This window comes from Amycolatopsis alba DSM 44262 (assembly GCF_000384215.1).
GTDB classification, from domain to species: Bacteria; Actinomycetota; Actinomycetes; order Mycobacteriales; family Pseudonocardiaceae; genus Amycolatopsis; species Amycolatopsis alba.
In genome coordinates this window covers 3818912-3875457 of the sequence record NZ_KB913032.1, presented here as the reverse complement: position 1 = coordinate 3875457, position 56546 = coordinate 3818912, and the positions used below count along the sequence as shown (strand labels likewise).

The window sequence follows — 56546 nt, the reverse complement described above, 5'->3', positions numbered from 1 at the left end:
CCGACGCCTCACTCCGGACCCACGGCTTCACCTTGTCGCGGTCGCGCGGCGACAGCGCGAACTCCTTCGACCGCCGGACGTCGATCACCAGCGGGCGACCGCCGGGCCGCAGGTCGTCCATCGTCTGTTCGAGCAGCCACAGCACCATCTGCGCCGCGTCCCGGCTCAGCGGCTCCTCCTTGAAGTAGAGCCAGGTCGCGTGGACGGGACCGTCGCCCTTGCGCAGGCCGAGGTGCGGATTGATCCCCACTTCGAGCGAGCCGAGCCGCCATCGCGCCCGGCCGACCTCGGCCAGCCGCAGGTCACGCCGCCCCACGTAGCGCAGCCAGCCGTTGGCGATCTCGCTGTAGTGCGGCCGCGTGCGCTCGTCCGCGTTCTCGACCAGCGCCCGCATCACCTCGCGATCCCGCCCGGAGATCCGGCCGGCCCGGATCGCGTTCGCGGCGCGGAGGTAGAAGTTGAACCCGCCCCTGGCCGGATCCTCGTACTGGCGCCGCCAACGCCGGACGAACGAGGAACGCGAGGGACCCGAGCTCGTGCTGTACCCCACGAACGTGGGCAGGGTGATGTAGGCCATCCGTGTCTGCCTTTCGCCGCTGTTCCTGCTGGACAAGGTCCATTTTAGAACACATGTACGACAGAAAACGGGGCTTTACGGGTGACGTGCGGCAGGAGGCCAAGGTCCTTCGAGCAGCTCGACCGCCTCTTCGAGGATCGGCACTTCGCAGACGTCCCTCGGGGTGAGGTCGGTCGGGATCCAGCTGTCGAGCATCGCCGACCAGCGCGTGATCCCCCGCAGCGAAGGCGGGGATCCGAGCAGCTCGCCGACCTCGCTGACCAGTGCGCCACCGGCCGCGGGCGAGAGGCGGCCTTCGACCATCGCGGTGAGCCAGCCGCGGATCAGCGACCAGCGGGCGGCCGTCGGGTCGGCGGGCAGTTCGAGCCCGAGCTCTTCGACGACCTGGCCGAACGCCTTGTCGACGGCGTCTTCGGACGAAGACTCGAGCCCGGCGAGCAGGGCGAGGGAAGGGGTGTCCAGTCCGGCGACGATCGCGTCCAGAGCGGCTTCGACCAGGTGGGCGGTGCGGACGTCACGTCCGGCGAGCCTGCCGATGGCCAGCTCGCGCAGCGCGCCGAGACACGCGTCGATTTCCGTCACCCGATGCTTCCCACGTCCGTCACCGTACCGGCGGGACCGGGCGGCCGCCTCTGACCAGCCGAAAGAGCATCACACCGTGGACAGCCGCGGAACGATGCGAACGTCGAGTTCGGCTTCGAGGGCATGGGCCAGCCGTTCCAGCACCGGAATGGTCGGAACGGTTCCGCCCGCCTCGAACCGCGCGACGGCCGACTGAGTCATCCCCGCCTCGGTGGCGAGCCTCGCCTGGGACCAGCCGCGCGCCTCCCGCATTTCGCGCACCGTCCCACCCAGGGCGTAGGCCAGTTTTGCGGCCTCGTACGCGTCAGAGGCACCCGGCTCGGCCATCCGCCGCTCGCGAAGCAGCCTCCAGTCGGTCCGTTCCGCCATCGTTCTCACTCCCCACCGTGCTCATCAGTCGTATGCCTTCGAGCGACACATCGCCACATCGCCTTCCGCGCCCGGCGCACCTCACGCTCTTCGCGCATCCGGGTCTTCCGGAACTCGGTCAGCAACACGATTCGCCTGCCGGACGCGATCCAGTAGGTGATCCGCACGGCCTCACCGTCCAGATGGAACCGCAATTCCCGCAGCTTGCCGTCGAGTTGTCGCGTGTACGGCTCGCCCAACAGCGGCCCCTGCTCAGCGAGCAGGTCCACATAGAAGGCCACTGTCGCGAAGTGCGCCGTGGACAAACTCTCCAGCCAGTCGCGAACCTCCGGCTCCAGTTCCACGGTACCCCAAGTCATAGCTTTGATGCTATATATGCAGCTGGAGGCACTCTTGGGTGATCCTTTTGCGCTTCCGCAAACGAGATTCCCGTCGCCGAGGGACAACTGGTCGAGTTCGACGTCATCACCGTCGCCCGAAGCCGCAAGATCGGTGCTGGACCAGGCCGTGAGCGCACGCGAGAATGTCGAAAGACCACATCAACCACCCATAAGGGTGCATGCAACACTGGCTGCCCACACCCGGCGGCAGGGGGCTAAATGAGCTGGCAGGACGAGCTTCGGCAGCTGGACGTCGAGCTGGCCGCGGGTCGCATCGGGCACGCCGAACACCGCCGGAAGCGCGACGAACTCCTGGCGGAGGCCTCCGGCGGGACGATGCCGTCGCCGGTCCCGTCACCGCTGCGGCGCCCCGGCGGGGAGTGGCACAGCGCCAATCCCGCCGCGCGGCCGGTCGAGCAGCCGACCGTCGCGATCCAGCAGCCCCAGCCGTACCAACAACCCCAGCCGTACCAACAGCCTCAGCCGTTCCAGCAGACGCAGCCGATTTACCCGCCGCCGGTGACCGTCGAGCAGCCGAAGCCGCGCGAAGAGAAGAAGCGCGCCATCCCGCGCATCGAGGACCACAAGACCACCGCGCCCTCGCCCGCCGACATCAATCCGACGGTGTACCTGCGCGCCGAGCCGCCGGTCAAGGACAAGCCGTCGACCCGCCAGCTGAACAGTCCGCTCCCATCACTGGCACCCGAACCCGGTCCGCGCCACAACCCGCCCGCCGAGGATTACGCTGTCGCCGGAAAAGGCAAGCCGACCTGGCTGTTCGTCGCCGCCGGTGTGCTGGTCGTGCTGGCGCTGATCATCGGCGGGACGCTGTGGCTGGGCTCGTCGCCGTCTTCGAACGTCGCCGAGCAGCCGCCCACGCCGAGTGTGGCCCTTCCGCCGGACGGGCTCACGCCGTCGGGTCGGCCCAACAGTGCCCAGACGCCGCTGGAGGACCGCCTGCCCGCGCTGCCGGGGACACCGTCGAAGGACAACTCGACGATGTCGGTCGCGAAGGGTGTCGAGCTCAACCTCTACTCGAAGGCGGCGGGCGACTACCTCGCGTCGAAGAACGTCGCATCGGTCACCTACAAGGGTTCGAACGAAGGTGCGAACGGCTACCTCGTCCTGGTGATCCCGGCGAACGACGCGAAGGACGCCGCCTCGATCGTCGGCTACTTCCGGGAAAACTCGATCAACGCCGGATTGCGCGAGCAGCGCGTCGGCGATCGCCTCGCCCTCGTCGGCGCGAACAAGAACGGCCAGCTCAGTGGCACCGGTTACGTCTCCGGGACGATGGCCGTGACGACCTGGGTCTCGCAGCCGCTCGGCGGCGACCCGCAGGCGCTCGACACCCGTCTGGAGCAGACGCTGACCTCGTTGGACACCGTTCTGCCGGCGGGCTGAGAAGCCCAGGTCGCGGAGAGATCACGATTCGACCCGCGAGGGCGCTCCGAGTCCGGGCAGTGCAGAATGTGCGAGGTCACCGCAGTGGTGGTATCGCGACGGCCGGGAGTGGTCTCCCGCCGGAAATCGGATAAGGGGGCCGGTGGTGTCCTGGCAGGAAGAGCTGCGCAATCTGGACGAAGAGCTCGCATCTGGACGGCTCTCCGCGGACGATTACCGGCTTCGCCGTGACCAGGTCCTGTCATCGGCGGTCGCGTACGGCGACCCGGCCCAGCAGCAGGTCCAGCAGCCCGGCCAACAGCCGCAGCAGCAGCCCTTCCAGCAGCAGCCGCCGCCTCAGCAGCCACAGCAGCAGACCGGCCAGCCCAACAGCGCCGACTCGACCCAGATCATCGCGCCGGTGAACCAGCCGCCGCAGAACGGCGAGGGCGAGCGCACGCAGGTCGTCCCGAACTGGCAGCAACAGCAGGCCGACCCGAACCGCACCCAGGTCGTGCCGCCGATGGCGTCGCCGGCCGGCGGTTTCCCGCAGCAGGGCCAGGCGTCGCCGGCGGGTGGCTTCCCCCAGCAGGGCCAGTCCTCGCCCGCGGGCGGGTTCCCGCAGCAGCAACAGCAGGGTTACCAGCAGCCGCAGCAGCAGGGCTGGACCGACACCGACGCCAGCCCGCCGTGGGGTGGTTCGGACTTCCCGCCGATCTCGCCGGTCGGCAGCACGGAATGGGTCAAACAGGGCCCCGAGCTGTTCGAAGACAAGCCCAAGGGCAAGGGCGGCAAGATCGCCATCATCGCGATCGTGGCCGTCCTGGTCCTCGCCGGTCTGGGCGTCGGCGGCTACTTCGCCTTCTCCGGCGGCGGTGACACCCCGTCGGACCCGACGGCCGCGCCGCAGTCGAACCAGCCGCCGGCTCCCCCGACGTCGTCGGCCAAGCCGAAGACGCCCGAAGAGCTTCTGTTCGAGAAGATCCCGGAGCAGTCCGGCGAAGAGGACTCGAAGAGCGGCGCGATCCCGGCGGCCCAGCTCGCCGCGATCACCGGCATGGAGAAGGCCGAGGCGGATCTGGTCATCGCCGCCGGCGTGAAGCAGGTCGCGTACCGGGGCTCGCAGAAGCAGCCGGACGAGACCGGTCCGCAGCCGGCGAAGATCTCGGTCACGGTCATCCCGCTGACCAGCCCCGGTGCCGCCGGTGACCTGGTCAAGCAGCTGCGCCAGTACCAGACCAGCAACGGTTTCGTGCAGATCACCGAGCCGCTGCCGGGTATGCCGCCGAAGCTGAACTTCCAGAAGAAGATCGACGGTGACAAGGGCGATTACCGCGGCACCTGGATCAGCGGCAACAACATCGTCCGGGTCGACATCCTGCAGAACCCGCTCGGCGGGGAAGACGGCGAGAAGGCGCTGAGCGGCACGTACCAGCGTGCGGTGAAGAAGACGCTGGAAAACTACGCCGTCACCAGCTGATCCATGACCGCCGAGACGGCACGGCTGCTCACGACGCTGCTTTCCCTGGCCGAGGACACCGGTTCACTGTCCGACGAGCTGCACTTCGCCGGCTGGGACGCCACCGAACGTGTTCCGCTCGACCACGGCGCCGCGAACGTCCTCCGGGCGCTCGTGCTGCCGAAGGCGGCGCGGGTGCTGGAGGTCGGTGCCGGTTTCGGTGGCCTGACGCGGTACCTGGGCGAGGTCTCGGCGTCGGTGCACGCCGTCGAGGCCGATCCGGTCCGTGCCGCCGCGGTGCGGTTCCGCACCCGCGACCTCGGCACCGTGACGGTGCACGACAGGCTGGTCACCGAGACTTACGACCTCGTCGTCGTCCAGCAGCCGTACGCGACGCGGAACCTGCTGGACTGGGTTCGCGAGCGGTTGTCGCCGACGGGTGCCGTCGTGGTGCTGACGGCTTCGCGCGGTGTCACCAGGACACTCACCGCTGCCGGTCTCGAAGTGCAGCGTGAGCTGCTCTGTTCCCCTGGCCACGAGGTCGCCCGCGCCGTGCGCGGTGCGCAGATCGACACCGAACTGCCCCGCCTGTCCGCCGCGATCGCCGACGGTCCCGCGAACGGCCTCGCCCTGCTCTGCGGTCCCGGCGCCGCCGCGCTCTGGCCCCCGTACCGGCTCGCGACCTACTTCAACACCGCCGAGCGCGCCGCGTTCGCCTGCACGCGCGCCGACGTCGTCCGCACCGGGGAAGGTGCCGAAGTCCGTCGTGCGCCGCTGGTCGCGTCGTCGCCGGTCGCCGGGATCTCGGTCGGACCATGCGCGGACAAGGTGTACGACGCCCCGACGATGGTCGAAGTGCTGCTCGACGAGCCGGAGCGGGTCGCGGAACTGCTCACCGGCTGGCGGGATCTGGTCCGCGCGGAGGCCTCGCGCGGGGCCGAGGGACTGTGGGATCTGGTGCCGCACAACGTTCTCGTCGACGGCGCGACGCTGCGTCCGATCGACCTCGAGTGGCGGAACGCGGGCGCCGGGGTGTCCGAAGTGGTCGAGCGCGGCGTGCTCGTGCTGGCCGACAAACTCGCCGACGCGGGCTGGTCCGCCGCCGCGGAGGGCGGCTCGATGCGCGATCTGGCCGGTTGGCTCGGCGTGCTGATCGGCCTCCATCCCTCCTTTGTGGACAGTGCTTTGGCGCGTGAGGCCGCCTTCTCGGCGATCGCCTCGTGCGGTACCGCGTACGGCACGGACGAAGTGCGCGAGGCCATCGCCGAGATTTGGCGAAAACGCCTGGCGAGAACCGTCCACGAGTACCGTTCAACGAAGGTCGGCGCCGGTGTGGCGGCGAACGAAGACGAGGTAGCGAAGCGATGACGAGCCTGCATACCGCCGGCATCCTGACCCCGGACCGGCCGGTCGGGCACCTGTTCGAGCTCCGGGGCTGGACGACCGGGATCAGCCGGATCGACGAGATGTCCGTGACCGTCGCGGACGTCGAGGCGAACCTGTTCCCCGAGCCGTGCCCTGGCGCGCCCGAAGGCACTTTCGGCTGGCGTGCGGTTCCGGCCACCTGGGTTCCCGCCGGCGTCCAGGACATCGTCGTCACCGGCCCGGACGAGCGTGTGCTGAACCAGGCGACCGTCCACGTCGGAACGCTGCCGGGCGAAGAACCGCTGTGGCTGGGCGAAGTCGAAGCGCCGAAGCAGGGCAAGGTCGCCGAAGGACACGTCGTCTACGTGACGGGTTGGGCGTTGCTTCAGGGCCGCGCGCCGAGCCTGATCGAGGTCATGGTCGAGGGCGGCGGCACGGTCAGCGCGCGCACCCGCTTGCCGCGCAAGGACGTCCCCAAGGAATTCCCCGGATTCGACGACGCCGCGGTGAGCGGCTTCGAGGCCTGGGTGCCCGTCGACCTCCCGTACGGCGAAGAGCGGACGCTGTCGCTTCGCGTCCGGTACCGCACCGAAGGCGTCGGCGAGGTCGTGTCGGCGAAGCGCACTTTCACGCTTCGCAACCCCGACGCCGACCTGGACGACGCCGAACTCGCCGACGAACTGGCCGGTGACACCGCCCGAGCGATGGCGCGCGTGAACATCCCGACCGATCCGAAGCACGTGCTGGTGTTCACGCACAGCCTCGGCGTCGGCGGCGGGCAGCTGTGGCTGCAGGAACTGCTGAGCCGGATGGTGACCGACCACGGCTGGCAGGTCAGCCTGGTCAGTGAAACCGACGGCCCGCTGCGCGCGGACTGCCACGAACTCGGCATCCCCGTCCACGTCACGACGCATTACCGGAACCAGACCGTGCCCGCCTACGAAGGCCACGTCGCCGAGCTGGCGCGCTTCGCGAAGTGCTCCGGAGCGGGCGTCGCGCTCGTCAACACTCTCGGCGGCTTTGTCGGCGCGGACGCGGCGAAGCGGGCCGGGATGCCGACGGCGTGGGTCATCCACGAGAGCTTCTCGCTGCCCGCGTTCGCCTACCAGAACTGGGGTCCGGTGAAACCGCCCGCCGCGGTCTGGAAGCGTTGGGAGAGCACGCTCGGCGAGGTCGACAGGCTGCTGTTCGTCGCGGACGCGACACGCGAGATGTTCCTCCCGTACAGCAAGCCGGAACGCTGCCGGACCGTCCGTTACGGCACGCCGATGCACAAGTTCGGCGGCCGGACGCGGTCGGAGACCCGGCGGCAGGCGCGGAACATGCTCGGCTACACGCCGGACGACATCGTGCTGGTCAACATCGGCATCGCGGAATCCCGCAAGGGGCAGGCGCCGCTGATCTCGGCGATGGAGCGGATCCACAAGATCCACCCCGAGGCGAAGCTGTCGATCGTCGGCCTGCACCCGTCGCCGTACGGGCTGGCGATGGAGGAGTCCGTCGAGCGCGCCGGGCTGGAGAAGTCGGTCAGCCTGGTGCCGATCCAGCCGGATCCGCTGCGCTGGCTGCAGGCCGCGGACATCTTCGTGAACAGCTCCGACATCGAGTCGCTGCCGCGGTCGATCCTCGAAGCCGTCTGCTGTGGCGTGCCGGTCGCGGCGACCGACGTGTTCGGCGCGCGGGAGATGATCGTCGACGGCGAGACGGGCTGGCTGTTCGAGACCAACGACGTCGACGCGCTGACAGCCGCGTTGCTGCGCGCGCTGGGCACTACGGCCACGCGCCGCCGTGAGATGGCGAAGGCCGCGCACGAGAAGCTGCTGCCGTGGCTCGATCCGGCGGGCTACGCGCGTGAGTACTCCGAGATCCTGACCGAACTGAGTGGGGGCGTTCATGTCTGACACCGACATTCCCGGCCGTGTCCAGGCCGAGCTGACCCGGCTCCGGGCCGAGCGGCAGGTTTTCACCGCCGAGCAAGACCGGCTGAAGGCGAAACTCGCCGACACCGAGCACGAGCTGCGCGAGGCGACCGCCGCCGCGCCGAACGAAGGCGAGTCCGCCGAGGTGAACCAGAAGGTCGCTTCGCAGCAAGAAGAACTCGATGTCGCGAAGGCGCGCCTGCAGGCGCTGGAGGCCGAGGTCCTGCTCGCCCACCAGCAGCGTGACTCGTTGCGCACGGAGCTGAAGACCTGCCGCGAGGAGCGCGACAAGCTGCGGCTCGCGCTGCTCGACGCCGAACTCGTGGTGTCGGCGGGTGTCGTCGACGCGGACCTCCTGCCCGGCGGTGAGCCGTCGGCCGACCGGCAGCGTCTGCTCAACGCCGAACGTCTCGCCGCCGAGATGGCCAGGGAACTCGACGCCACGCGCCGCACCGTCAGCTGGCGGGTCACCGCGCCGCTGCGCGTCGTGCGGAAGAAGATGGACCGGCCGTGACCGAACTCTGCTTCGTCTCGGCCGAGGGCGGTTCCGCCTTCATGGAGGAACTCCTGGAGGTGGTCGCCGACGCCGTGCGCACGGCGGGCGGCAAGGCCAGGACCGCGATCGGCAAGTACCCCGAGGCCGGGGGCGACACGGTGTACGTCGTCGTCCCGCACGAGTATTTCGTGGTCGTCCCGGACGGTGACTTCCCGACCGCCGAACAGTGCCGCCGCACCATCGGGTTCTGTGTGGAGCATCCGGGGACGGCGACCTTCGAACGCAACGCGGAACTGCTGTCCATCCTGGGCGGCGCCGTCGACATCAATACCGATTCGACCGCCGAACTGCGGCGGCGAGGGATCGCCGTCGAGCATTTCCAGCTCGGGTACAGCCCGCTGTGGGATCTGTGGGGCGGCGACCTCGACAGTCCGCGCGACCTCGACGTCACCTACCTCGGCACGGCCGAGCGGCGGCGTTCGGTACTGCTCGGCTCGTACGCGCGGGACCTCGCCGGGCTGCGGACGCGGCTGCTGACCCCGCCGCACGAGCCGATGACCGGCGCCCGCGTCGACTTCCTGCCCGGCAAGGCGAAGTTCGAGCACCTCGCGCGGTCGCGGTTCCTGCTGAACCTGCACCGCGAGCAGAAGCAGACCCTGGAGTGGGTGCGCACGCTCGAAGCGATGACCAACGGCTGTGTCGTGGTCAGCGAGACCTCCGCCGACGTCGAACCGCTGGTCCCCGGTGAGCACCTGGTGCTCGCGCGGCCCGAGGCGCTGGGCTCGGTCGTCGCCGCGCTGGCCGACGAGCCCGAACGCGAACGGCACCTGCGTTCGGCCGCCTACGGTTTCGTGAAGTCGCTGGACATGACGGCGTCCGCGCGGCGGCTGATCGACCTGGCGGCTTCGCTGGGTTCGGCACCGGCCGCGGACATCGCCCCGGCGCGGGCGCTGGCGTCGAGCCTGCGGAACCCCGAGAACGCGCTGGCCGTGGACACGCCGTCGTTCGACGCGCGGTTCGCGGGCGACCGGTCCGCCGCCGGCCCGGCTTCGGCACGCGGGACGGCGTTGTCGGCACGGATCGCCCAGCGGGCGGCGGGCGCGCGACGGGTCGCCACGCGACGCTGGGAGACAGCGACGGCTTCGTCGCCGGGCACCGCCGACGTCGACGTGCTGATCGTGCGCCGGACCGGCGAAGTCGACCCGGACGACCTCGCGAACGACCTGCTCACCGGCAGTGTGACGCCGCGGAAGGTGCTCGTCGGCGAGGACGGTGTGCACCCTTGGCCGCGTCCGCGCCCGTACGACGTCCTGCTGCACGACACGCCGCTCGGCCGCGGGCTCACCCGGAACACGCTGCTGGAGCGTTCGACGGCGTCCTGGCTGCTGGTGCTCGACGGCGGGATGCGCGCTTCGGAGTTCCTGCTGGAGCGTCTGCTGGCCGCTTCGGAGGGTGCCGACGTCGTGCACTGCCCGGTCGCGGATCCGGTGGACGGCCTGGTAGGCGCGTTGCCGCCGGAGGAACGGCGGCTGCGGACGCTGCCGTACCTCGGCAGCGGCTATCTCGTGCGGCGGTCGCTGGTCGACGAGTTCGGCGGGTGGAACTCCGAGGTACTGTTCGAAGGGCTGGAGGATCACCTGTTCTGGCGACGGGTGGCCTCGGCGGCCCGGCCGACGACGCTGGTGCAGCAGGTGCTGCTGCGACGGCTGCGGCCGGATCCGGACTCGCGGCCGATGGACCTCGACCCGCATCGGGTGTGGGCGGCGGTCGGCAGCGCGCTGTAGATCACCTCCAGTGGGCATGGCGTTAGTCCGAAAGTGTGAGTTGGGCCGTGTCGGTGAACGACCTCCCCCGGTGATGCGCCTTAGGGGCAGAGCATCGGAACCTTGCCGGACGAGGAGGAACAGCCATGGCCTGGGAAATCGCCCTGGTCGCCGCGCTGGCCGTCGTATTCGTCATACGGCTCGCGCTTCAGCTGAAGCGCGGCTGACACCCGTCTTGCGCACCCCGCGGCGCAGTGAATGAGGCGGACGGGGCTTTCGTGAGGAAAGCCCCGTTCACCCCATCGCGATTCGCCGTCCGATCCGCATCTGCGGAATCCGCCGCGGCAGGGCGGCGGGAGAGACGGGCGGGGAAAGCGGCGGGCCGTCTTCGCGCATTCGCTTCTTGACGTGGATCGTCTTGTACCCGGTGGCCAAATAACCTTCGGTCTTCAATTTCGCCATCTCGGCGTTGACCGACGCGGGCGAAGCGCCGATCGCGGAGGCGATGTCCGTGTGGTTCAGTCCCACGTCGATGACCACGCCGCCTTCACAGGGAGTCCCGTAGAGCACCTGCAACCTGGTCAGATACGCGGTCAGCCTGCTCCGGACCTTGGCCGTCGCGAAGCCCAGCGCGACGTTCCGCAGCCGCAGCCGGACGGCCAGCTCGGCGGTGATCAGCGCCATCGCCTGCTTGTCGTCGTCGAGAAAGCCGTGAAAGGCGTTCTGCGGGATCTCCAGCACGCGGACCGGTTTCGTGGCGACGTACGAGAGGTGACTCGACTGCCTGGCCAGGCAGTCCTCGACGCCGAGGACGTCACCGGTGCCGAGCAGGTCCACGATCATCGGCGACGTGTCGCCCTGGGCCGCGCGCAGCGCCTTCACGAAGCCGGACCGCAGGATCAGCACCGGCGACGACGGATCGCCCTGGTTGAGCAGGGTCGTGCCCGCCGGATAGTCCACGTGCTTGCCGAGTTCGAGCAGCCGCTGGCGCTGCCGTTCGGTGACCGCCGCCAGGAAATCCCCGCTCTGTGCCGTCAATAGTAACTCCCGGTGAGAGAAGAAAAGCGCGTCGAGTTCTTGCCCGGCAGAGTGAGAATCACGTCAGGTAGGTGACACGCCACGCGTCGTTCAGCCGGAGACTAGTGCTCAGTGGCATCGCGAGAAAGCAACACAACCTTCGTGACCACTGTCCGGGGACCCGTTTCGCGACAGAAAGTGACTGTCATTCCGCGCGGCGATCCGACGAAAAATCACTCACCGTGCACGAAGACAAGAGAGGATTCGACGCGACGCTTCTGGATTCATCAGGAAATCAGGGATAGCAGTACGAACGTATGATTTCGAATCGTCCGCCGGAATGGGACGGGCGCATCACCGGACTCCAGGTGGAGACGAAGATGAGACGACGGCGGCGGCCCGGCAGGTCTTCCGCCCACGTCGACCCAAGCCGTGCATCTGCACGTGCACACTGCCCGATTAACGGAGTGTCAGCGTTACGCTCCACTTGACGACCCCCTGTGACAGTCGCACTTTTTTCGCAATCTCAGCTTTTTGGGGGAACCTCACGGCCGCCGAGGGCTGACCAGGCCGGACTCGTAGGCCAGCACCACCAGCTGCGCCCGGTCACGCGCCCCGATCTTGGTCATGATGCGGCTGACGTGCGTGCGCGCGGTGGCCGTCGAGATCACCAGCTGCGCCGCGATCTCGTCGTTCGACATACCGCCGGCGACCAGGCCGAGGACCTCGCGTTCGCGGTCGGTGATCTCGCGGACGGCGCTCACGTCGATACGGCGGTTCTCCGGCCGGTCGACGAACTCGGCGATCAGCCGCCGGGTCACGGTCGGCGCCAGCAGCGCCTCGCCCGCGGCGACCACCTTCAGCGCCCGCAGCAGCTCCACCGGCTCGGTGTCCTTCAGCAGGAAGCCGCTGGCGCCGGCGCGCAACGCCTCGTAGACGTACTCGTCGACGTCGAAAGTGGTCAGGACCAGGACTTTGACCCCGGCCAGCTCCGGATTCGCGGTGATCCGCCGCGTCGCTTCGAGCCCGTCGACGCCGGGCATCCGGATGTCCATCACCACGATGTCCGGCCGGTGCTCGACGGCGGCCGCGACAGCCTGCTCGCCGTCGCCCGCTTCGGCACAGACGTCGAAGCCGTCTTCGGTCTCCAGCAGCACCCGGAAACCGGCGCGTACCAGCGCCTGGTCGTCGGCGAGGACCACCCGGATCGTCATCGTTCCCCCTCGATGGGCAAGTCCACGCGGACCTGGAAACCGCCGTCCACCACGGACGTCGTGAGTGTGCCGCCCAGCGCGGCCGCCCGTTCGGCCATCCCGCGCAGCCCGTGACCGGGCGCGGGCTCGACGGCGCCACGGCCATCGTCGCGGACGAGCAGGGCCAGCGCACCGGTTTTCCGCTCGAACCTGACGTCGACGCCGCGCGCCTGGTTCGCGTGACGGACCACGTTCGTCAGCGATTCCTGCAGAATCCGGTACGCGGCGCCGTCGACCGGGGCGGGCAGCTCCCCCGGCTCGCCGTCGACACGGACCTCCAGCCCGGCGGCCCGCGCGTGTTCGAACAGCTCGTCGGCCTGGGCGAGACTCGGCGCGGGCGCCTTGTCCTCCCCGGAACGCAGCACGGCCAACGTCGCGCGAAGGTCCTTCAGCGCCGAAGCGCTCGCCTCCTTGATGTTCAGCAACGCCTCTTTTGCCTGTTCGGGGCGCCTGTCGGCGACGTGAGCGGCGACCCCGGCCTGGACGTTGATCATCGCGAGGCTGTGCGCGACGACGTCGTGGACCTCGCGGGCGATGGTGAGCCGCTCCTGCTCGGCCATCCGGTGCCGGTGCTCGTCGGCCTGCTCGCGGCGGGCCCGCGCGGCGGCCATCCCGTTGCGCACCGCCGTCCCGATCCCGACGACCGCGATCACCCAGACGACACCCAGGCCGGCGCGGACGTCGAAGGTGCCGAAGCCGTGCCGGACGAACAGCACGATCCCGGCGGCGACGAGCAGTGACCCGCCGGTGATGCTCGCGACGATCGGCCCCCGGATCTTCGTGAGCATGAACAGCGCGATGGTCGGCAGCACGATCACCGGGCCGCCGGGGTTGTCCGACGCGTAGTAGCCCAAGGTCAGCGCGGAGGTCAGCAGGAAGATCGGCATCGGGTACCGGTGGACCACCAGCAGCGGCAGTGCGGTGGCGATCAGCCAGAGTGCGCCGAACGTGGTCAGCGGTGGCATGTCCGGTTGCCAGCGGGACGCGCCGCTCGTCGTACCGAGGACGAACCCCAGCGGCAGGACCACGCGCAGTACGCGGCCCGCCCAGGGGCTCCACGGATACCGTTCTTTCAGCAGCACAGGACGAAAGCTACCTGGGGTGGAGGCGTACCGCGTCCGTTGAAAAGCGGCTTCTCAGCTACGCCGCGTGCGGTAGCCGTCGCAGGACCGCGGTCATCATCAGCACCCCGCCGATCACTTGGACGGCCAGCACCGGCACGTGCCCGGCGGATCCCATCGTGAACGCGCCGAACAGGCCCCACGCCCCCGAGCCCGCCATCGCCCCGGCGCCGGTCCACACCAGCACCAGCCGCGGCCAGAACCATCCTCGCGACACGGTCGCCAGCGCGATCGCGGCAAGCACGCCGAGCAGGGCGATCACGATGTCCTGGCCGCGGGCCGACAGGCCGCCGGAGCCGAACGCCCAGGTCGTGTGGCCGATCGCGGTGACGAGTGCGGCGGCGATGCCGAGCCCGCCCGCCACGCCGATCGTCCCCGACCGCACGGTGCCGGTGACGACGAACCACCAGCGATCGCGGGCGTAGAGCACGAACGCGGTCAGCAGCAGCACTCCCTGCCAGGCGAATCCGCCGTAGACGACGGCCCAGACCCAGTTCTCCAGCGGCATCTCGGTCAGCTGCGTCTTGGTCAGGTCGGCGACGATCACCGGGAGGTTCAGCACGATCGGCGCGAGCAGTCCGGTGCCGATCCAGATCGGGAACAGGACGAGCGGTGCGGGGATCCGGCGGCCCCAGGAGTAGGTGAACGCCAGCGCGAGCACCACCGCGACGACGTCCATCCCGCCGGTGAGCAGGTTCGCGAAGAGCATCAGATCGGAGTCCACAAAGGACGGATCTCGCAGGCCGAGACTGCCGCCCGTGACCCAGGACGCCTTGAGCGTCAGGTACGGGAGCGTGCCCAGGATCGCGGCGTAGCAGACGATCAGGCGGGAACTGGAGATCTTGGGAGTGGCCATGGCTGCTGTCATGCACTCAGCGTCGGCTTTCACACGACGGAAGAACTCCCTCGTGAGCCTGGTCCGCCTCCCCCGTCAGAAGGAACTGGGCAGTTTCGCCGCGGTTTCCTCGTCCGCCGGGGTGAGCGTGGCCAGGGAGATCTCGGAGCGCCGCCCGAGGTACAGGTACGAGAATTCGAACCGCAGCAGGCCGACGTCCGGATGCAGGTATCGCTTAAGCACGATCCGCTCGGTGGAGACGTCGTGTTCCTTCCACATCCGCTCGAAGACGTCCGACTCCTGACGGAGCCGCTTGACCAGGTTCTTCCACGCGGGTTCGGCGAGGTGTTCGGCCATCGCCGCGCGGAAACCGGCGACCACGCGGGGGATGTTGAGCTCCCAGTCCGGGAGCCGCTGACGCCACGCGGGGTTGGTCAGGCACTGGATCAGGGTGTTGCGGTCCTCGAACGGGATCGCGTCGAGGTCGCCCATCAGCCAGTTGTACGCCCGGTTGTAGGCGAGGATGTCGCAGCGCGCGTTGCGCACGCAGACCGGGAAGGGCTCCAGTTTCGCCATCATCCGGTAGACGTTGTCGCTGAGGAGCTTGCAGTCCTTCTCCAGCGGCGGCTCGGGCGCGCCGGCGAGGGTGAACAGATGCGTGTGCTCGTACGGGTCGAGCCGCAGCGTGCGGGAGATCGCGTCGAGTACCTGCTCGGACGCGTTGATGTCGCGTCCCTGTTCGAGCCACGTGTACCAGGTGACCCCGACCCCGGCCAGCTGCGCGACCTCTTCGCGGCGCAGCCCCGGTGTGCGGCGCCTGCCGCTGATCGGCAGGCCGACCTGGTCCGGGGTGATGCGCTCACGGCGGCTGCGCAGGAAGGCGGCCAGTTCGTGCCGTCGTATGTCGGCCACTCGCGAATCGGTGGTCATGGTCACCTCATCAGGTTCGCAAAGCTCGAAGCCGGTTACCAGGTAGTGCTGGTACCAGGATAAACGCACTCCTGGTACCAGGGTCGGAATCGGTTGATCGTGGTATCCATGACTTCGACGCAAGTTCCGGTGACGCCCACCCGCGTCGCCGCCGGACCGGCCCTGACCTCAGCGGGCCTGTTCACCGTGCTGTTGGGGACGGCACTTCCCCTCATCGATTTCTTCATCGTCAACATCGCCTTGCCCGCGATCAGCTCCGACCTTCGCACCTCTTCGGCCACCTTGGAACTGGTGGTCGCGGCCTACGGGATCGCCTACGCCGTGCTGCTCGTGGTCGGCGGGCGGCTCGGCGACGCCTTCGGCCGCCGCAAGCTGTTCCTGATCGGGCTGGCCTCGTTCACCGTCACTTCCCTGCTCTGCGGGATCGCGCCGACGGCGTTGACGCTGGTACTGGCGAGGGCCGCGCAGGGGGCGGCGGCCGCGCTGATGCTGCCGCAGGTGCTGTCGATCATCCAGGCGACCACGACCGGTGAACGCCGGGCCAAGGCGCTGGGGTTCTACGGTGCGACAGCGGGGCTTTCGATGGTGCTCGGCCAGTTCCTCGGCGGGGCGCTGGTCGCCGCCGATCTCTGGGGCACGGGCTGGCGGCCGATCTTCCTGATCAACGTGCCCGTCGGGATCGTGGGCCTGGTGGTCGCCAGGAAGCTGATCCCGGAGAGCCGCTCGCGGAACCCGATCGGCGTCGACCGTCCTGGCACGGTTTTCCTGGCGATCGCCCTGGTGTCGCTGCTGCTCCCGCTGGCGGAGGGCCCGGTGCTGGGCTGGCCACTGTGGACGGTCGCGCTGCTCGTGGTGTTCCCGTTCGCCGCGGCCGGGTTCGTCCACGTCGAACGCCGGATGGAACGCCAAGGCGGGGTTCCGTTGCTGCCGCCGTCGGTGATGCGGATGCCGAGCGTGCGGCAGGGGCTGCTGGTCGGGGTGCCGTTCTTCATCGGGTTCAGCGCGTTCATGTTCGTCTTCGCGGTGACGCTGCAGGACGGTCTTCACCTCGGCCCGCTGGATTCCGGGCTGGTGACGGCGCCGCTTTCGCTCGCGTTCTTCGGGATGTGCCTGGTCAGCAGCCGTCTGGTGACCAGGTTCGGGCAGCGGGTGGTGGCCGCCGGTCTTTCGATCCAGCTGCTCGGGCTGCTGGTGCTGATCGGCACCGTGCTGATGGGGTGGCCGGAGCTGGGACTGTTCGATTTCGCGCCGGGGATGCTGCTGTGCGGTCTCGGTCAGGGACTCGCGATGACGACGGTGTTCAGGATCGTGTTGTCGAAGGTGCCGACGGAGATCGCGGGGGTCGGCAGCGGAATGCTGACGACGTCGCAGCAGGCCGCGATGGCGCTGGGAGTGGCGACCTTGGGCACGTTGTTCGCGTCCGTCGGGTCGGGATCGCTCGGGATGAAGGGCGCGTTCGTGCTGGTCATCGGGATTCAGGCGGTGCTGACGGTCGGCGTGATCACGGTGGCGCGGCGGCTGCCGGACCCGCGGGTCTAGAAAGTTCGATTTCACCCGTCGGAGTTGTGGCTCCCCGAGCGACGATGGGGATGTGACGGAACCACGGGTGCATCGGGACCCGGCCTTCGCGCTGCTTTCGCTGTACGAGGCGGCGTTGCCGGAGGTCTACGGGTACCTGCTGTCCCGGTGCGGTGATCGCACGCTCGCCGAGGAACTGACGTCCGAGACGTTCCTCGGCGCGGTGCGTGCCTGTCGCAAGGAGTCCGCGCCTCCGGTGAGCACCGGATGGCTGATCGGCGTGGCCCGGCACAAGCTCGCCGATCACTGGCGGCGCAAGGAACGTGAGGAACGCGGGCTGCGGCTCGTCCACGAGGAGGAGTACACCGATCCGTGGGACGAGCGGCTGGACGCCCTCCTGGCGCGCGAGGTGCTCGCGTCGCTCGGGGCGCATCATCAAGCCGCGTTGACACTTCGCTATGTCGACGGCCTTCCGGTCCCGGAGGTCGCCGTCCACCTCGAGCGCACGGTGCACGCCACGGAGGCGTTGCTGGTGCGGGCGCGTGCCGCGTTCCGGCGTGCTTACCGGGAGAAGGAGGGTCGCGATGTCTGATCCATTCGACGCGCTTCGCGCGCCCTCGCAGCCTGTGGACCCCGACCCGCTCTTCGCCGCCGAACTGCGCGACAACCTGCGTCGCGCCGTCTTGAACGGAGCCGATATGACAGCCGAAGTACGCTCTCTGACGCCGTATCTCGTGGTGACCGATGCCCGCGCCGCGCTCGACTTCTATGTCGATGTGCTCGGGGCGCAGCGTCGGGCCGAGCCGATCGTGATGGAGGACGGCCGGGTCGGGCACGCGGAACTGGCGATCGGGGACAGCGTGCTGATGTTCGCGGAAGAGTTCCCGGAACTGGACATCGTCGTGGCGCCCGTCGGTGGCCCGCTGATCCGGGTCGAGGTCGCGGACGTGCGCGCGTCGGCCGCGCGGGCCGTGGAACTGGGCGGGGAGCTGCGGCGTCCCGTCGCGAACGAAGGCCACGGGCTGACCGGGGAGATCAAGGACCCGTACGGTCAGCGGTGGCTTCTCGCACAGGCGGCGCCTCGATCCGCTTCAAGCGCTCTGCCGATCCGGCATGGCGAAGCGAGCTACTTCACCTTCCAGGTTCCGGACGACGCGCGCGCGAAGGCGTTCTACGGCGCCGTTCTCGGCTGGCAGTTTTCGCCCGGCCGGGTCGAAGGTGGTTGGGGTGTCGAAGGTTCCGGCCTGCAGGGCGGGCTCTGGGGCGGCCCTGGGCGGCAGGTGGGCTGGAAGGTCATGTACGCCGTCGACGATCTCGCCGCCGCCCTCGACCGCGTGCGCGCCCAAGGCGGCCAGGCAGGCGAAACCGAACAGCAGCCCTACGGCCTGAGCGCCGACTGCGTGGACGACCAGGGCATCGAATTCTGGCTGTGGGAACAGCCGCGCTCTTGAGTCACTGACCCCACCCCCCACCCGTCCCAGGGGGGCGACCCCGAAGCCAGTCTATCGCCGATGAGGGGTCGGGAGGGGAGCTGAAGGGAGTTGTCCACAGACGGGGGTCATTGTGGACAACTGGGGCACGGGGTGGGAGGACGCCGTGCGCCGTGAAGGCCTCCTTCCCTACCCTCAAGGTAGGGAAGGAGGCCTTCACGGCAGGAGAGCGTCAGCGGCCGGCGGCGTAGCCCTGCATTCCCCGCGCGTTGGCGGCGGCGCGAAGCACACCGCCGGTGCGTGAGACGGCCGAAAGTCGTCCGAGCGACCAAGGTCCGGCGTCGACGACGTCGTGGCCGCGTGCGGCGAGAGCGTCCATTGTGGACTGACCGAGCCGCGATTCGACCACCAGTTCCCGCGGTGTCCACGAGCGCGGATAGAACGAACTCGGGAACGCGGTCGTATGCCACGCGGGCGAGTCGATCGACTCCTGCAGATTCAGCCCGCCGAGCGTGTGCGCCAGCCAGAAACACAGCTGCCACTGGTCCTGCTGGTCCCCGCCGGGCGTCCCGAACGCCAAGACCGGTTCGCCGTCGCGCAGGCCCATCGACGGCGAAAGCGTGATCCGCGGCCGCTTCCGCGGCGCCAGCGAGTTCGGCAATCCCTGTTCCAGCCAGAACATCTGCCCGCGCGAGTCGAGACAGAACCCGAGTTCCGGGATCGTCGGGCTCGACTGCAACCAGCCACCCGACGGCGTCACCGAGATCATGTTCCCCGCCGCGTCGACGACGTCGATGTGCACGGTGTCGCCACGGGTCTCCCCCAGCGGCCCGACCGTCGGCTCCCCTGTCGCGCCGGAGCCGGATTCGAGTCCGCGCAGCTTTTCGAGAATCGCGGGCAGCCGCGGCGAGGGACCACCGGGCCGAAGCTCGGCGGACGCCTCATCGGTGATCAGGGCCCGGCGGGTTTCCGCGTATTCGCGGGAGATCAGCAACTCGACCGGCACGTCAGGCGAGTCCCCGTACCAGGCCTCGCGGTCCGCGAACGCCAGTTTCGCCGCCTCGACGGCCAAGTGCACGGTGCGTTCCGTCGGAATTCCATCCACATAGGACAGTTCGTCGCGCAGGCCGTCCAGCAACCGCGCCTGCTGGAGCAACGCCGGCCCCTGCGTCCAGGCGCCCATCTTCACCAGGCCCCAGCCGCCGAAGTCGACCTGCAGCGCGTCCTCGTACGTCGCTTCCCAGCCCGCGATGTCCTCACCGGTGAGAAGACCGGCGTGATCGCGGCCGGAATCGTCACGGAAAGCCTTGCGGCTGAACGCTTCGATCGCATCGGCGACGAAACCCTGCGACCACGCGCGACGTCCGGCGTCGATCTGCGCCTCACGGCCGCTGACCGACTCGGCCTCGGCGACCAGCCGCTCCCACGTGTCCGCGAGAGCCGGGTTGCGATGCAGTCCTTCGGCGGGCTTGCCCTCCGGCAGCCAGAGCGCCGCGGACGTCGGCCAGTGCTCGGTGAAGAGATCCTGGACCGCGCGGATCGTGTCACCGACCCGGCTGACCAGCGGAATCCCGTTGCGCGCGTACGAGATCGCGTAACCGAGGACGTCGCGCAACGACTTCGTGCCGTGATCCCGCAGGAGCAGCAGCCAGCCGTCCCATGCGCCGGGGACGGTCGCGGGGAGCAGGCCGCTGCCGGGGATCAGATCGAGTCCGAGGTCCGCGAAGTACTCGGGTGTCGCCGCCGCCGGTGAGACTCCCTGGCCCGCGAGGACCCGTGGCGTCCGATCCGTCGCGGTGACGAAGATGCCGGGGACCTGCCCCGCCGGACCGCACAGATGCGGCTCGGCGATCTGCAGGACGAACCCGGCCGCTACCGCCGCGTCGAAGGCGTTGCCGCCGTCTTCCAGCACCGCCATCCCGGTGGCCGAGGCCAGCCAGTGCGTCGATGCCACCATGCCGTGGGTGCCGGCCAGTTCCGGCCTGGTCGTGAACACCAGCCAGATACTACGCCTTGCTAACTACTTTTTCAGTCCCAGCAGCTGAAGAGAACCTGGCCGAGACAGTCGGGCCGCCAGTACTTGACGTCGTAATGGTTCTTCCAGCGCGGCGCCGTGGGGTCGATCGGCGCTTCGAGTTCGGCACGGGAGTACAACCGGTGGCCAGGAAGAAGCTCCCCCAGAACGGCCAGCAATCCCGGCTCGTCGACGAAGGTTATCGTTCCGAAGGTGATGAACGCGTCCGCGATACCGAGGATCTCGTGCCTTCCGTCCTCGTCCCCATCCTGCGTCCACACCACCGCGACGGTTCGGTGCGGATAAGCGATCTCGCCGGTGTCGAAGTTCCGTCCCTGATCGCCTGGTACGAACCGGACGACCTGGCCACGTGTTCGCCGAGCCGCCTCGTGGCAAGCCCGGCGAAACTCCTTCGGATCCGTCACCCACGAAACCTATCCCCGAGTGGCGACCGGAGCGTCATAGTTTTCCAGCGTCGCCGCGTTCGCCGCCCGCGAGGTGATCCACGTGAACACCTTCGTCATCGGCTTCGAACCCAGCACCCGGTACAGGAAGTTCCGGTAGCCCATCACGAACCGCGACGTCGGGATGAGGAACGTGCCGATCCCGGCGGCCTGCTTCTGCGAGACCTTCACCGGTCCGCGCAGTTTCTCCTCGTACCGCGCGAAAGCGACCTCATGATCGCCACGTGCGGCGGCGAGTTCACCGGCCAGGATGTACGCGCCCATCATCGCGAGCCCGGTGCCCGAACCGCCAGGACCCGCACACCAGGCCGCGTCACCGAGCAGCACGACCCGGCCGCGTGACCACTTGTCGAGGTGGATCTGGCTGAGCGAGTCGAAGTACAGCGCGTCGACGTCGCCGAGTCCTTCCAGCAGCGCCGGAACTTCCCAGCCGAAGTCGGCGAACCGCTCGGCGACCAGGCGTTTCTGACCTTCGACATCGCGCCGGTGCACGTCCACCGTGCCGGAAGTGAAGAGAAGACCGACGTTGAGAGCCGAGCCGTCGCGTCCGCTGGCGGCCATCACGGTCCGGCCGGGGACGCTGCAGATCATGCCGAGGTGATCGAGGCCGAGGTGGTTGGGCACGGTGAAGCCCGCGGTGTGGAAACCGAGGTCGGTCCGGAACAGTTCTTCGTCGCCGAACGTCAGCCGCCGGACGCCCGAGTGCAGCCCGTCCGCGCCGACGACCAGGTCGAATACGCGCGGCTCGCCGTGAGCGAAGGTGACATCGACGCCGTCGGCGCGCTCGTCCAGCCCGGTGATCCAGTCGCCGAAGACGTACTCGACGTCGTTCTTCGTGTGGTCGTAAAGGATCCGCGTGAGGTCTCCGCGCTCGATCTCGACCTCGCCACTGAAGAAGACCGACGGCATCTCGGCGACCTTCTTGCCTCGCGGATCGACGACGACCTGCGCGCCCATCGCGGTCTCCTTCGCGCGGATGTCCTCGAGGACCCCCATGCGCTCCAGCAGGGTCATCTGTTCGCCGCGGAAGTCGACCGCGCTGCCGCCTTCGCGCAGGGCCGGGGCGCGCTCGACGACGGTCGGCACGAAGCCGCGCTCGCGGAGCCAGAAGGCGAGGGCCGGACCCGCGATGCCGGCGCCGGAGATCAGAACGGTGGTCGTCATGGCTGCTCCCAGGGGTTTCGTGGTGGCTGGAACGACCGTACGCCAGATTTGCACGCTTGGTCAAGCCGCTTGGTTAAACCAAGTGGATAAACCGCGTGGTCTACGATCTCGGGCATGGGTAATCGCGAAGACCTGATGGCGGGCGCCATCCAGTGCTTGAGGGAAAAAGGCTGGTCACGCACGACGGTGCGCGACATCGCGACAGCGGCCGGGGTCAGCCACGCGGCGATCGGCTACCACTTCGGGTCACGCGAAGCCCTGCTGCTGACGGCGTTCTCGCAGGCGATGGACGACTGGGGCAGGGAAGTCCAGCTGGAGATGAGGAGAGCTGTCGACCCGAACGCCTCGGCGGACGAGCAGTATCGGGCGTCGTGGCGCGCGATGATCGACTCTTACGGGCGCAACCGGCCGCTGTGGATCGCCTCGATCGAGGCGTTCGTACAGTCCGAACATCACCCTGAGCTGCGGAAACAGCTGGCCGCGGCGCAGCGCGAAGGTAGGCGCGGGATGGCGGCGGGCATCCTGGGGGTCGACGAGGACACCCTCACCGAGGCCGACGAGCGCCGGATCGGCGCGGTGGCGACGGCGCTGAACTCGGGCATCATGCTGCAGCACATGCTCGACCCGGAGAACGCTCCGACGGCCGAGGAGGTCGTGGAAGGGCTGCTGCAGCTCGTCTCGCTCGTGTCCTGAACGGTCAGGAGACGGCGACCTTCCGCCGCAGCGCCGCCCGCGGCCGCCCGACTCCCTGCCATGACAGGCCGGCATCCAGGATCCGTTGCGGATCGAGGAGATTGCGGGTGTCGACGACCGAGTCGCCGTCCATCTGCTCGGCCATGTAGGTCCAGTCGAGCCGCTTGAATTCGTCCCATTCCGTCAGCACGACGACCGCGTCAGCCGCCTTCGCGACCTGGTACGGGTCGTCGACCACGGTCATCCCGGCGATCTGGCCGCCGACGGCGGGGTCGTAGGCGGTCAGTTCCGCGCCGAGCGCGCCCAGCACGGAAGCGACCGCGAGAGCGGGCGAGTCGCGCAGGTCGTTCGTCCCGGCCTTGAACGCCAGTCCGAGGACGCCGATCCGCGAACCGGCCAGTGTGCCGCCGACCGCGCCGGCGATCTTCGCGACGATGCGGTCCCGCTGCGCGATGTTCTCCTCGATCGCCGAGGTGAGCAGCGTGAAGTCGTACTGCACCGACTCGGCGACCCTGACCAGCGCGCTGGTGTCCTTCGGCAGGCACGAGCCGCCCCAGCCGGGACCGGGTTTGAGGAACGAGCGGCCGATGCGCCGGTCGTAGCCCATGCCTTCGGTGACCAGGTCGATGTCCGCGCCGAGGCGTTCGCACAGTTCGGCGATCGAGTTCACGTAGGACAGTTTCATCGCGAGGAAGCAGTTCGCCGCGTACTTCACCAGTTCGGCGCTGGCCGCGTCGGCGACGACGACCGGGGCGGCGAGATCGGCGTAGAGCTCGCCGACCCAGCGGGCGGCCGCGACGTCGTCCGAACCGACGACGATCCGGTCGGGACCGAGGAAATCCTCCACCGCGGTGCCCTCGCGCAGGAACTCCGGATTCGACACGACCGGCACGTCCGTGCGGCCGAGCATCGCCTGGATGCGCTTCGACGTCCCCACCGGAACGGTCGATTTGGTGATCAGCGCGCATCCCGCGGGAATGACGTCGCCGATCTCGCTGGTCACGGCTTCGACGGCCCGCAGGTCCGCCGAACCGCCCGCGCCCATCGGCGTCGGCACGCAGAGGAAAACGGCTTCCGCGTCACGAACGGCGTCGCGCGCGCCGACCACGAACTCGAGTCTTCCGCTGGTCAGCCCCCTCGACACCAGCTCGGACAATCCCGGCTCCAGGATGTCCACCCGTCCGGCGGAAAGCCTTGCGACCTTCGCCTGGTCGACATCGACGCAAGTGACTCGATGCCCCAGGCCGGCCAAGCAGGCCCCCGTGGTCAATCCGACGTAACCGGTCCCCACCACCACGATCCGAGCAGTGCTCATGCTGCTGAAGGTGACAGCCGGAGTTGACCTCCGAGAGAACGGAATGCTTCAGGACCGAATACTCCTCACGACATGCCGCCCATCGACGTGAGACAACACACGCGCTACCCCGATGCGAACGAGCGTTAACCTAGACGCGGTTGTCGACGAAAGGGAGAACATGCAGATCACCGATACCGCGGCGCTCGTCACGGGCGGCGCGTCCGGGCTCGGCGGCGCGACCGCGAAGGCGCTCGCGGCGAAGGGCGCGCGGGTGTTCGCACTGGACCTCGCCGGTGCCATCGCCAACGCCGAGCAGGTCGAGGGCGTCACCTACGTCGAGGCCGACGTGACCGACCCGGAGCAGGTACGGGCCGCCGTCGCGACCGCCGCCGAGTCCGGGGTGCCGCTGCGGACCGTGGTGAACTGCGCCGGGATCGGGCCGTCCGCCCGGATCCTGTCGAAGAAGGGCCCGCACGACCTCGCCCTGTACGCGAAGGTCGTCCAGATCAACCTGATCGGCTCCTTCAATGTGCTGACACTGGCCTCCGAGGCCATCGCGAAGACGGAACCGCTGGCCGACAACGCGCGCGGCGTCATCATCAACACCGCGTCGATCGCGGCCTTCGACGGCCAGATCGGGCAGGTGGCGTACTCGTCGTCCAAGGGTGGCATCGTCGGGATGACCCTGCCCGCCGCGCGTGACCTCGCGTCGCACGGGATCCGGGTGCTGACCATCGCGCCGGGCATCGTCGACACCCCGATGCTGGCGACCGTGAGCGACGAGTTCCGCGCTTCGCTCGCCGAGGGCGTCCCGTTCCCGAAGCGGCTCGCGCGGCCGGACGAGTACGCGCAGCTCGCGCTCTCGCTGATCGACCACGACTACCTGAACGGCGAGGTCGTCCGGATGGACGGCTCGCTGCGCATGGCCCCTCGCTGAGCCTTCACCGCATGACTGGAAAGGCCCCTTCATCGCGAAATTCGCGATGAAGGGGCCTTTCATCGCACGTCAGGGACGGGTGAGGCGGACGTCCAGGCTGATACCCGGAGTGGTGATCTCACCGGTCCGGAACGCGGTTTCGGCGACCAGCCCGCTGAAGTCGACGGGCGTGTACGCACGCCGGCGCAGCTGGCCGAACGCCTGCCGCACCCCGAGACTCGCCAGCTTCCCGAGCTTCATGCGCTCGACCTCGCGCACCAGGTCGCCATCGGTCGCGTTCCGGTTCATGTCCTGCACCAAGGCCGTGCCACCCGGCCGCAGCACGCGGTACATCTCGTCGAGCGACTTCACCGGCCAGACGAAGTTCTTGAACGCGGCCTGGCAGACGACGAAGTCGAACGACTCGTCGTCGAACGGCATCCCCGCGACGTCACCCTCGTGGAACGCGACCTCGACGCCTTGGGTTCGCGCGTACTCGCTCGCGATCTCGACGAACGTCGGCGCGACGTCGAGGCCGGTGACCGAGAACCCGAGCCGCGCCAGTTCGACGGCGAAGTAGCCGGGGCCGAAGGCGACCTCGAGGATCTTCGCGCCTTCCGGCAGGTCCGCGGTGAGTTCGCGGGCCTGCTTCCGCCAGAGTTCGATCTGCGGTTCGGTGCCGCGCTGCCGGGCGTAGTTCCGTGCCAGCGCGCCGCCCATCTCCGGCAGGAGCTTGAACCGTTTTCTGTCCTTGATATTCGACATGGTCTCTCCAGGTTGATTCGCCCGGAGCCCGGTTATCCTCAAGATGCCGTCTCGTGGCCGGGTTCCGGTTGCGGGATCGTCGCCCCGGCGGGGTGCTGCAACACCTCGCCGGGGATCTTTCAACTGCCGGTGCTCCCCCTTTCGGCCGGTAGTTCTCCGGTCTCGTGGAAGGTCCGCCATTCGGCGAGACCCGGCATCGAGCCGGAAGTCAGTTCTCCGAGGATCGAGCGGATCCACCCGACCTCGGCCGCCAAGATCGCCAGGCGGTACTCGACCTCGAGCAACATCAGGCGCGGGATCTCTTCGAGGAGCCGCGCGAGTCCCGCTCGATCCGAGGCGATTTCGTCGTCCAGCGCCGTCAGCCTGGCCCGGAGGAGGGCGATCACCTCGTCCGGGCTGAGCCACGCCATCACCGACAACCCGGCGACGAACCGCGGCTCCTCCACCGCGGGTTCGCCGAGGAGTTCGCGCAGCCAGTCGAGCATTTCGTCACGGCCGGCGTCGGTGATCCGGTACACCGTCCGCTCGGGGCGGGCGCCGTCACGGTCGTTCTCGACGGCCTCGATCAAGCCGTGTTTCCGCAGGTTGCCGACGACCGTGTAGAACGACCCCCATTTGATCCCCATGTCGCGGTCCTTGCTGCGGCTCTTCAGGATCGAGGCCAGTTCATACGGATGCGCCGGCTGCTCGTGCAGCGTGGACAGGATCGCCAGCGCCAGCAGGTTCCCGACTTTCCGCCGCTTCACCGCACCTCCTCGTCCACGAGTACTCGTAAGCGAGTATCCGCAGGGGCGCGGGTGATCGCAAGTCTCCCGGCGACCGGGAGATCAGAGGTCGTTCATGTACGGCACGGACGTCTGCGCGCGGTCGGTCATCCAGGTCCGCAACGCGTGCGTCGCCAGGACGTCGTCCTCGTTGTAGCGCAGCAGGCGCTCCCGCTGGGCGTCGTCCGGGACGTCACCGTCCATGCCGACCGCGTCGCGGTACCAGCTCATCGACGCCTCACCACTCGCTTCCGGATCGCGCCAGGCGAAACCGGCGACCGGGGCGATCACCTTGAGCCCCTTGCCGTGCGAGCACAGGAACTGGTCGGTGACGCTGCGGAAGAGGTCGATCCACTCGTCGGAGTCCACAAAGGACGCGATCTCGGCCTTGGTGGGAACGCCGGGGTATTCGCCGAACCTGGACACGGAACCGAAGAGCCAGCGGTTCTCGGCGAGTGCGTTGTAGCAGTAGGCGCGGAAGGTCAGGCCCGCGGCGAGCGTGCGCTCGCGGACTTCGGAGAACCAGGCCCAGAACTCCGCGAACGACCGGGCCTCGTCCGCGGTCGGCAGCGGCTCCCACGTCGCGAAGGCCCGGTAGCCCTGCTCCATCCCGATGTCGGCGCCGGTCAGCAGCGAACCCCACAGGTACGCGCCGGAATCACCGAAGCTCTCCATGTCGACGTCGACCTCGACGTCGCCGCGCGAGACCTCGACGCGGTCGACCTTGCGCACCATCGTGAGATCGGCGAGCCAGGCGCGCGCGAGGATGATCGCGTCGGAGAAGGTGCCGCCGGTCCAGTTCATCGGCGGGGGTTCGTCGGCGGGGTCGAGCGCGGCCAATTTGTCCACTGTGGACACCCCGGCGCGGCGGAGTTCCATCGCGTCCTCGCCGCGGACGACCAGGCTGACGTCGCGGGTTTCGGTGAGCACGACCTCGCACGTCGGCCACCAGGGGCAGCGACGGCATTCGAGGACACGGGACGGTTCGGCGAGCGCCTCCTCGCCCTCGGCGGCCGCGCTCGCGATGGCGAGCCTGTCGGCGAAGCGGCTCTGATACTCCGTCAGCGCGCTTTTCCCGCCCGGCCAGGTGCCCGCGGACAGGTCGTGCCAGACGACGACGTCCGCGTCGAGTCCGATGACGCCGCCGATGGCGCGGTGTCCTTCGTGCTTCCCGAGCGCTTCGAGCATCCGGTAGAGGTGCGCGAGCCGCATCTGGTCCCGCGGCTGCGAACGGACCTTCCGTGCCGCGTCCGGCAGCCGGTTGGCCGGGTCGAGGTCGGTCATCACCGTGGTCGGCGCGCCCGCGCCGCGATCGGTGATGCGGTGCCGCACGACCAGCACCGGCACGTACCCGGCGCCGGTGCGGACCAGGAGTTCGGAGCCGCCACGCCGGTGACCGGCGCGATCCGCCGGGAGCAGCGCGCCCCAGATGTAGCGGGCTTCGGCGGCGAAGGCCTCTTCGGTGAGCTGCACGCGCTCGGCGGCCGGGAGGTCGCGGGCGATCTTGACCCAGCCCGCGTCGGGGCCTGTCGCGTCCATGAGCCGCTGCACGATCGCGTCGCGATGCGCTGACGCGTCGGCGATCCGCTGCTGCGCGGCGGGGTCGGGCGGGGCGAGCGGGACCTCGCGCATCGCCGGGTCGTGTTCCAGGTGCACGCGACGCCGGCAGCGGCTCACCGCTCCCGCGTCCAGTAGCACCTCGTTACTCACGGACAACACTCTAGAAGGCGACCGGCAAGCCGACATGCCCGCCACTTCGGGGACCAGTAAGTTCGTCAGTGACACAGCGTGGGAGGTGCCATGGCGCGCAAGGCCAAAGCCATCGAGGGCGAAGGCAGGATCACCCCGAAGAAGGCGAAGAACGCCGTCGCGGTGGCAAAAGTACTCGGTCCGGCCGTACTGCCGGTCATCGCGCCGTACGCCGTTCGTGCGGCGGGCGCCGCGCGAGAGCTATACGACCGTTATCAGGCGAAGAAGCTCGGCGTCGCCGTCGACCAGCTCGGCGAGTTCAGCGGACGCGGTGCCGCGCTGCACGCGCGGATCGCGGGGCTGACACAGGGGCTCGCGGAGCTGAAGAGGTCCGCGAAGGCGACAGACGCCGACGCGGCCTTCGCGAAGGACACTCAGGGAACGCTGGAGCAGCTTTCGGCGACCGTCCGTGCTTCGGAGCGGATGCCCGCGGCGCGGCGGAAGGCGGCGCACCGGGCAGTGGCCGGGGAGCTGGACCAGCTGGAGGGGAAGCTGCTGCACCGCCTCGGCATCTGACCTGCTCGATCAAGGCGTTGCGACAGCGCCGAGCGTTGCGAAAGTGGCTTTCGCGACACCGCTCTCTGCACTTGGGCGCGGCGCAGCTTCGGTCCAATGCTCGTGAGTGGCTAGGACGGTCAGAACCGTCCTAGCCACTCACGACCTAGCTAATGAAACCTTTCTTCTTCATCCATTCGTAGGCGACTTCGCCCTGGTCACGGCCGTCGACGTCGACCTGCTTGCACAGTTCGATCATCTGCTGGTTGTCCAGGGCCGCGCCGACGGTTTCCAGCGGTCCGCGGATCTCCGGGTGCTGGTTCAGGAATTCCGTCCGCAGCGTCGGTACGGCGTTGTACTGCGGGAACGCCTTCTTGTCGTCTTCGAGGACGCGCAGGTTCAGCCCGGCGATGCGGCCGTCGGTCGTGAAGATCTCGCCGATCGGGCAGGTCCCGCTCGCCACGGCCGAGTAGATCGTGCCGATGCCGAAGTTCTTGATCACCGGGTTCTGGAACCCGTACGCCCGCACGGCGGCGGGGAAACCGTCCTGACGGCTGGTGAATTCGGTCTCCAGGCAGAACACGTTCTGGTCGGGCTTCTGCTTGAGGAACGCCGCCAGATCGGACGTCGTCTTCAGGTTGTTCGCCGCGCCGTAGGCCTCGGTGACCGCGAAGGCGTACTGGTCGTTGAGCGGCGAGTAGTTCAGCCAGGTGACGCCGAACTTCGCTTCGTCTGCCGTCTTCGTGGCTTCGTACTGGGCTTGTTCCCCGCCGGTGACGGGGAGTTCGTTGCCCTGGTAGTTGATCCAGCCGGTGCCGGTGTATTCCCAGGTGACGTCGGTCTGGCCGGCGAGCAGGGCCTGCCGGGACGAGTTCGAGCCCTTGATGTCGGTCAGGTCGACGACGTCCGCGCCCGCCGCGGAAAGCGCCATCTCGGCCAGGTAGCCCAGGATGATGTTCTCGGTGAAGTCCTTCGACCCCACCGTCACCTTGACGCCCTTGAGGGATTCGATGGGCTTGATCGAGCCGGGTTCGATCTTGTACGGCAGCGCGGTGTTGACCTCGAGCCCGCAAGCGGAAAGCGTGCCGCACAACAGGATCGCGCCGAGGATCGCTTTCAGTCGCATGTCAGCGCAGTCCCTTCGGTCCGAAGAACTGCTCCGCCACCGCGCCCAGCCAGTCCACCAGCAGCGCCAGTGCGACGGCGAGCACCGAACCGGTGATCAGCACCTTCGTCAGGTTGAGCTTGTAGCCGGTGTCGATGAGCAGGCCGAATCCGCCGGCGTTGACGAACATGCCGAACGTCGCCGTGCCGACGGCCAGTACGAGCGAGGTCCGCAGGCCCGCCAGGATCAGCGGGACGGCCAGCGGGAGCTCGACCCGCCACAGCACGCCGGAGGCCGACATGCCGATGCCGCGACCTGCGTCGATCAGCGAGGGATCGACCTGTTGCAGGCCGACCATCGTGTTCCGCAGCACCGGAAGCAGCGAGTAGAACGCCAGCGGCAGCGCCGCGACCCACAGTCCGCCGGTCGCGCCGGTGACGATGAACCACAGCACCAGCACACCGAGCGCGGGCGCGGCCTGGCCGATGTTCGCGACCGCCAGGAACACCGGCGCCGCCCATTTCGCCCAGGGCCGGGTGACGAGCACGCCGAGCGGAACCGCCACGACCACCACGATCGCGGTGACCACGATCGTCATCGCCAGGTGGTCGCGCAGCGCGGTGAACAGCCCTGGGGCGTTGAGGGTCGCCTTTTCCGTCGTGGTCAGGTCGCTGGTGAAGACCCAGATCAGCACCCCGGCGACGATCAGCAGGACCGCCGCGGGCTGGGCGAACAGCCGGACCCGTTCGGCGCCTCTCGACGAGGACCCGGTGGTGAACCCGGTATCGACGGCCGTCATGCGGTCACACCTTCCGCCGGGTTGTCGTCGGAGTGCTCCTCGCGCAGCTGCTGGATCGTCGAGATGACGGTGTCGAGCTCGATCGTCCCGGCGTACTCGCCGCGGGCGCCGGTCACCGGGACGCTGCCGCCCTCGGCGAGCATGGCTTCGAGCGCGTCCTGCAGCGTCGACTGGAGACTGACCGAGTCACGCAGCGGTTTGCCGGCGGTGGCCAGCGACGTCGCCTTGGTCAGCTCGCGGACGTGCACCCAGCGCATCGGACGACGGCGCTGGTCGAGCACCAGCACGAAATGCTTGCGCTGCTGGGTCAGCTTCTCGCGGACGTCCGACGGCGTTTCGCTGACCGCCGCCGTCAGGGCGTCCTGCTTCAGTTCGACGTCGCGGACCCGCAGCAGCGTCAGCTGCTTGAGTGAGGCACCGGCGCCGACGAAACCGGCTACCGTGTCGTCGGCCGGGTTCGCGAGGATCGCGTCCGGGGTGTCGTACTGGAGGATCCGCGACTGGTTGCCGAGCACCGCGATCTTGTCGCCGAGCTTCACGGCCTCGTCGAAGTCGTGGGTGACGAAGACGATGGTCTTCTTCAGTTCGGTCTGCAGCCGCAGCAGTTCGTCCTGCAGGTTGCCGCGGGTGATCGGGTCGACCGCGCCGAACGGCTCGTCCATCAGCAGCACCGGCGGGTCCGCCGCGAGCGCCCGCGCGACGCCGACGCGCTGCTGCTGCCCGCCGGACAGCTGACGCGGGAAGCGGTCGCGGAAGTCGGCCGGGTCCAGCCCGACCAGGTCCATCATCTCCTCGACCCGGTCGTTGACCTTCTTCTTGTCCCAGCCGAGCAGCCCCGGCACCACGGCGATGTTCTGCGACACGGTGAAGTGCGGGAACAGCCCGGCCTGCTGGATCGCGTAGCCGATGCGGCGGCGCAGGGTGTCGACGTCGAGTTTCAGCGCGTCGTCACCGCCGATGGTGATCCGGCCCGACGTCGGCTCGATCAGCCGGTTGATCATCCGCATGGTGGTGGTCTTGCCGCAGCCGGACGGGCCGACGAAGACCACGATCTTGCCGGCGGGCACCACCATCGAGAAGTCGTCGACCGCCGGCTCGCGAGTACCGGGGTAGCGCTTCGTGACGTTTTCCAGCTCGATTTCGACGCCGGATACGGTTTCGGTCGACTCAGCCACGGACACCCCTTGAGACGGTCAGACGGTTGATCAGGACGTAGACGGCGTCGAGGACCAGCGCGAGGACGACCACGCCGAGCGTCCCGGTCAGAGCCTGGTTGAGGGAGTTCGTGCTCCCCGCGTTGGTGAGGCCGGAGAAGACCTCCGAGCCGAGGCCGGGGCCCTTCGCGTAGGCCGCGATGACCGCGATGCCCATGAGCATCTGCGTCGCGACCCGCATTCCGGCCAGGATCGCGGGCCAGGCGAGCCGCAGCTCGACCCTGGTCAGCACGCCGAACCGGCTCATGCCGATCCCGCGGGCCGCGTCACTGACCGCGGGATCCACGCCGCTCAGCCCGACGATCGTGTTCCGCACGATCGGCAGCAGCGCGTAAAGCACGAGAGCGATGACGGTGGTGTTCGCGCCGAGGCCGAACACCGGGATGAGAAGCCCCAAAAGGGCGAAGGAGGGGACGGTGAGGATGGTGCTCGCCAACGCCGTGGCCACGGCCGACCCGATCGGGCTGCGGTAGACGGCGATGCCGATCACCACACCGAGCACGGCGGCGATGATCGTGCACTGCACGACCGCGCTGACATGGAGGAGCCCCTGAAGGGCGAGTCTGTCCCACCGATCCGAGATGTACTCGAAGAGATTCATCGCGTGCTGGTTCTCCCGCCGCCTCTGGTGAGACTCCTCACCCATTCGGAGTAGCTGTATCGGGAGCCTGACTACCCAGAACGCTCGCGGTCAAACCCCCTGTTTACCGCCTTGTGTCCTGCAAACGTTCCCCATCCGGCTCAATCGGGCAAATGCACGCGCCGACCCGACGGTGTCTTTCTCACTGCTCAACAGCCGGGAGGACATCGACCGCCCTGCCATCCGTCGAATACTCTTCACCCGTGAGTAAGGGCAGCCATCACCGAAGCGCGCTACGCGCTGTACGTGGTGGCTTGCTCGGCGTGAGTTCCGCCGCGCTCGCCGTGACCGCTCACGTGATCGGGGACGGCGAAGTACCCGATACGGCGATGACGTTGTTGCTCACCGTGCTGATCGGCTGGAACGCGGCCGCGCTCGCCGCGAAGGCGCGCGGGCCGATGGCCACGATCGTCGACCTCGGCGCCGGTCAGGTCGTGATGCACCTGGTGCTCAGTTCGCTGAGCAGCCACGAGCTCATGCACGACGAACCAGCGCCGCTGTCAGGCGGGCTCGCGATGACCGTCGCGCACGTCGTCGCCACGCTGGTCACCGCGTTGCTGCTGGCCAAGGCCGACGGGCTGCTGCTCGGCGTCCTCGCCTGCCTGCGCGCACTGGTCCCGTTCATCCTCAACGCCCTCCCGGTAGCCGCCGCGACGGCGTCCCCGGCGCTCGCCCGTCCGGCGGGCCCCGGCCACCTCGTCCGCGTGGACCTCCGCCGGGTCCACGGCAGGCGCGGCCCGCCGCTGTTCTCCTGAACCCCAGCTGATCCCCCGTAATCCCGGCGAGGTCCCCGAACCCGCCGTCTCGATCATGTTCAGGAGTTTTCGTGTCCAAGCACGTCTTCAAGCGCGCCGGTTTCCTCGCGGCCGCGATCGGCGCCGCCGGTCTGCTCTCGGCCGGGGTCGCCTCGGCCCACGTCACCGCCAACGTCTACGGCCCCCAGCCCACGAAGGGCGGCTACGGGTCGATCTTCTTCCGCGTCCCGAACGAGGAGAAGGACGCCGGCACCGTCAAGGTCGAGGTCACCCTCAAGCCCGAGTACGCGCTCAGCTCGGTCCGCACCAAGCCGATCCCCGGCTGGAAGGCCGAGGTCGTCAAGTCCAAGCTGCCCGCCCCGGTGACCACCGCGTCCGGCACGCAGATCACCGAGGCCGTCACCAAGGTCTCCTGGACCGCGGAGCCCGGCACCAAGATCGCCGCCGGTTCGACCGAGTTCCAGGAGTTCCAGATCAGCGCGGGCCAGTTCCCGACGAACGTCGACGCGATCGAGTTCCCGGCGACGCAGACGTACGAGAACGGCAAGGTCGTCGAGTGGAACCAGCCGACCCCGGCCTCCGGCGAGGAGCCGGAGCACCCGGCGCCGAGCGTGAAGCTCGCCGAGAAGACCGGTGACGGACACGGCGGCGGCCACGGCACCGACACCAAGGCCACGGCCGAGGAGTCCCACGCTTCGTCGTCGTCCGACAACACCGCCCGCTGGCTCGGCGGCGCCGGACTGGTCGTCGGCGCGCTGGGCCTCGGCGTCGGCGCCGGTGCCACCCTGCGCGCCCGCCGCGCGACCGCTTCCAGCAAGAGCAACACCGAGGGAACCGAGTAAATGCGTAAAGCGATCGTCGCGCTGGCGATCACCGGGGTGGCGTGGCTCGCCACCGCCACCCCGGCGCTGGCGCACAACGTCCTGATCTCCTCGGACCCGGCGAAGGGCGCTTCGGTCGCCACCGGGCCCGCGAAGATCACGCTCACGTTCGACCAGTACGTCCAGAACGCGAACGTCAACCAGATCGCGGTCATCGGACCGGGCGGCGGCCAGTGGGCCGAGGGCCAGGTCGAGGTCCGCGACAGTGCCGTCACCGTGCCGCTGCGGCCGCTCGGCCCGGCGGGCGAGTACAAGATCGGCTACCGGATCCTGTCCGCGGACGGGCACGCCGTGACCGGTGAGGTGCCGTTCACCCTCACCGCCGCGGGCACCGGCACCCCGGCGACGGCCGACGCCGCGCGCAGCAACGGTGGCCAGGCCGAGACGACCCCCGCCACCGGCGGCGAAGGTTCGTCCGGGGTCCCGATCTGGGTGTGGATCGCGGGCGCCGTCGTGCTGCTCGCCGTCGGACTGACCGTCGCGTTGCGCACCGGCGCCGGTGACAAGGAGAAGAGCGGGTCATGACACAGGCCGAGACCACCTCGCGCGCCCGCGTCGCCGTGCTGTTCTGCGTGGTGACGGCAGGCATCGTCGGCGCCCTGATCGGCGTCGCGCTGACGGCCACCGCCCCGGTACCGGGGGTCGCGCAGGTCAGTGAGGTGGTCTCGGTCTCGATCCCGCTCGTGCGGGTACTGCTGGACATCTCGGCGGTCGCCACGATCGGGCTGGCGCTGCTTTCGGTGCTGGTCGGCTACGACCGGCCGAAGCTCTCCGAGCCGATCATGCGGCTCGCGCGCCCGGCGAGCGTCGCGGCCGCACTGGTCTGGGCGACCACCGCGCTCGTCGCGCTGATCCTGCAGACCGCCGAATACCGGCCGGGCTCCAGCACGCTGTCGATGTCGGACGTCGGGAGCTACATCGCCGACGTCGGCGCGGGCAAGGCACTGATCATCGTCGCGGTGCTGGCCCTGCTCCACGCGGGACTCGGCATCCTCGCGCTGAAGCACGGCGAGAAGGTGCCTGCCGAGGTCCGCGTCGGCCTCGGCCTGTTCGCGCTGCTGCCGCTGCCGGTCACCGGGCACGCGTCGAACTGGAACTACCACGACTACACGATGATCTCGATGGAACTGCACGTGATGAGCGCCGTCGCCTGGACCGGCGGGCTCGGCGCGATGGCGGTACTGCTCGTCGGGAACCGGACACTGCTCGCGCACGCGCTGCCGCGGTTCTCCAAACTGGCGACGCTGTGCCTGATCCTCGGCGCGGCGACCGGCCTGTTCAACGGACTGATCGAGATCTCGCTCAACCCGTCGCTCGGGTTCTGGGAAGGCGTGTTCACCACGCCGTACGGGCAACTGGTGCTGCTCAAGCTGTTGTGCACCGGAGTGATCGCGGGCCTCGGCGCGTACACGCGCTGGAAGCTGATGCCGCAGATCATCCGGCACAACCGCACGGCGCTGGCCGCGTGGGCGACGCTGGAGCTGACCGTGATGGGGCTGGCCTTCGGTTTCGCCGTCGTCCTCACACGGGCCCCGGTCGTCCCGACGAGCTAGCTCTCGACCGCGTACCGCTGGATCACCACGCCGTTGCCGAAAGCGGTGGCCTCGATCGGCTTCAGGTTTCGCCGGTCGTCGAAAAGGCGCGTCCCCTTGCCGAGCGATACAGGGCTGACCATCATCCGGATCTCGTCGACGAGACCGGCGTCCAGCATCGACCGCATGAGCCGCAGGCTCCCCCACAGCCACAGGTCCTTGCCGCTCTGCTCCTTGAGCCCGCGGACGGTGGCGGCCGGGTCGCGTGTCACGGTCGCGGCGGAAAAGTCGCCCCAGGGGGCGTCCTCCAGCTTCGACGAGGCGACGAACTTGGTGAGGTTGTTGACCTTCTCGCCGTACTCGCCCTGCTCTTCGGCGTTGGGCCAGTAGTCCTTCGCCATGGCGTAGGTGTTCGCGCCGAGGATCATCGTGTCGACCGAGTCGATGGCCCCCATCACGCTCGCCTTGAACGCGGGCTCGGTCTTCTCGGAGAACGGCTCCCCCGACACGAAGCTCAGCCCGCCGTCCTCCTCCGCGACGATGCCGTCGACGGTGACCCACTGCTGAACGATGAGCTTGCGCATGACTTGTCCTCCAGGCTCGTGCGGCCACGTCGGCCGCGATCGACCCGAGGACGAAGCCGTCACGACGTTCTCGACATCGCGGCCGGAACTTTTCCGGGGCCTGTTACACGCCTTGGTCCATCCGGCCGCATTTGGCCGGTTTCGCTGTCATCCCCGGACCTTCACGGGGATGCTCTACGCGGTCGCTGGGGTTAACCCGAAGAGGGGATGGTCGATGGGCAGCCCGTTGCCGGGTGACAGTGAAGTCGGCGAAGTCAGCACGCCACAGGTACCGCGTCAGCGATCGGCGGTCCGGCTCACCAGACAGGTGACTTCGGGACCGCGGCAGCTCCCGCCCGTGCCCGCGCATTTCACCAACCGCACAGCCGAACTCGCGCTGCTCGAAAAGCTGCTGACCCAGGACGGCACCGACGGTCCGTCGGTGCACCTGATCAGTGGTCAGGGCGGGATCGGGAAGACGGCGCTGGCGACCGCGTGGGGCCGTCACCTCGGTGACCGGTTCCCGGACGGGCATCTCTGGGCGGATCTCGGCGGGTTCAGCGCCAACGGGCCGCTCTCCGTGAGCGAAGTCCTCGGCCGGTTCCTCCGTGCGCTGGGTGTCCCGCCGGAGGGATTGCCGGCGGACGTCGAGGAGCTCACCGCCCTGTACCGCACGACCACCATCGAACGGCCCCTGCTCGTGCTGCTCGACAACGCGGCGTCGACCGATCAGGTGGTTCCGCTGCTGCCCGCCGGTGGGACGAGCCTCGTGATCGTCACGTCGAGGCGCCGCCTGGGCAGGCTTCAGACCGAACATCGCGCGAAGCTGGTCGAGCTGTCCCCCTTCGGTTCCGCGCACAGCGCCGAACTGCTCGGACGCGCCGTCGGCGCCGAGCGGGTGGGCGCCGAAGCCGCCCAGGCGCAGGCCATCGCGGAGCTGTGCGGCGGCCTGCCGATCGCCCTCACCACGGTCAGCGCCAAGCTGGCGGGGCGCCCGAAAATGTCGCTGGAGAAGATCGCCACCGAGCTGGGGAAGGAATATCGTCGACTGGCCACGCTCTCGACGAAAGAGGCGCAATCGGTGGAAGCCAGCTTCAACCTGTCCTACGACGAACTCCCCTCGGACGCGGCCGCGCTGTACGCGGCCCTCGGGCTCCACCCCGGTCCCGACTTCGGCGTCGGCGTGGCCGCCGCGTCGATCGCCGTCCGCCCCGAGGTCGCCGACGACCTGCTGGACCAACTGGTCGACGTCGGGCTGCTGATCGACCGCGGCGACGACCGGTACACCTTCCACGACCTCGCGCGGCTGCACGCCAAGGAGAAGACGGCGGGCAACGAGTACGACCGCGACATCGCGCTGCGCCGCATGCTCGAGTGGTACCTGTTCACGGCTTCGGCGACCACGAACCTGACCGTCCCCGATCAGGATCCGATCCCGTACCGCTACGAGTACCGGCCGCCGTCGCCGGTCTTGTTCGGCTCGTCCGACGAGGAACTGGCCTGGCTCGAACTGGAGCGCGAGAACCTCATCGCCGCCATCGAGGCAGCCGAAGCGTGGCAGCTGCCCGAGCTCGGCTGGCAGCTCGCCGCCGCGATGTGGCCGCTTTTCCTGCTGCGCAAGCACTATCCGGACTTCCTGCGGGTGAGCCAGTCCGGGGTGCGCTGCGCGCGTACCTGGGGAAACGCGTCGGCGGAGGCGCTGATGCACAACCGCAGCGGCGCCGCCTGCCGCGGCACGGGCCGGTACGACGAAGCCGTCGGGCACTACACGGCGGGCCGCGAAGCCGCACGGACGGCGGGAAACGAAGTCGTCGAGATCCGCTCGGTGGAAGGACTCGGCCTGGTCGCCCTTCAGCAGGGCAGGCTCGACGACGCGATCGGCTGGTTCACCGAGGACCGGCTGCTCAGCGAACGGCAGGAACGACGGCACGACGTCGGGCTGGCGCTGATCAACCTCGGCGCCACCCGCGTCCGCGCCGGGCAGCCCGAAGCCGCGATCGCCGACCTCACCCGCGCTCGTGACGTCCTCGAAGGCGACGACTACAACGTGGCCCGCGCCCGGATCGAGCTCGGCCGCGCCCTCACGGCCACCGGGGAGCTCGCGGCCGCGCGGGCCGAACTCGAACCCGCGCGAGCCACCATGGAGACGGTCGGGTCGAGGTTCGAGGTGGCCAGGGCGCTGGCCGCGGCGGGCGAGGTCGCCGAGGCGGACGGCGACCGGGACGAAGCCCGGCGCCTCTACGACCGGGCCCTGCCGATTTTCGTCGGCCTCGGCCGCCCGGAGGCTGACGCTCTGCGTACGCGTTTGGCGGGGCTGTGACCCGGCAGCCACCGATCGGTGCCCAACGACAAGGTGAACTCAGCGCACTAAATAACGGAACGTAGCTGCAAGTTGCACATTCGGGGGAGCATTGGGCCAGGAGAAGTGATTAGCCCAGGCGAATTAGTCACCCTTTGATCGACGAATTCGGACAAGCGACGAACGGTCATTCGGCGTCGGCGAATGCACGTGCAGATAGCCGTTCACGGGTGACTCACCGGTACCGGTTCCAGCGCGCGCCGGTACGCCCGTTCCGAAGATCGTCCAGCCGTTTCCGCAGCTCATCACGCACGCTGGGATGACTCCGGAGAATCGGGAGAACACTCGTGGTGAGCTTCAGTTCACGGATAGCGCGCAGTACCGGGAACCCGGACCACGTGGTCACGTCGAATCCGTACCGCTCGGCGAACACGCGATAGCGGGCCGGTGGATCACCGAACCGTTCATGGCCGACGGCGAGCGGCGTGAGATCCCATTCCGGCGGCCCGACACAGGACGAATCGAAATCACACAGCACCGGCCCGGCCGGCCCGTGGATCACGTTCCCGGTGTGCGCGTCCCCGTGGACGAGGCCACGGGGCAGGGGGAAGTCGAGCGTCGCGAGCGCGGCTTCGACTTCGGCGCAGCGCTGGAGCAGGAACCGCCGGTCGCCGTCGGACAGCTCCTCCGCGTCCGAAACCCTGGCGCGGACCGCGGCGAACGGCGCCCAGGAGGCCAGCCCCTCGGGCGGTTCGAGCGCGTGGACCCGGCGCAGCAGCGCGGCGAGGTCCGCCGACCTGGCCTTCCGGCCGCTCTCCGGCACTTTCCACCAGACCGTCACGAGATGCTCGCCGACCGGCAGCGGCTGGTCGAGGCCAGGAACCAGACGGATGGCCGGCACGTCGTGCCGTTCGAAATGCCGCGCGACCCGCACGACCGTGCCGACGCGGTGCCGCAGCAGGGTGGAGCCGACGATCCGGACGACGAACGGCGCGCTCGCCAGTTCGTAGACGGCGTTGTTGGTGAACCTCAGCAGGCGGGCGCCTTCGGGGTCCACGCCCAGCACCGCACACGTCCGCACCAGGGCGTCGCGCAGCTTGGCCGGTGTGAACCGGCCGTCCGGTCCGGTCGGCTCAGGCGGCGTAGAAGGAGTTGAGGCGGTCGGCAAGGTCACGGGCGTCAGCGTTGTTCCGGCGGCGTTCCGCCTCGACCTGCAGCGGCCGCATCCGGTCCTTCACCCGCTCGGACTTGATGCCCTCGGCGGTGTCGACGGCCTTCGAGCCCACCTTGGCGCCATGATCGAGATCGCCTTCGAGCAGGTGATTCGTGGCCAGCGCGCTGAGCATGAAGGTCTTGCTGCGGGCCATGTCGTCGTCGTAGGACTCGACGGCCTTCGTCAGCGCCGGGATCGCGTACTTGGTGTGCTCGGCGTTCTTCGCGGCGAGCACCGTGTGCACGGTGCCGATCATGGCGTAGACGTCGGTCTCGGTGAAGAACTTGACCCAGGATTCGGCCTCGGCCAGGTTGGCGCGGGCGAACTCGTCCTTGCTCCGGCCGAGCAGCTTCACGGCCTGTTCCTCGTTGCCCATCATCGCGTAGGCCCACGCCTCGTTGGCGCAGAGCACGGCGACCGCCAGCTCGGAGCCCGATTCCTGGGCGGCGATCTGGCCGAGCTGGAACAGTTTCAGCGCGTCGTTCGGCGCGTCCTGGTGCAGGTAGACGCGGCCCATCCGGTAGAGGACGTTGGCCACCAGCGGATGGTTGTCGCCCTGTTTGGCCAGGTCCAGCGCGTTCGCGAAATGCCCGCGCGCGGAGTCCATCAGGCCGGTGTCGAAGGACGTCCAGCCCGCCAGGCTGTGCAGGTCCGCCAGCGCGACGAACAGCCGGTTCTTGACCATTTCGGTGCCGTTGGACTCGAGCATCTGCTGTCCCCAGGACAGCTGCGCGACCACGGCGTCGCGGCAGAAACCGCCGCCGTACTGGTAGTCGAGGGACCGGAGCGCTCTGGTCGCGGCTTCCACCTGGCGGACGTCGGTCATGCCGATCCGTCCGGGGGCGGGCGTCTTCGCCGGCCCGGCCGACCACGTCCCCGATTCCGGACCGAACACCGCCGCACCCATCGTGACCTGGGCGGCGTGCGCGAGGAACCTCCGTCGCTTCACGGACTCGTCCTCCTCCGCCTGCTGGCCGTCGGCAGCGCCGACGACCTTTATCGCTGTCGCCTCGTCATAGGCGAGACCCATGTATCCCCGTGGGACACCAAGGCCGTCAGCGATGCGGGTGAGCACGTCGTACGCCATCACCTGGCGACCTTTGAGGATCTCGGACACCTCGGACTGCGATTGGCCGGTCATCGCGGCGATCTGACGCTGCGAAACACCGTGCTTGCGCAACTGCCGGTACACGGACGAGATCTCCCGTGTCGCCAGTGACGCCCGCATCTCCGCCTGTTCCCAGGCGTCGGGCGGCACGGGGTGACTCTGGCGGCCCGGAGTGCCCGAAGCACTCGTGTCCGAGCCGGCGACAGCGCCGCCACCGATACTGGCGTCCATTGCGCCCCCTCACAGTTCCGTTGGGGTCGAGAAACAGCGTAGGCACACCTATTCAACCGTGCGAAACACCGGAATGCCCGTCGTGATCGGCCCGGCAGAAGTCGTTTGACCGCTTACCGTGAAACCTCGTCCGGTCACCGCTATGACGGCGGTTCGACCTTCTATCGCACTCGGTTTCACATCACTGTAGTTGTCAGATCTCCGTGACCGACCAGCCACCGGCAGCGATCACAGAGAGCTACCAAGTCTCCGAACCCCCTACAGGTGCGGATACGCGGATACGAAGACGACGTGGAACGAGAGAGCGGAGAAGAGCCAGTGGAGTTCGTGGACTCGATCGCAACAGGCTCCATCACCGCGGGACGGCCCGGTATGCCCACGCGCCACCTGCGTGCGGCCGGCCCAGCCGGTCAGCAGGCGGTCGCGGTTTCCCCCGGCGCCAACCGCCCGGTCTCACCCTCCGCCCCGGTCGACCCCCGTACCGCGAGCGTGCGCCGTTATGAAGGCGGACAACTGATCTGGCGGGTGCAGTGCGGCGATCTCATCAGCCGCGAACGCGCCGTCACCGTGTTCGTCGAAGACAACCAGGTGGTTCTCGTCTCGCCGCCAGGAGAGACCGCGCGCCTGACGTCCGGCCAGCTCGGACAGCTCAGGGCAGCGCTCAACGAAGCCGCCAAGATGGCGGAAAGGTAACGGTGAGTTCTCCGTGGATCAGGTCCTAGGGCAAGTCCTCCGCAACGCGGTTTGGGAACGCCTCGACATGCTCTCCGAGCTCGCGACCAGGGCCGACGCGCAGTCGCTCGTGTCGGTCGCCCGCTCGGAGCTCCCCCGGCTGACCGAAGGCTGGCGCGCGATGCTCCAGGCGCACGAGCCCGACGAGCGCGGGGACTGCCCCACCTGCTCGACCCGCTGGCACAAGTGCAAGGCGCCCTGCTCGGTTTGGCAGGTCGCGCACGAGCACCTGGTCGCGGGAGGCCTCGCCCCCCAGCAGACCGCGGCCTCCCAGGACCACCGGCGCCGCGTTCCGGGGCAAAGCCGGGTGAGCCCGGCCGAAACCACCGGCAGGCACGCGCTGATCAACCCGCGGCGTGCCGCCATCGGCGGAGTGCACGCTTAGAAAAGCCGGCGAGTGAACGGCGGTCCGAGCGCCCCCTCGGCAACCACGCCACAGCTCGCCTTCGCCGGCGGCGGTTCGCGCGTACCCCCGAACGCGTTGAGCCGCTCTCGGTAATCATCCCGGTCCCCACCGCGATTAATCGAAAATTATCGGCAGAACACCTAGCGAAGGCAGTAATCGGTCGCTAGATTCATGATCACAAACGCAGCGCGATACCTACCCCGAGGCCCGCGCTGTCATCCCCCGAACCCCGCGGGCCGGTGCCGTTGCACTCCCCTCCCCCGACCGGCATCGGTCCGCGGTCTCCATTTCTGTCACCTGACCGTTTTCACCCGAGTGACCAGCACCGCGGCGACGACGGTGGACAGTGCCGAAGCCGCGAAGAGGCTCGGGTACCCGCCCAGGTAGGCCAGGATCGGCGCGGTCAGCATCGGCGCCACCACCTGCGGCAGCGAGTTCGCGATGTTGATGACCCCGAGATCCTTCGCCCGGTCCTGTGCGGTGGGCAGCACCTGGGTGAGCATCGCCAGCGCGACAGCCATGTAGGCGCCGAAACCGACTCCCAGCAACGGTGACGCGGCGAGCGCGGCCGTCCAGTTCTGCCAGACGACCAGCACCAGCGCCGCGACGGCCATCACCGCCGACGCCGCGAGGACGTACGGCTTTCGGCGTCCGGATTTGTCGGAGAAGTGCCCGGCGACGAGCGCGCCGACGATGAGGGCGGCGCCGTAGAGCCCCATCATGATCAGCAAGCCGGTGTCCGGATCTTCGTAGTGCACCGCGTCCTTGAGGAAGAACAGCAGGTACAGCGTCCCGAAGGCGTTGCCGAGATTGATCATGAAGTGGCAGCCCCATGCCCAGGCGAAGTCCGGATGCCTGCGCGGGGAGATCCACAGGTTCGCCAGCACGTCCCGGAGCCGAGCGGACGGCCGGTACGCGACGGGCAGCGGTGCGTCCGGTGTGCGCAGGACGAACGCCGCCGCGCCCGCCAGCACGATGGCGGCGCACACCGCGTAGCCCAGCGGGAGACCGGCGAGGTCGAGCATCACCACGACCACCAATGCGCCGAGCACGGTCCCGAGCATCTGGGCGATGCCGACCAGCCCGCCGACCTGCGCGCGCTGCGGTACGGGCACCCGGTCCGCGATCGCCGAGACCAACATCGCGAGCATCCCGTTCAGGCCCGCCTGGACCAGGCACCAGCCGAGCACCATGACCGCGACGTTCGGCGCGAACGCGAGGACGAGCAGTCCGGCCGCGGCGACCACCGCACCGGCGGCCGTCCACGGATGACGGCGGCCGCGGGCGGAGCAGGTGCGGTCCGAAAGCAGGCCGACGGCCGGGTTGGCGATCAGCGCGACGATCGCGCCGATACCGGTGACGATGCTGAAGACCGCTTCCTTGTTGGCCGCGTCCAGCAGTTCGGCCTGTTTCGGGAGCAGGACCTGGATGGGCGCGTAGACGCCGAGCCAGAGCGCGATGTTCGCGAAGAACAGCAGGCTCATCCAGCCCGCGCGGACCTTGGCGACCGGCTCGGCGAGCGCCTCGGGCAGCTCCCTGACCTCACTCATGGCGGATCAGTTCCCGGTACCAGCCGAAGGAGTCCTTCGGGGTCCGTTTCTGCGTCTCGTAGTCGATGTGCACCAGGCCGAAACGCGGCTGGTAACCCTTCGACCATTCGAAGTTGTCCATCAGCGACCAGACGAAGTACCCGCGGATGTCGACGCCGGCGTCCATCGCCTCGCGGACCGCGACGAGGTGACTGTCGAGGAAGTCGATGCGCTCCTGATCGTGGACGTGCCCGTCCTCGGCGACGACGTCGTCGAAACTGCAGCCGTTCTCGGTGATGTAGACGGGCGGGAGGTGCTCCCGGTAGCGCTCGTGGAAGCCGACGAGCAGTTCGCGCAGCCCGTGCGGGACGATCGGCGAATCGTTGGTGGTCATGGGATATCCCTCGATCGCGCGAAGTTCGAAGGGAAGCGGGTTGCCTTCACCGGGCGCGGCGACGCCCTGAGGCTCGTAGTAATTCACCCCGTAGAAGTCGAGGGGTTGCGCGATGGTGGGCAGATCGTCGGCGAAATCCGCCGGGAGATGTTCGATGACTTGTTCGGGATAACGGCCCAGTAGCACCGGATCCGCGTAAGTACGATTGATTAGGGCGTCGATCCATTCGCCTGCGGCCTTGTCTTCCGGCGAATCGGAGGCGGGCCAGATCGGCGAATGATTGTTGGCCGTGCCGACCTCGCGGGCGCCTGCCGCGCGGAGGGCTTGGACGGCGAGACCGTGCGCGAGATTCTGGTAGTGCGCGGTGGGCAGGGCGTCGAGCAGGAGCGTCTTGCCGGGGGCGTACTCGCCGATCGCGTAACCGAAGATCGACATGACCATGGGCTCGTTGAGCGGGATCCACATTTTCACCCGATCGGAGAACCGCTCGCCCACGATGGCGGCGTACTCCGCAAACCGTTCGGCGGTATCACGGGAGAGCCAGCCGCCCTTGTCTTCGAGCGCCTGCGGGAGGTCCCAGTGGAAGAGCGTCCCCGTCGGCGCGATACCGGCGGCGCAGACCTCGTCGATCAATTCGTCATAGAAGGCAAGGCCTTCCGCGTTGGGCTTGCCTTCGCCGTCGGGCTGGATCCTGGGCCAGGCGAAGGACAGGCGGTACGCACCGACGCCGAGTTCGGCCATCAGCGCGATGTCTTCGGAGTAGCGATGGAAGTGGTCGGCGGCTACCTTGGCGTGCTCGGCCCGCGCGATCTTTCCCTCCGTTTCGGTGAACGTGTCCCAAATGGACTGTCCTCGGCCGCCTTCCCCGGTCGCCCCCTCGATCTGGAAGGCGGAGGTCGAAACACCCCACAGGAATTCGGACGGGAAGGTCGGATTCTCCACCGGCGACACACCTTTCCTCTTCAGACTCGGCCGAACATGAAAAGTTCTCAGATACTATGCCTTCACTCGACCGGGGGGAACCCTGTCGACACGATAAAGTCGCAGATCAGCGAAGGAGGAGCCCGAGTGTCCGACATCCAGGCCGCGAAACCGCAAGCGGAGACGACTCCGCTGCGGCGGCAGCCCGTCCAGCAACGTAGTGCCAAGCGGGTGGAGCAGATGCTCGACGCCAGCGCCCAGCTGATCGACGAACTCGGCTATGAGGCGCTGACGACCACGTTGATCGCGAAGCGCGCCGGAGTGGCCGTCGGGTCGCTATACCAATTCTTCCCCGACAAGCGGGCCGTCGTGCAGGCGCTGACGCAACGCAATCTCGAACGGTTCGTCGCCTCGGTGTCGGAGACGCTGAACGAGCTGGCGCCCGAGCACTGGTGGGACGTCGTGGACTCGATCCTCGACATCTACCTCGACATGCACCGCGAGGTCCCCGGATTCTCGAAGGTCCACTTCGGTGACGTCGTGGACAGGCAGCTCCTGGACGAGACCCGCGACAACAACGCCGTCATCGTCGACGCGCTGACGGACATCCTTTCCGCGCGGATCCCTTCGTCGCTGGACGACATCCGGTTCGCGCTGACCATCGCGAACGAGACGGCGGACGCGCTGCTGAAGCTGGCCTTCCGGCGTGACCCGCGAGGGGACGAGCGGATCGTGGCCGAAGCGAAGTCCGTCGTGAAGGGATACCTGGCGAGCAAGTTCGGTGAGGCCTGACGGCTGGTCGGGCTCCGGGGCGTCCGGATGTCGCGAAAGCCACTTTCGCGACGTCTGATGTCCCCAAAGTGGCTTTCGCGACCTCCGCGGCCGGCGCCTGGCCGGGAGCCTTGGCGTGAAAGCCCGGCCAGGCGATCAGCCACCTACGCGCACTGGTGTCCGAAGGACGCTTTCCCCACGTCCAATGCGGCGAAAGTCCCCTTCGCCCGCGCCCGTCCACTATGGACTCAGCGCTCGCTGCCCGGACGTCGCGAAGGCCACCTTCAGGACGCTCAACGTCCTGAAGGTGGCCTTGCCGTCACCGGCGGATCCCCCTTGCACCATTCGTGTCCACCGATGCCCGGTTCCGCAACCCCATCAGTCACACGCCCCTCACCAACCACGCCTAGACCCGACCTGAACTGGCCTTATCCAGTTGTCCACATAACCTGTCCACACCCACCCACAGTTGTGGACAACCTCGCCTCTCCCACCTCGGTTCCCCCTTCCCCGACACCCCCTCCCGATACGCTGGTGCGGGGCGCGCCCCCCAGGGATGGGTGGGGGGTGGGGTCGCGCGGGGTCAGCCGAAGTTTTGGGCTTCGCCTCGGTAGGTGGGGACGGTCCGGTCGACGCGGTCACCGATGACGACGTGGTAGTGCGTGAAGCGTTCGGCGAGTTCGCCGGCTTTCGCGTGGCGCAGCCAGACGCGGTCGCCGAGCCGCAGGTGGCGGGCCGCCTCGCCGGAGACGGGGGTTTGGACTTCGCCCGCGCCTTCGAAGCCGAGCAGCGAGAGACCTTCGGGCAGGTAGGGCGTCGGCTGGCGCGAAGACTCCGTCGGGCCGGAAGCGATGTAGCCGCCGGAGAAGAGCGTCGCGATCTTCGGCGCCGGGCGCCGCACGACGGGGAGCGCGAACATCGCGGCCGGGCGCGGCGAGAAGTGCGCATAGCCGTCGAAGAGGGTCGGCCCGATCAGGCCCGACCCCGCCGCGATTTCGGTGACGGCCGCTTCGGCGCCGGTCGATTCCACGCTGCCGCTGCCGCCGCCGTTGACGAACTCCAGATCCGCCAGCGCCCGAATGGCACGAACCGCGGCCGCGCGGCGTTTCGCGATTTCCACAATGGACTTCCGCTGCATCCAGCCGATGACCGAGTTCTTGACGCCACTGCCGGCCGCGTCGCCGAGACCGGCGATCTGCCCTTCGTACGCCATCATCCCGACAAGCCGGAAACCCTTGCGGGACAAGATGGTCCGCGCCAGATCCGCGACCTGCCGCGGATTGAACACCGGCGAACGCCTGGTGCCGATGTGCACACCGGGCAGCGGCCGCCACGAAGCGTCGAGTTCGAGGCAGACGCGGATCTCGGGATGTCCTTGCCCCAGCGCGGCATCGACCAGATCGAGGTGTTCGGGCGAATCGACCATGATCGAAATCGCCGCCCGCGCCCGGTCGTTCGCCGCCAGCCGCCGCAACGCGCCGTGATCAGCGGTCGGGTACGCCACCACGATGTCGTCGGACGTCCCCTGCTCGACGTGCCAAACGGCTTCGGCGAGCGAGTAGCACATGAGACCTTCGAAGCCCGGCCGCGCGAGCACCCGTTCGAGGAGATACCGACAGCGGACGGATTTGCTGACCACGCGGATCGGCTTCCCGTTCGCCCGCCGCAGCAGGTCGGCGCCGTTCGCGTCGAACGCATCCAAGTCGACAACCGCGAACGGAGGATCCAGGTCCTTCGTCGCCAAGTCGTACACCGTCGCACTGGTCACCCGAACTAAGGTACGACAGAAGGGCTTGAAACGCGAATACTATTCACTTACTGTTTCGGCACTCGAGCATCTCAAGGGCAGAAGCCTCTCGGAATAGGTGGGCGCATGACTCGGTGGACCAACTGGGCCGGAACCGCGGCAGCCTCGCCCCTGCGCGTGCACCGGCCGCGCGGCACGGAGGAGATCGCCGAGGCCATCGACCGGACCGCCGCGGACGGACGGCGCCTGCGTCCCCTGGGCAGCGGCCACTCGTTCACGGCGATCGCGGCGGCCGACTCGGACGCCATGGATCTGACCGGCTGGACCGGCATCGCCTCGGCCGACGTCGCGAAAGGCCTGGTCACGGTCCGTTCGGGCACCACGCTCAAGCAGCTCAACGCCGAACTCGACGCGCTCGGGCTGGCGATGACCAACCTCGGCGACATCGACGCACAGACCGTCGCAGGCGCGATTTCGACCGGCACCCACGGCACCGGCGCCCGGCTCGGCGGGATCGCCACGCAGATCGCCGCACTCGAACTCGTCCTCGCCGACGGTGCCGTGGTCACCTGTTCGGCGGAAGAACGCCCCGATCTCTTCGCCGCCGCGAGAGTCGGCCTCGGCGCGCTCGGCGTCATCAGCGCGGTCACCCTGCAGTGTGAACCGTCGTTCCTGCTCTCCGCCCAGGAGCGGCCGGAGCCCCTCGAACAGGTCCTCGAAGGCTTCGACCAGTTCGCCGACGAGAACGACCACTTCGAGTTCTACTGGTTCCCGTACGGCAAGAACGCGCTGGTCAAGCGCAACAACCGGCTTCCGGCGGGCAGTGCGCACCAGCCGTTGAGCAGGCTGAAGGAATTCGTCGACTACGAGGTGACGGAGAACGTCGCGTTCGGCGGCCTGTGCCGTCTCGGGCGCTCAGTGCCGAAACTCGTGCGGCCGCTGGGCAAGTTCGCCTCGAACATCCTCTCCGCCCGCGAGTACAGCGACACGTCGCATCGCGTCTTCGTCACCCATCGCGGAGTGAGGTTCGTCGAGTCGGAGTTCGCGATCCCGCGCGAATCGCTGCACGACGTCTTCTCCGAACTCCGCGCGTTCGTCCCGAAACTGGAGAACCCGGTCGCGTTCCCGGTCGAGGTGCGCGTCGCCGCGGCGGACGACATCTGGCTCTCGACGGCGAACGGCCGCGACTCCGCCTACATCGCGATCCACCAGTTCGTCGGGATGCCCTACCGCGAGTACTTCGCCGGGTTCGCGTCGATCGTCGGCGAGGTCGGCGGCCGCCCGCACTGGGGCAAGATGCACGACCTCGACGCGGCGACGCTGCGCTCGCGGTACCCGCGGTTCGACGACTTCTCGCGGGTCCGCAAGGAGGTGGACCCGGCCGGGCTCTTCACGAACACCTACCTCGACCGGGTCCTCGGCTAAGTCGTTTCGGCCTAGGCTGTTTCAAAGAGCGCGCTGACCGACTCTCCGTTGTGGATCCTCCGCATCGCCTCCGCCAGCGCGGGCGCGATCGACAGGACCTTCAGTTTCGGGCCCTGTTCCTCCGGCGGGATCGGCACCGTGTTCGTGCAGACGACTTCCAGCACGTCCGCCTGCTCGCCGATCCGCTTCAGTGCGCCGCTGGAGAACAAGCCGTGCGTGCAGGCGACGCGGATCGAGCGCGCTTTCAGTTCCCGCAACTTGGAGAGCAGTTCGAGCACCGTGCTGCCCTTGGCGATCTCGTCGTCGAGGACGATCACGTCGCGGCCGGTGATCTCACCGATCACCGAGCTGATCTCGACCCTGTCGTCGGCAAAGCGCTGCTTCGCGCCGGCGGCGACCTGAACCCCGAGCAGCCGGGCGAAATGCGCGGCTTCCTTGGCGTTGCCGAGATCCGGCGAGACCACCGTGGTTTCGGACAGGTCGTACTGGCGGAAGTGCTTGGCCAGCTCCTGCAACGCGTGCAGGTGATCGACCGGGACGCTGAAGAAGCCGTGCACCTGCGGCGAATGCAGGGTCATCGCGAGGACGCGATCGGCACCGGCGGTCGCCAGGAGGTCGGCGACGAGACGGCCGCCGATCGAGATCCGCGGCGCGTCCTTCTTGTCGGAACGGGCGTACGAGTAGTGCGGCATGACGACGGTGATCCGCTTCGCCGACGCTCCCCGCGCGGCGTCCAGCATCAGCAGCAGTTCGACGAGGTGTTCCTGCACCGGCCGTACCAAGGGCTGGATCAGGAAGACGTCGCGCTCGCGGCAGTTCGCCTCCAGCTGGACTTCGAGGCAGTCGTTGGCGAACCGCTGCACCTTCACGGGATGCAGCGGTACACCGAGATGGGTGCAGATCTCTTCGGCCAGCTCGGGATGTGCGCTGCCGCTGAAGACCGCGATGTCCTCGCGCAAGGACTTTCTCCGTTCACTTCACTGACGGATTACGTCCACACACTAGCCAGGACCGGGGCTTTCACAGAGCGGAAACGGCCTGAGAGATAGCAGTATCACCCGAGATCGCTTCGAGGACGCGGCCCGCCGTCGACGGATTGTCGAGCAGCGCGACGAGGACAGCGGCGACGTCCTGACGGGGAATGGGTCCGCGTCCGGTGGATTCGGCGATCACGATCTCGCCGGTGCCTTCGTCGTTGGTCAGCTGACCCGGCCGCAGGATCGTCCAGTCGAGCTCGCGGGCGCGCAGATCGTCCTCGGCCGCTTTCTTGGCCTTGAGGTAGATCCGGAAATCTTCCGGGACGTCCGCGGTCTCCCATTTGTCGGCTCCCATGGACCCGACCTGGATGTGCCGCCGCGTGCCCGCCTGTTCGGCGGCCGCCGCGAAGAGTTCCGCGGCCGCCCTGTCCACAGTGTCCTTACGGGCCGTGCCACTGCCGGGACCGGCTCCTGCCGCGAAGATGGCGGCGTCAGCGCCGTCGAGCACCTTGGCGACAGCGTCCACATCGGACTTTTCCAGGTCGAGGACGACGGCTTCCGCGCCTGCCGCTTCGAGGTCGGCGACGTGATCGGGATTGCGCACGATCCCCACCGCCTGATCACCGCGCGAGGAGAGGAGCTTCTCCAGTTTCAGCGCGATCTGACCGTGTCCACCCGCAATGACGACTCGCATGCGCCCGAGGGTAGTGCGTTCAGTCCACTTCGGCAGGGAGCTCGGTGCCGCGCAGCAGCTGGTCGTAGACGATCTCGTTGACCAGGCGCGAGACCGGGTCCTCGTCCAGGATCATGCGCTCGCTGTGGCCTTCGAGGTCGAGGTCGGTCACCGCGTTGGGGTCGGCGGTGACGATGCCGAGACCGTAGGCGCGGGCTCGCGGCAGGCAGTTGCCGACGTAGTCTTCCGTCAATACGGCTGGCGATGGGAGCACCATCGCGGCCTCGCCGTAACGTGCGAACGGAACCGCGGAGGCCATCGCGGTGCGCCAGTGCCGGGCGACCGCGAGGACGCCGATGATCTCGGCGGCCGGCGCGGGTGCGGTCGCGGCCAGCTCTGGCCATGTCCAGGTGTCGACGGTGGCGCGATCGACGACGGGACCCATGCCCATCGCGATGCGCTCCGCGTGCACGTCGGTGCGGAGCCGGGCGACCACGCAGATCTTGCGGCCGAGCACGGTGGTCTCCGGCAACACGATGCCGTTCCAGCCGAGCAGGGCCGCCGCCTTGCGTGAAAGCTCCTCGACGCTCGCGGGCAGTTCGATCGGCGGCACCACCCGGCTCGGCAGTGACCGGCTGCGCTTGGCGCCACCGGCGACCGTCGAGCTCTCCATGTTCGGTGTAGCCGCCACGTTCCGCCTCCTTCGAACCTGGTTTCCCTAAGGCTCTTCATCCCGTGCCACCTCGGTGGAAGCGGCACATGACCTGTCTAACAGGGCAGGGAGGCGGCGGCGCCGGACAACGCGAGTGGCTGCGATCGGCGGCACCTTGCGATCGGTGACCGGTCGGTAGGCGGTCATTCGACTTCAGTCCGACCGTGCCGCCAACCGAGTGAGAACGAGGTAAGTGGTGTTACCGGTTGTCTCCGAACGGTCACCGGCATGGACTGCCCGGTACCGAACACAGGCGCGCAAGGGAAGCAAAAACGTTGGTCCATTCAGCCCAGTGAATACTCATTCCACTGTGGACCATCGCTGGTCAGGTCAGGAGACCGTCGCGGTGCGGAGGAGATCTTCGACCCCCGGTGTCCGCCACTCGTCCATCACCACGACTTGCCTGTCCGCGACGAACCAGATCCGCTGAGTCACTTGCGTCTCGCCGCTTCCGCCCGTCTGTCCACGAGGAACGCACTGGATCGTCCACTCCTCATAGGTCGCCGTCGCCTCGCCGACCGATGCGGTGGCGGACGCCGCCCGCACGGCGTCACCTTCTTGACGGAGGTCCTTGCGTCCGGCGGCGTTGCAGGCCCGGCCGCCCGCGCTGCGCCGGTAGAAACCGCCCGGCCGGTACGGCGGCTGTTCGGCGGACTGCTGCGTGTTGTCCGTGACGAGGACGTATTTGCAGTTGAAGTACTTCTTGGGATCCGGACAGCCCGGAGCGACGAGCACCTTCTCCAATCCCTGCGAGACCACGGTCCAGTCCTTCGGGAGGTGCACGGTCAGCGCGCCCGCCGAGACGTCGGTGAGTCCTTGCGCGGGCGGGGCGGACGACGTCGTCCCCTTGACGGTCTTTCCGCCGGTCAGCCCCGCGACGAGCTCGGGTTTCAGCAGGTCGGAGAGCTTGTCGTAGGGGAGCTTCATCGTCTGGACGCCGCAGGCGGTCTCGAAACCGAGCCGGTTGAAGTCGATCGTGAGTTCGACTTCGGCGGGGGTGAAGGCCGGGAACACCTTGCGCTCCCCCGGTCCGGCCAGGTCGGCCGGTTTGATCGGCTTCCATTCGGTGAGCGCGCAGCCTTGGTTGTGATCGGGCCAAAGCCGGTCGCTGAGCGTCAGCATGCCCTGGTCGGAGAACATCCCCGCGCTGAACAGGTCCGCGGGTACGACGGCCGTTCCGCTCGTGAGGTCGATCAGCACGCTGGAGCGGCCGAAGTTCCACGTCGGATGAGGTGCGTTGTCGAGTCCGTGTTCGTAGCTGACCGAGAGGTACTTCTCGTTCTGCATCCGCACGTCGGCCTTGGTGGTGAGGACGTACGGGCCGCCGCCGTGTTCGGCTGCCATCTTCCCCGCGCTCGGCCCGGTCTCCCGGTTCCAGGCGTCGATCGGCGCGGTCAGCGCGTCGTTGACCCGTTTCGACCAGGCCTGATCGGGGCCGCCGGTCACCTCGGGGTACTGCCCGCGGAACTGGAGGGTCGTGCCGGGCACCGTCCCGGAGCGGTCCTTCATGGCGACCTTGAGCGCGACGGCCTGCTGAGTGGTCGGCGGTGGCTGTGGCGGCGGCGTGCTCGCGTCGGAGAAGACGATCACCGAGCCCGCCACGGCGGCCGTCGCGGCGACGACGCCGATGGCGATCTTCAGCCCGGCCGCGATCCCGCCGGTCGACGCGGCCGCCGCGCCCGTTCCGGCGGCGGCGACGCCGGGAGCGGCCGCCGTACCGGCGCCGAGCAGGACCAACGGCGTCGCCGCGGCCAGCACGCCGGTCGCTTTCGCCAGCCGTGACCAGCCCTTGCGTTCCCAGTCCTCGCCGTACCCCGCACGGGCGACGCGTTCCAGTTCGCCGACGAACGTGAGCGCGTCGACCGGCCGTTTCGACGGGTCCTTCGCCATCCCGCTCGCGACGATCTGGTGCACCGGCTGGGGGACTTCGCCGAACGGGATGGGCGCGTGTTCGTGCAGCGTGCGCAGCACTTCGGTCTGGTCCGCCTCGTACGGGCGATGACCGGCGACGCACTGGAAGAACACGCAGGTCGCGGCGTAGACGTCGGTCGCGGGAGTGGCCTGCCCGCCTGCCCATTGCTCGGGCGCCATGTACGCGGGTGTGCCGACGGACGGACCCTGTTCCCCTGCCAGGACGGCCGTGCCGAAGTCGACCAGTTTGCTCTCGCCGGTGTCGGCGACGAGGACGTTGGCCGGTTTGTAGTCGCGGTGGACGACGTTCACGGAATGCGCCGCGGCCAGTCCGAGCAGCGAACCTTTCAGGACCGCGAGGGCGGCTTCGGGTTCGAGAGCGCCTTCGGCCTGGAGCACCGAGCGCAGTGAGACACCGTTGATCGCCTCCATCACGATCGCCGCACCCTGCGGTGTCTCGAAGAATTCGTACAGCTTCACGACGTGCGGGCTCACGACACGGTGCAGCGCCAGCGCTTCCTGGCGGAACGCGTCGAGATAGGCGGGCTCGGCGGCGAAGCGGGAGAAGAGGTACTTGATGGCGACGATGTGGCCGGTGTTGTCCTGACGTGCGAGCACCACGCGGCCGAAGGTGCCCTCGCCGAGCTGCTCCAGCTCGGTGAAACCGGGCAATCTCCACGCATCGCTTAGTTCCATCGGGCCTCTTCCAAAATCTTGTCGAGGCCTGGAGTGTTCCATTCGTCCACGATCACGAGCTGCGTTTTCGGCAGGAACCACACTCGCTGGGTGACCGTGCCGCCTCCGGAGCACGTGAGCCGCCACTCCTCGTAGGCGGCCTTCTTCGTCCCGATCGGGCGGAGATCCTTCTTCTGCAAGATGGGTGATCCCTGCGATTCGCCCGGTGCCCCGATGGAATGACACGGACGCGGACCGTTGGACCGGTTGTACGGCTTGCCCGGTTCATACGCCGGGGTGGCCGCGTCGACGCGTGCGTTGTCGCTGAAGACGACGCCCGCACAGTGGAACGGCTGCATCCCGTCGTTCGAGCACTGGTCGGCGGTCACCAGGTAGCGCTCGATGGGCGCGCTGGAGAGCAGCCACCATTTCTCCGGCGTGGTGATGGTGAAGGCGCCGACGTTGTCCTCTTTGGTCCGTTTGCCTTGCGTGCCACCGTTCGCGAGACCGAGCAGGTTCATCACCGAAGGACTCAGCAGGTCGGTGAGGCGGGCGTACTCGGTGGTGACTTCGGTCGGGTCGCAGACGCGCGGGTAGCCGAGCGCGGAACCGTAGACGTAGAACCGCATGCCGTTGGCGGTGGGCGCCGCCTGCAGGATGGAGTCGTAGTCGAAGGTGTACCGCGCCGAAAGCGCCGTCGCCGGGAGGTGCTCGGGCGAGGTCGGCTTGTCGGCGAGGCAGTCGCCCGGCCTCGCCGAGTCGAGGATCAGGTCTTCGAGCTTCCGCATCCGCGCGGCGGTGCCGTCGACGTTGTCGAAGAGGTGCGCGCCGGAGATCTGCTCGCCCTTGGCCAGGTCGATGACGATCGGGCGGACGCTGAACCCGCCATGGTTGCCGAACTGGGTGGAATCGATCGAGCGTTTGTAGACGACCGAGACCAGCTTGTCGTCCTGGCGCAGGATCTCGGCCTCGGTCTTCATGTGCGGGATGTCGCCGTCGGGTTCCCGTTGCGGCTGGTAGCTGTCGGGCCAGAAGTTCTCGAGCCAGCCGTCGATGGGCGCCATCAGCGCCTTGTTGACCCGCTCCTCGGCGGCCTTGTCCTTCAGACCGCTGATCCGGACGTACTTGCCGTTGTAGTCGAAGCCGTCGAACTTCTCGGTGCGGGTGAGGAGATCGACCTTCATCGCGGAAAGGGTCGTCGTCGGCGGGTCGTCGCTGTTGGCGTTGATCACCACGACCGTGCCGACGGCGGCCGCGGTGACGGCGGCGATCGCGGCGGTCACCTTGAGCCCGACCGCGATCCCGCCGCCGGTGGTCGCCGCGACCCCGCCCGCCGCGCCACCCGCGATGACCGGAGCGGCGGCCGTCCCGGCTCCGAGCAGGGCCAACGGCGACAGGGCGACCAGGACACCGGCGCCCTTGGCGAGCCAGTGCCAGCCGTTGCGCTCCCAGTCTTCGCCGTACGCCTTCCTGGCGGACGACTCCAGTTCCGTGACGAACTCGGCCGCGCCCGACGGTCGCTGGGCGACGTCCTTCGCCATGCCGCGCGCGATGAGATCGCGGACCGGTTCGGGGACCTCGCCGAACGGGATCGGGGCGTATTCGTGCAGCGTGCGGAGCACTTCGGTCTGTTCGGCCTCGTACGGCTTGTGCCCGACGACACACTGGAAGAACACGCAGGTCGCGGCGTAGACGTCCGTCGCGGGGGTGGCGATCCCGCCCGCCCACTGCTCGGGCGCCATGTACGCGGGCGTGCCCGCGGCGACACCGGCCTGACCGGCGAGCACGGCGATGCCGAAGTCGACGAGCTTGCTTTGCCCCTCGCGGGTGACCAGGACGTTGGCCGGTTTGTAGTCGCGGTGGACAGTGCCCGCGGCGTGCGCGCCGGCGAGCCCGAGCAGCGAGCCCTTGAGGATGGCCAGCGCGGCTTCGGGTTCGAGCTTCTCCTGGCGGCCGAGGATCTCTTTCAGGGAGATTCCGTGAACCGCTTCCATGATGATGGCGGCACCCTGTGGGGTCTCCACGAACTGGTGCAGACGGGCGATGTGAGGCCCCGAAACGCGGCTCAGGACCTGCGCCTCATGGCGGAATTCGGCCAGCCGCTGCGGGTCGGCCGCGAACCTCGTGTACAGGTATTTGATGGCCACGACCTGGGCGGATTCATCGTGCCGGGCCAGTACGACCCGTCCGAATCCGCCTTCGCCCAGCGACCCCATCTCGGTGAAACCCGGCAAGGCCCAGTCGTCCACAGATTCCTCCGCGATTCCCGATCGTGTCCCCTTGGAGGTGAGCTGCGCCGCAGCGGTTCCCCGCCTTCCGGGTTTAGGGTTACTCGTCGGTCACTTAGCCCGTTGCGATGGAGGAACGATGCGTTCGCCGAAGGATTTCTTCGCCCCGCTCGCGGTGGGGGCGCCGGAACCGCTCCGCCAGATCCCCGTGCCTCCTTCGCGGATGATCCACTTCTTCGACCCCGGCAACGAGAAAATGGCCGCCAAGGTCCCGGATCTTGCCAAGAAGGTCGACGTCCTGCTCGGCAACCTCGAGGACGCCGTCCGCGCCGACCGCAAAGAGGCCGCGCGGAACGGGCTCGTCTCCATCGCGAAGGCGACCGACCT

53 protein-coding genes (2 of these 53 running past the window's edge) are annotated in these 56546 nt (G+C 68.5%); 22 read left to right on the top strand and 31 right to left on the bottom strand.

Features of this window, described 5'->3' with window-relative positions; translation table 11 throughout:
- The 4 genes from AMYAL_RS0118395 to AMYAL_RS0118380 form a co-directional block, all read right to left on the bottom strand.
- Positions 1–577, bottom strand: the 5' portion of a protein-coding gene (locus tag AMYAL_RS0118395) for a hypothetical protein (protein WP_020632774.1). 32 nt of this gene lie to the left of the window's left edge; 577 of the gene's 609 nt are visible here — the first part of the coding sequence; it begins with the start codon at positions 575–577; its stop codon lies beyond the left edge, outside the window.
- 75 nt (positions 578–652) lie between these two features.
- Positions 653–1159 (bottom strand): hypothetical protein, encoded by a 507-nt coding sequence (locus AMYAL_RS0118390; RefSeq protein ID WP_020632773.1) that lies wholly within the window; start codon positions 1157–1159, stop codon positions 653–655.
- Positions 1160–1228: 69 nt separating this feature from the next.
- Positions 1229–1528, bottom strand: coding sequence for a helix-turn-helix domain-containing protein (locus tag AMYAL_RS0118385; RefSeq protein WP_020632772.1), 300 nt, complete (start codon positions 1526–1528; stop codon positions 1229–1231).
- Between the two features lie 5 nt (positions 1529–1533).
- A complete protein-coding gene (locus AMYAL_RS0118380; protein WP_039794047.1) occupies positions 1534–1887 on the bottom strand; it encodes a type II toxin-antitoxin system RelE/ParE family toxin in 354 nt (117 codons plus the stop codon).
- A 240-nt stretch (positions 1888–2127) separates the two neighbouring features.
- On the opposite strand from AMYAL_RS0118380, the gene AMYAL_RS0118375 reads away from it, so the two are divergent.
- The 6 genes from AMYAL_RS0118375 to AMYAL_RS0118350 all read left to right on the top strand — a co-directional run bounded on the left by AMYAL_RS0118375 (position 2128) and on the right by AMYAL_RS0118350 (position 10314).
- Entirely contained in the window at positions 2128–3312 is a 1185-nt protein-coding gene (locus tag AMYAL_RS0118375; protein WP_020632770.1) for a flagellar basal body-associated FliL family protein, read from the top strand.
- A 142-nt stretch (positions 3313–3454) separates the two neighbouring features.
- Positions 3455–4771 (top strand): flagellar basal body-associated FliL family protein, encoded by a 1317-nt coding sequence (locus AMYAL_RS0118370; protein WP_020632769.1) that lies wholly within the window; start codon positions 3455–3457, stop codon positions 4769–4771.
- Positions 4772–4774: 3 nt separating this feature from the next.
- Entirely contained in the window at positions 4775–6118 is a 1344-nt protein-coding gene (locus tag AMYAL_RS0118365) for a class I SAM-dependent methyltransferase (RefSeq protein ID WP_020632768.1), read from the top strand.
- The gene (locus AMYAL_RS0118360) at positions 6115–8016 is read left to right on the top strand and encodes a glycosyltransferase family 4 protein (protein WP_020632767.1); all 1902 of its coding nucleotides are present in this window, start codon (positions 6115–6117) and stop codon (positions 8014–8016) included. The genes AMYAL_RS0118365 and AMYAL_RS0118360 overlap by 4 nt, the downstream gene beginning before the upstream one ends.
- Positions 8009–8548: a hypothetical protein gene (locus AMYAL_RS0118355; protein ID WP_245192948.1), complete on the top strand. Its 540-nt coding sequence runs from the start codon at positions 8009–8011 to the stop codon at positions 8546–8548. Before AMYAL_RS0118360 ends, AMYAL_RS0118355 begins: the two co-directional genes overlap by 8 nt.
- On the top strand, positions 8545–10314 hold the full coding sequence (locus AMYAL_RS0118350; RefSeq protein WP_020632765.1) for a glycosyltransferase family protein: 1770 nt from the start codon (positions 8545–8547) through the stop codon (positions 10312–10314). The genes AMYAL_RS0118355 and AMYAL_RS0118350 overlap by 4 nt, the downstream gene beginning before the upstream one ends.
- A 273-nt stretch (positions 10315–10587) precedes the next feature.
- On the opposite strand, the gene AMYAL_RS0118340 is transcribed toward AMYAL_RS0118350, so the two are convergent.
- The 5 genes from AMYAL_RS0118340 to AMYAL_RS0118320 all read right to left on the bottom strand — a co-directional run bounded on the left by AMYAL_RS0118340 (position 10588) and on the right by AMYAL_RS0118320 (position 15449).
- Entirely contained in the window at positions 10588–11331 is a 744-nt protein-coding gene (locus AMYAL_RS0118340) for a Crp/Fnr family transcriptional regulator (RefSeq protein ID WP_020632764.1), read from the bottom strand.
- Between the two features lie 524 nt (positions 11332–11855).
- Positions 11856–12524 (bottom strand): response regulator, encoded by a 669-nt coding sequence (locus AMYAL_RS0118335; protein ID WP_020632763.1) that lies wholly within the window; start codon positions 12522–12524, stop codon positions 11856–11858.
- Positions 12521–13645 carry a sensor histidine kinase gene (locus AMYAL_RS0118330; protein ID WP_020632762.1) on the bottom strand — a complete coding sequence of 375 codons (1125 nt, stop codon included), beginning with the start codon at positions 13643–13645 and terminating at the stop codon, positions 12521–12523. The genes AMYAL_RS0118335 and AMYAL_RS0118330 overlap by 4 nt, the downstream gene beginning before the upstream one ends.
- A 58-nt stretch (positions 13646–13703) precedes the next feature.
- Positions 13704–14552, bottom strand: coding sequence for a hypothetical protein (locus tag AMYAL_RS0118325; RefSeq protein WP_245192945.1), 849 nt, complete (start codon positions 14550–14552; stop codon positions 13704–13706).
- Between the two features lie 63 nt (positions 14553–14615).
- Positions 14616–15449 carry a helix-turn-helix transcriptional regulator gene (locus AMYAL_RS0118320; protein ID WP_020632760.1) on the bottom strand — a complete coding sequence of 278 codons (834 nt, stop codon included), beginning with the start codon at positions 15447–15449 and terminating at the stop codon, positions 14616–14618.
- A gap of 108 nt (positions 15450–15557) precedes the next feature.
- Here AMYAL_RS0118320 and AMYAL_RS0118315 point away from each other — a divergent pair, with 108 nt between their 5' ends.
- The 3 genes from AMYAL_RS0118315 to AMYAL_RS0118305 are packed head-to-tail and all read left to right on the top strand — an operon-like array spanning position 15558 to position 18418.
- Positions 15558–16988: an MFS transporter gene (locus AMYAL_RS0118315; RefSeq protein ID WP_020632759.1), complete on the top strand. Its 1431-nt coding sequence runs from the start codon at positions 15558–15560 to the stop codon at positions 16986–16988.
- A gap of 52 nt (positions 16989–17040) precedes the next feature.
- Complete coding sequence (locus AMYAL_RS0118310) at positions 17041–17559, top strand: RNA polymerase sigma factor (RefSeq protein WP_020632758.1); 519 nt, start codon at positions 17041–17043, stop codon at positions 17557–17559.
- Complete coding sequence (locus AMYAL_RS0118305) at positions 17552–18418, top strand: VOC family protein (RefSeq protein WP_020632757.1); 867 nt, start codon at positions 17552–17554, stop codon at positions 18416–18418. The genes AMYAL_RS0118310 and AMYAL_RS0118305 overlap by 8 nt, the downstream gene beginning before the upstream one ends.
- A gap of 211 nt (positions 18419–18629) precedes the next feature.
- Here AMYAL_RS0118305 and AMYAL_RS0118300 read toward each other — a convergent pair whose 3' ends face one another.
- The 3 genes from AMYAL_RS0118300 to AMYAL_RS0118290 are packed head-to-tail and all read right to left on the bottom strand — an operon-like array spanning position 18630 to position 22039.
- Positions 18630–20393: a gamma-glutamyltransferase family protein gene (locus AMYAL_RS0118300; RefSeq protein WP_020632756.1), complete on the bottom strand. Its 1764-nt coding sequence runs from the start codon at positions 20391–20393 to the stop codon at positions 18630–18632.
- Positions 20394–20425: 32 nt separating this feature from the next.
- Positions 20426–20836 carry a hypothetical protein gene (locus tag AMYAL_RS0118295; protein ID WP_020632755.1) on the bottom strand — a complete coding sequence of 137 codons (411 nt, stop codon included), beginning with the start codon at positions 20834–20836 and terminating at the stop codon, positions 20426–20428.
- Between the two features lie 9 nt (positions 20837–20845).
- Positions 20846–22039 (bottom strand): FAD-dependent monooxygenase, encoded by a 1194-nt coding sequence (locus AMYAL_RS0118290; protein ID WP_020632754.1) that lies wholly within the window; start codon positions 22037–22039, stop codon positions 20846–20848.
- 114 nt (positions 22040–22153) lie between these two features.
- Here AMYAL_RS0118290 and AMYAL_RS0118285 point away from each other — a divergent pair, with 114 nt between their 5' ends.
- Positions 22154–22732 (top strand): TetR/AcrR family transcriptional regulator, encoded by a 579-nt coding sequence (locus AMYAL_RS0118285; protein WP_026467206.1) that lies wholly within the window; start codon positions 22154–22156, stop codon positions 22730–22732.
- 4 nt (positions 22733–22736) lie between these two features.
- Here the strand turns inward: AMYAL_RS0118285 and AMYAL_RS0118280 are convergent, their stop codons facing one another.
- Positions 22737–24047 (bottom strand): UDP-glucose dehydrogenase family protein, encoded by a 1311-nt coding sequence (locus AMYAL_RS0118280; protein ID WP_084702128.1) that lies wholly within the window; start codon positions 24045–24047, stop codon positions 22737–22739.
- A gap of 160 nt (positions 24048–24207) precedes the next feature.
- On the opposite strand from AMYAL_RS0118280, the gene AMYAL_RS0118275 reads away from it, so the two are divergent.
- Positions 24208–24966, top strand: coding sequence for an SDR family NAD(P)-dependent oxidoreductase (locus AMYAL_RS0118275; RefSeq protein ID WP_020632751.1), 759 nt, complete (start codon positions 24208–24210; stop codon positions 24964–24966).
- Between the two features lie 69 nt (positions 24967–25035).
- Here the strand turns inward: AMYAL_RS0118275 and AMYAL_RS0118270 are convergent, their stop codons facing one another.
- From AMYAL_RS0118270 to AMYAL_RS0118260, 3 genes are all read right to left on the bottom strand, one after another.
- Positions 25036–25710: a class I SAM-dependent methyltransferase gene (locus AMYAL_RS0118270; protein ID WP_020632750.1), complete on the bottom strand. Its 675-nt coding sequence runs from the start codon at positions 25708–25710 to the stop codon at positions 25036–25038.
- A 119-nt stretch (positions 25711–25829) separates the two neighbouring features.
- Positions 25830–26456 (bottom strand): PadR family transcriptional regulator, encoded by a 627-nt coding sequence (locus tag AMYAL_RS0118265; protein ID WP_020632749.1) that lies wholly within the window; start codon positions 26454–26456, stop codon positions 25830–25832.
- Between the two features lie 81 nt (positions 26457–26537).
- A complete protein-coding gene (locus tag AMYAL_RS0118260; RefSeq protein ID WP_425332238.1) occupies positions 26538–28220 on the bottom strand; it encodes a TM0106 family RecB-like putative nuclease in 1683 nt (560 codons plus the stop codon).
- Between the two features lie 54 nt (positions 28221–28274).
- Here AMYAL_RS0118260 and AMYAL_RS0118255 point away from each other — a divergent pair, with 54 nt between their 5' ends.
- On the top strand, positions 28275–28739 hold the full coding sequence (locus AMYAL_RS0118255; RefSeq protein WP_020632747.1) for a DUF6474 family protein: 465 nt from the start codon (positions 28275–28277) through the stop codon (positions 28737–28739).
- A 145-nt stretch (positions 28740–28884) separates the two neighbouring features.
- Here the strand turns inward: AMYAL_RS0118255 and AMYAL_RS0118250 are convergent, their stop codons facing one another.
- From AMYAL_RS0118250 to AMYAL_RS0118235, 4 genes are read right to left on the bottom strand one after another with little or no spacing between them, the layout of a single operon-like run.
- Entirely contained in the window at positions 28885–29844 is a 960-nt protein-coding gene (locus AMYAL_RS0118250; protein WP_020632746.1) for a glycine betaine ABC transporter substrate-binding protein, read from the bottom strand.
- A 1-nt stretch (position 29845) separates the two neighbouring features.
- Complete coding sequence (locus AMYAL_RS0118245; RefSeq protein ID WP_020632745.1) at positions 29846–30622, bottom strand: ABC transporter permease; 777 nt, start codon at positions 30620–30622, stop codon at positions 29846–29848.
- Entirely contained in the window at positions 30619–31803 is a 1185-nt protein-coding gene (locus AMYAL_RS0118240; RefSeq protein ID WP_020632744.1) for an ABC transporter ATP-binding protein, read from the bottom strand. The genes AMYAL_RS0118245 and AMYAL_RS0118240 overlap by 4 nt, the downstream gene beginning before the upstream one ends.
- A complete protein-coding gene (locus tag AMYAL_RS0118235) occupies positions 31790–32437 on the bottom strand; it encodes an ABC transporter permease (RefSeq protein WP_020632743.1) in 648 nt (215 codons plus the stop codon). Before AMYAL_RS0118235 ends, AMYAL_RS0118240 begins: the two co-directional genes overlap by 14 nt.
- Before the next feature lie 302 nt (positions 32438–32739).
- Between AMYAL_RS0118235 and AMYAL_RS0118230 the strand changes: the two genes are divergently transcribed.
- The 4 genes from AMYAL_RS0118230 (at position 32740) to AMYAL_RS0118215 (ending at position 35665) form a co-directional block, all read left to right on the top strand.
- Complete coding sequence (locus AMYAL_RS0118230) at positions 32740–33231, top strand: hypothetical protein (RefSeq protein WP_093976493.1); 492 nt, start codon at positions 32740–32742, stop codon at positions 33229–33231.
- A gap of 71 nt (positions 33232–33302) precedes the next feature.
- Entirely contained in the window at positions 33303–34073 is a 771-nt protein-coding gene (locus AMYAL_RS0118225; RefSeq protein WP_020632741.1) for a YcnI family copper-binding membrane protein, read from the top strand.
- Positions 34074–34637, top strand: a complete 564-nt coding sequence (locus tag AMYAL_RS0118220; RefSeq protein WP_020632740.1) for a copper resistance CopC family protein — start codon at positions 34074–34076, stop codon at positions 34635–34637. It abuts the gene before it with no gap.
- Positions 34634–35665 (top strand): copper resistance D family protein, encoded by a 1032-nt coding sequence (locus tag AMYAL_RS0118215; protein ID WP_020632739.1) that lies wholly within the window; start codon positions 34634–34636, stop codon positions 35663–35665. Before AMYAL_RS0118220 ends, AMYAL_RS0118215 begins: the two co-directional genes overlap by 4 nt.
- Here the strand turns inward: AMYAL_RS0118215 and AMYAL_RS0118210 are convergent.
- Positions 35662–36228, bottom strand: a complete 567-nt coding sequence (locus tag AMYAL_RS0118210) for a dihydrofolate reductase family protein (RefSeq protein ID WP_020632738.1) — start codon at positions 36226–36228, stop codon at positions 35662–35664. The two genes, AMYAL_RS0118215 and AMYAL_RS0118210, sit on opposite strands and share 4 nt — an antisense overlap.
- Before the next feature lie 214 nt (positions 36229–36442).
- Here AMYAL_RS0118210 and AMYAL_RS0118205 point away from each other — a divergent pair, with 214 nt between their 5' ends.
- Positions 36443–38527, top strand: a complete 2085-nt coding sequence (locus AMYAL_RS0118205) for a tetratricopeptide repeat protein (protein ID WP_020632737.1) — start codon at positions 36443–36445, stop codon at positions 38525–38527.
- Positions 38528–38741: 214 nt separating this feature from the next.
- On the opposite strand, the gene AMYAL_RS0118200 is transcribed toward AMYAL_RS0118205, so the two are convergent.
- Together AMYAL_RS0118200 and AMYAL_RS0118195 are read right to left on the bottom strand one after the other, a co-directional pair.
- On the bottom strand, positions 38742–39680 hold the full coding sequence (locus AMYAL_RS0118200; RefSeq protein ID WP_280632807.1) for a phosphotransferase: 939 nt from the start codon (positions 39678–39680) through the stop codon (positions 38742–38744).
- Positions 39640–41058 carry an NsdA family TPR-like regulatory protein gene (locus AMYAL_RS0118195; protein ID WP_020632735.1) on the bottom strand — a complete coding sequence of 473 codons (1419 nt, stop codon included), beginning with the start codon at positions 41056–41058 and terminating at the stop codon, positions 39640–39642. Before AMYAL_RS0118195 ends, AMYAL_RS0118200 begins: the two co-directional genes overlap by 41 nt.
- 318 nt (positions 41059–41376) lie before the next feature.
- On the opposite strand from AMYAL_RS0118195, the gene AMYAL_RS0118190 reads away from it, so the two are divergent.
- Both AMYAL_RS0118190 and AMYAL_RS0118185 read left to right on the top strand, forming a co-directional pair.
- Positions 41377–41751 (top strand): hypothetical protein, encoded by a 375-nt coding sequence (locus AMYAL_RS0118190; protein ID WP_020632734.1) that lies wholly within the window; start codon positions 41377–41379, stop codon positions 41749–41751.
- Positions 41752–41764: 13 nt separating this feature from the next.
- A complete protein-coding gene (locus AMYAL_RS0118185; protein WP_020632733.1) occupies positions 41765–42175 on the top strand; it encodes a hypothetical protein in 411 nt (136 codons plus the stop codon).
- A gap of 314 nt (positions 42176–42489) precedes the next feature.
- Here AMYAL_RS0118185 and AMYAL_RS0118180 read toward each other — a convergent pair whose 3' ends face one another.
- Together AMYAL_RS0118180 and AMYAL_RS0118175 are read right to left on the bottom strand one after the other, a co-directional pair.
- Positions 42490–43746 (bottom strand): MFS transporter, encoded by a 1257-nt coding sequence (locus tag AMYAL_RS0118180; RefSeq protein WP_020632732.1) that lies wholly within the window; start codon positions 43744–43746, stop codon positions 42490–42492.
- Positions 43739–45061, bottom strand: coding sequence for a GH1 family beta-glucosidase (locus tag AMYAL_RS0118175; RefSeq protein ID WP_026467201.1), 1323 nt, complete (start codon positions 45059–45061; stop codon positions 43739–43741). The genes AMYAL_RS0118180 and AMYAL_RS0118175 overlap by 8 nt, the downstream gene beginning before the upstream one ends.
- Positions 45062–45187: 126 nt before the next feature.
- Between AMYAL_RS0118175 and AMYAL_RS0118170 the strand changes: the two genes are divergently transcribed.
- A complete protein-coding gene (locus AMYAL_RS0118170) occupies positions 45188–45832 on the top strand; it encodes a TetR/AcrR family transcriptional regulator (protein ID WP_020632730.1) in 645 nt (214 codons plus the stop codon).
- Between the two features lie 562 nt (positions 45833–46394).
- Here the strand turns inward: AMYAL_RS0118170 and AMYAL_RS0118165 are convergent.
- Entirely contained in the window at positions 46395–47579 is a 1185-nt protein-coding gene (locus tag AMYAL_RS0118165; RefSeq protein ID WP_026467200.1) for an amino acid deaminase/aldolase, read from the bottom strand.
- A 105-nt stretch (positions 47580–47684) separates the two neighbouring features.
- On the opposite strand from AMYAL_RS0118165, the gene AMYAL_RS0118160 reads away from it, so the two are divergent.
- Positions 47685–48983 carry a D-arabinono-1,4-lactone oxidase gene (locus AMYAL_RS0118160; protein WP_020632728.1) on the top strand — a complete coding sequence of 433 codons (1299 nt, stop codon included), beginning with the start codon at positions 47685–47687 and terminating at the stop codon, positions 48981–48983.
- Positions 48984–48994: 11 nt separating this feature from the next.
- On the opposite strand, the gene AMYAL_RS0118155 is transcribed toward AMYAL_RS0118160, so the two are convergent.
- The 5 genes from AMYAL_RS0118155 to AMYAL_RS0118135 form a co-directional block, all read right to left on the bottom strand.
- A complete protein-coding gene (locus tag AMYAL_RS0118155) occupies positions 48995–49942 on the bottom strand; it encodes a ribose-phosphate diphosphokinase (protein ID WP_020632727.1) in 948 nt (315 codons plus the stop codon).
- A 61-nt stretch (positions 49943–50003) separates the two neighbouring features.
- Positions 50004–50654, bottom strand: coding sequence for an NAD(P)H-binding protein (locus AMYAL_RS0118150; protein ID WP_020632726.1), 651 nt, complete (start codon positions 50652–50654; stop codon positions 50004–50006).
- Between the two features lie 19 nt (positions 50655–50673).
- Entirely contained in the window at positions 50674–51324 is a 651-nt protein-coding gene (locus AMYAL_RS0118145) for a hypothetical protein (protein ID WP_026467199.1), read from the bottom strand.
- 351 nt (positions 51325–51675) lie between these two features.
- Complete coding sequence (locus tag AMYAL_RS0118140) at positions 51676–53952, bottom strand: serine/threonine-protein kinase (RefSeq protein WP_026467198.1); 2277 nt, start codon at positions 53950–53952, stop codon at positions 51676–51678.
- Entirely contained in the window at positions 53943–56180 is a 2238-nt protein-coding gene (locus AMYAL_RS0118135) for a protein kinase domain-containing protein (protein ID WP_026467197.1), read from the bottom strand. Before AMYAL_RS0118135 ends, AMYAL_RS0118140 begins: the two co-directional genes overlap by 10 nt.
- Positions 56181–56298: 118 nt before the next feature.
- Between AMYAL_RS0118135 and AMYAL_RS0118130 the strand changes: the two genes are divergently transcribed.
- Positions 56299–56546: the start of an HpcH/HpaI aldolase/citrate lyase family protein gene (locus tag AMYAL_RS0118130; RefSeq protein ID WP_020632724.1), read on the top strand. It continues 814 nt past the right edge of the window; the window shows 248 of its 1062 coding nt (coding positions 1–248); it begins with the start codon at positions 56299–56301; the stop codon falls past the right edge of the window.

Bases quoted from the DNA above. Each gene is read 5' to 3' on its own strand.
- AMYAL_RS0118195 (WP_020632735.1), bottom strand. From the start codon at position 41,058: ATGGACGCCAGTATCGGTGGCGGCGCTGTCGCCGGCTCGGACACGAGT.
- AMYAL_RS0118255 (WP_020632747.1), top strand. From the start codon at position 28,275: ATGGCGCGCAAGGCCAAAGCCATCGAGGGCGAAGGCAGGATCACCCCG.
- AMYAL_RS0118380 (WP_039794047.1), bottom strand. From the start codon at position 1,887: ATGACTTGGGGTACCGTGGAACTGGAGCCGGAGGTTCGCGACTGGCTG.
- AMYAL_RS0118315 (WP_020632759.1), top strand. From the start codon at position 15,558: ATGACTTCGACGCAAGTTCCGGTGACGCCCACCCGCGTCGCCGCCGGA.
- AMYAL_RS0118290 (WP_020632754.1), bottom strand. From the start codon at position 22,039: ATGACGACCACCGTTCTGATCTCCGGCGCCGGCATCGCGGGTCCGGCC.
- AMYAL_RS0118245 (WP_020632745.1), bottom strand. From the start codon at position 30,622: ATGACGGCCGTCGATACCGGGTTCACCACCGGGTCCTCGTCGAGAGGC.
- AMYAL_RS0118235 (WP_020632743.1), bottom strand. From the start codon at position 32,437: ATGAATCTCTTCGAGTACATCTCGGATCGGTGGGACAGACTCGCCCTT.
- AMYAL_RS0118250 (WP_020632746.1), bottom strand. From the start codon at position 29,844: ATGCGACTGAAAGCGATCCTCGGCGCGATCCTGTTGTGCGGCACGCTT.
- AMYAL_RS0118140 (WP_026467198.1), bottom strand. From the start codon at position 53,952: ATGGAACTAAGCGATGCGTGGAGATTGCCCGGTTTCACCGAGCTGGAG.
- AMYAL_RS0118365 (WP_020632768.1), top strand. From the start codon at position 4,775: ATGACCGCCGAGACGGCACGGCTGCTCACGACGCTGCTTTCCCTGGCC.
- AMYAL_RS0118285 (WP_026467206.1), top strand. From the start codon at position 22,154: ATGGGTAATCGCGAAGACCTGATGGCGGGCGCCATCCAGTGCTTGAGG.
- AMYAL_RS0118160 (WP_020632728.1), top strand. From the start codon at position 47,685: ATGACTCGGTGGACCAACTGGGCCGGAACCGCGGCAGCCTCGCCCCTG.
- AMYAL_RS0118150 (WP_020632726.1), bottom strand. From the start codon at position 50,654: ATGCGAGTCGTCATTGCGGGTGGACACGGTCAGATCGCGCTGAAACTG.
- AMYAL_RS0118385 (WP_020632772.1), bottom strand. From the start codon at position 1,528: ATGGCGGAACGGACCGACTGGAGGCTGCTTCGCGAGCGGCGGATGGCC.
- AMYAL_RS0118375 (WP_020632770.1), top strand. From the start codon at position 2,128: ATGAGCTGGCAGGACGAGCTTCGGCAGCTGGACGTCGAGCTGGCCGCG.
- AMYAL_RS0118325 (WP_245192945.1), bottom strand. From the start codon at position 14,552: ATGACAGCAGCCATGGCCACTCCCAAGATCTCCAGTTCCCGCCTGATC.
- AMYAL_RS0118355 (WP_245192948.1), top strand. From the start codon at position 8,009: ATGTCTGACACCGACATTCCCGGCCGTGTCCAGGCCGAGCTGACCCGG.
- AMYAL_RS0118220 (WP_020632740.1), top strand. From the start codon at position 34,074: ATGCGTAAAGCGATCGTCGCGCTGGCGATCACCGGGGTGGCGTGGCTC.
- AMYAL_RS0118320 (WP_020632760.1), bottom strand. From the start codon at position 15,449: ATGACCACCGATTCGCGAGTGGCCGACATACGACGGCACGAACTGGCC.
- AMYAL_RS0118360 (WP_020632767.1), top strand. From the start codon at position 6,115: ATGACGAGCCTGCATACCGCCGGCATCCTGACCCCGGACCGGCCGGTC.
- AMYAL_RS0118205 (WP_020632737.1), top strand. From the start codon at position 36,443: ATGGGCAGCCCGTTGCCGGGTGACAGTGAAGTCGGCGAAGTCAGCACG.
- AMYAL_RS0118215 (WP_020632739.1), top strand. From the start codon at position 34,634: ATGACACAGGCCGAGACCACCTCGCGCGCCCGCGTCGCCGTGCTGTTC.
- AMYAL_RS0118280 (WP_084702128.1), bottom strand. From the start codon at position 24,047: ATGAGCACTGCTCGGATCGTGGTGGTGGGGACCGGTTACGTCGGATTG.
- AMYAL_RS0118210 (WP_020632738.1), bottom strand. From the start codon at position 36,228: ATGCGCAAGCTCATCGTTCAGCAGTGGGTCACCGTCGACGGCATCGTC.
- AMYAL_RS0118305 (WP_020632757.1), top strand. From the start codon at position 17,552: ATGTCTGATCCATTCGACGCGCTTCGCGCGCCCTCGCAGCCTGTGGAC.
- AMYAL_RS0118270 (WP_020632750.1), bottom strand. From the start codon at position 25,710: ATGTCGAATATCAAGGACAGAAAACGGTTCAAGCTCCTGCCGGAGATG.
- AMYAL_RS0118260 (WP_425332238.1), bottom strand. From the start codon at position 28,220: ATGTCGGCTTGCCGGTCGCCTTCTAGAGTGTTGTCCGTGAGTAACGAG.
- AMYAL_RS0118275 (WP_020632751.1), top strand. From the start codon at position 24,208: ATGCAGATCACCGATACCGCGGCGCTCGTCACGGGCGGCGCGTCCGGG.
- AMYAL_RS0118180 (WP_020632732.1), bottom strand. From the start codon at position 43,746: ATGAGTGAGGTCAGGGAGCTGCCCGAGGCGCTCGCCGAGCCGGTCGCC.
- AMYAL_RS0118335 (WP_020632763.1), bottom strand. From the start codon at position 12,524: ATGACGATCCGGGTGGTCCTCGCCGACGACCAGGCGCTGGTACGCGCC.